The organism is Frankia sp. EI5c (assembly GCF_001636565.1).
In the GTDB taxonomy this organism is placed as follows: Bacteria; Actinomycetota; Actinomycetes; order Frankiales; family Frankiaceae; genus Parafrankia.
The window spans coordinates 1-56702 of sequence record NZ_LRTK01000006.1 but is presented as its reverse complement, the minus strand read 5'-3'; the positions used below and the strand labels follow the sequence as shown (position 1 = coordinate 56702).

The following is a 56702-nucleotide window of genomic DNA, read 5'->3' as shown; positions in this document are numbered from 1 at the left end:
CGCGCACCTCGCCGCCGTCCGCGACCCGGAAGCCCTCGCAGATCTCGATCGTGGTGGTCTTGCCGGCGCCGTTCGGCCCGAGGACCGCCGTCACCGACCCAACGGATACACTCAGTGACAGTCCGTCGACCGCGCGTATCTCGGTGGCGTCGCGAAGGTCGGCGTCCCGCTTGGCGGCCTGGTCGGGTGCGTGCTCCCGCGCTCGGGATCCGCCTCGGCGTCTCGGGGTGGCCGGGCGTCTCGGGGTGGCCGGGCCGGTCGGGCCGGTCGGCGGTTCCGGCATCCCCGCCCGGAGGTACCGGGGCCGCGCCGGCCCCGCCCCCGGCGCGCGCCGGTAGGTCTTGACCAGCTCGGTCACCTCGACTGCCAGGACCTCGGTCACGCCGCCGATCCTACGGACCGAGCGAGGGTCGCAGGACGACCCGATCATCCCCTTCGTGCGGCGGGGCGCATCGCCGGGAAGGGCCGCGACCGGACGGCGCCGGCAGCGGGGCGGCCGCGCCGGCGCGTCACCGCCGCGACGGGGCCTGTGGCGGACGGACCACCGGCGATCGCCGCCGCCGGGTGCCGGGCGGCGCCTCGTCCGCCTCGACGAGCGTCCCCCAGGCGCTGAGGCGTTCGTAGAGGACAGCCGGGGTGGTGCTGTACAGGCGGGACAGCGACTGCAGGTCCGAGCGCCGCAGCCGGAGCACGTCCCGCGAGCTGTCCGAGCGCAGCACCTGCACGATCGCGATCCACCTGCGCAGCGGTCCGGTCCGGGTCGGCGGCAGCTTCCGCAGCCGGCGCAGGTCGATCACCAGCGGCGGCAGGTCGTCGGTCTCCCGTCGCTCGACCGGTGGCGGGAGCAGCAGCGTCGCCGGGACGTCGTACAGCTCCGCGAGCTCGACCAGGCGGTGCACCCGCAGTGTGCGGCTGCCGCGTTCGTAGGCGCCGAGGGTCCCGGCGGTCCACCGCCCGTCCGTGCGTTCCTGGACGTCGAGGAGTGAGAGGCCGCGTCGGTTGCGTGCTGCCCGAAGACGGCGGCCGAGTTCCAGGGCGTAGTCCGCGTCGGTCACGGTCTCCGTCCGGGGGTGAGGTGCATGGCAGGAGACGCCAACCGCCCCCCGATACAGGTTGGCAGGAATCACGGCGCCCGACAGTCACTTTTCCCGATCAGGCGCGAGCTTGTGTTGTCTTCCCGTGGTCCCGCGTCGTTGTCCGGTTGTGGCGAACGGCCGGTCGGTCGGGACGGAGCCGGTCCGAGCCGCCCGGTGTGCTCCTATCGGTCCTGCTCCCAGCCCCGGGATCGCTCGACGGCGCGCAGCCACCGGCCGTACAGCTCCGCCCGCTGGTCGGCGCCCATCGACGGCCGGTACCGGACGGCGGTGCGCCGCAGCGCGTCGAGTTCGCCGCGCCCCGAGTACATCCCGATCGCGAGGCCGGCGAGGTAGCCCGAACCGAGCGCGGTGGTCTCGGTGTTCTCCGGGACGTCCACCTCGACCCCGAGGATGTCGGCCTGGAACTGCATCAGCCACGGGTTGCGCGCCGCGCCGCCGTCGGCCCGCAGCTCGGTCACGGTCNCCCCGGCGCCGCGAGCCATCTCCTCGACGACGTCCCGGGTGCGGTACGCCACCGCCTCCAGCACGGCCCGGGCCAGGTGCGCCCGGCCGGTGGCCCGGGTGAGCCCGATGATCATCCCGCGCGCCCGCGGGTCCCAGTGCGGCGCGCCGAGCCCGGCGAGGGCCGGGACGAAGTAGACCCCGTCGTTGCCGTCCAGCGACGCGGCCAGCGCGGCGGTCTGGGCGCTGTCGGAGATCACCCCGAGGCCGTCCCGCAGCCACTGGACGGCCGAGCCGGTCGAGAGGATCGCCCCCTCCANGGCGTAGGTCAGCGGCTCGCCGTCCAGCCCGAACGCGATCGTGCGCAGCAGCGACGGCTGGGGCGCGGGCGGTGCCGTGCCGGTGTTGACGAGCACGAACGACCCGGTGCCGTAGGTGTTCTTGGCCTGGCCGGGCTCGAAACATCCCTGGGCGAACAGCGCGGCCTGCTGGTCACCGACCACGGCCGCGATCGGCACCTCGACGCCGAGGAAGACCGCCGGATCGGTGCGGGCGTAGACCCGGGAGCTGGGCACCACCTCCGGCAGCGGCTCGGCGGGCAGGCCGAGCAGCTCCAGCATCGGCGGTGACCAGGCACCCCGGGCCAGGTCGAACAGCATCGTGCGGGATGCGTTCGTGACATCGGTGATGTGGGTGCGCCCGCCGGTGAGCCGCCAGACCAGCCAGGAGTCGACCGTGCCGAACGCGATCCGCCCGGCGGCGGCCTCCCGCCGGGCACCGGGGACGTGGTCGAGCACCCAGGCGGCCTTCGTCCCGGAGAAGTACGGGTCGAGCACCAGGCCGGTGAGCTCCTGGACGAGCCCGGCGTGGCCGGCCTCGGCGAGGCGCTCGCAGTGGGCGGCCGTGCGCCGGTCCTGCCAGACGATCGCCGGGTAAAGCGGGCGGCTGGTCCGGCGCTCCCAGAGCACGGTGGTCTCGCGCTGGTTGGTGATCCCCACCGCCGCGAGGTCGGACGGGCGCCGCCCCGCGTCGGCCAGCGCGTCCGCGACCGCGGTGACCACACTGCCGAGCAGCTCCTCGGGGTCCTGCTCGACCCAGCCGGGGCGGGGGAACGACGTCCCGACCGGACGGTAGCCGCGGCCCACGACGGCGGCCTCGTCGTCCAGCAGGCAGACCGTCGTCCCGGTGGTGCCCTGGTCGACTGCGGCCACCAGCATCGTCGCGTCCCTCCGATGGTTCCGCCCGATGGTTCCGCCGGTCGCCGGTCACCGTCGCGGACGGTCCGACCACGGTAGTGGCCGGCGAGCGGAGGTCAGGCCAACGCGGAGAGGTCGACGGCGTCGGCGGGGGCACCGATGGCGACCTGGGCACCGTATTCGGAGAACTCCATCCGCCCCTGCTCGCCGGCCAGCATCTCCAGGCGCAGCGGGACGGGGTCCCCGGTGTTGGCCGCCCACAGCCGGGTCCCCTCCGGACTGCCCGCCACGACCGCCCGCTGGCCCGCGACGTCCTCGGTGGTGACCTTGCCGTCCAGGGCGGCCACGNACTCGCTGATCGACAGGACGAACCCCTCGATGGTGAAGTACTGGTACATGGCGGCGGCCTCCGCGGAGAGCCGCACCCAGCGGCCGGCCAGCAGATCGGCGGCGTCGCCCTCACCGATCGACTCGTAGTAGTCCCGCCCGCCCCGGGTGTAGACGTCGTCCGCGACCTTCACGAACTCGGTGACCGTCGCTCCGGAGGTGAGGGTGCCGCGGGCCGACGGCCCGCTCAGGACCAGGTCGTAGGCGGACTGCTCCTCGGTGGACGGGTCCTGCACGACCCCGGCCACGCGCACGCTGTGCGCGGCGCGCAGGGCCGCCACCGACCTCGTCCCGACCTCGGCCGGGGCGGCGTCCTCCAGGCCGTTCGTGTCCGGGCCGCCGCAGGCGGCGAGCGCCAGGGCCGTGGACACGACCGCGGCGGCGGCGATGACGCGCCCGGCGGTGCGCCGGACAGCAAGCCTGGCGGTGCGTCGGACGATGCCCACGGGAGTGCCATCGGAGTCGATGGTGCGAACGGTTCGCATCGCCGCGCAGCCTCCCGTGCCGTCACCTGTCGTCACATACCGGGCGAAGTGTCCCACCTCCACAGACGTCCGTCCCGTGCGGGTGCCGGCCGGCCGGCACCCGGCGGATCCCGGTAACGCATTGACTGTCGGCGATCCGACCCTATGAAGGAGATCACGGGTCGGCCGGGTGATCTGCGGCTCCTCGGTTCGACCGCGTCCTGGAAATAGGGCACACTGGTGTTGTGAAAAGCGGGCAGGAGGTTCCTTCGGGTGCGGCACCCGCGGGCGCGACCGACGGTCGCACCCGGGACCGTGTCGTGCGCCTCCTGCTTGAGCGCGGTCCATCGACGGCCGCCGATCTGTCGCATGAGCTCGGGCTGTCGCCCGCGGCCGTCCGTCGGCACCTGGACGCGATGACCTCGGACGGCACCATCACGACCACATCGACGGTCGTCCGTGGCCCGCGTGGGCGGGGCCGCCCGGCCCGGCGCTACACGCTGACCGAGGCCGGGCACCAGGCGGGCCCCACGGCCTACTCCGATCTCGCGGCCGGCGCCCTGAGCTTCCTCGCGGACGCCTGCGGCCCGGACGCGATCGCCGAGTTCGCCCGGGCCCGCGGAGTCGACCTGGAACGCCAGATCCGCGACGAGGTCGTCGCGGTTCCGCCGGCGGAGCGCCCGGAGGCGATCGCCGCGGCCATGACCCAGGCCGGGTACACCGCCAGCGTCTCCGAGCTGCCGACGGGTACCCAGATCTGCCAGCATCACTGCCCTGTCCAGCATGTCGCCGAGCGTTTCCCGGCGCTGTGCGAGGCCGAGACGGCGATGCTCGCGAGGCTTCTCGACACGCATGTGCAGCGGCTGGCCACCATCGCCCACGGCGACGGCGTCTGCACCACGCACATTCCGGTGATCCCCGTGGAGGCGATCACGGTGTTCCCCGCAGCGGGGAGCGCCGTGGCGGCGGGATCCACACCGGCCGGGCCCGCGTCGGTGTCGGGTGCACAGCCCGACCCGGCGGCGTCCGGGCAGACATCACAACCATCCAATTTTTCGGAAGGTTCTCTATGACCACCTCTGCCGAGACCGCCCTTGAGGGCCTTGGCTCCTACCGGTTCGGCTGGGCAGACGCGGACGCCTACGCCGTCGACGTGGAACGCGGCCTCTCCGAAGCAGTCGTACGAAGCATCTCGGCGAAGAAGAGCGAGCCGTCCTGGATGACCGACCTGCGGCTCAAGGGGCTGAAGCTCTTCGAGCGCAAGCCCATGCCGACGTGGGGCGCGGATCTTTCCGGCATCGACTTCGACAACATCAAGTACTTCGTCCGGTCGACGGAGAAGCAGGCCGAGGAGTGGGCGGACCNGCCCGACGACATCCGGGCCACCTACGACCGGCTGGGCATCCCCGAGGCGGAGAAGCAGCGGCTGATCTCCGGTGTCGCGGCCCAGTACGAGTCCGAGGTGGTCTACCACAAGATCCGTGAGGATCTTGAGGAGCAGGGCGTCATCTTCCTGGACACCGACTCGGGGCTGCGCGAGCACCCGGAGATCTTCCAGGAGTACTTCGGCTCGGTGATCCCGGTCGGCGACAACAAGTTCGCCGCGCTGAACACCTCGGTGTGGTCGGGTGGCTCGTTCATCTACGTCCCGCCGGGCGTGCAGGTCGAGATCCCGCTGCAGGCCTACTTCCGGATCAACACCGAGAACATGGGCCAGNTCGAGCGGACGCTGATCATCGTCGACGAGGGTGCCTACGTCCACTACGTCGAGGGCTGCACCGCGCCGGTCTACTCGTCCGACTCGCTGCACTCGGCGGTCGTCGAGATCGTCGNGAAGAAGAACGCGCGCTGCCGCTACACGACCATCCAGAACTGGTCGAACAACGTCTACAACCTGGTCACGAAGCGGNCCGCCTGCCACGAGGGCGCCACCATGGAGTGGATCGACGGCAACATCGGCTCCAAGGTGACGATGAAGTACCCGGCCGTGTGGATGCTCGGTGAGCAGGCCCACGGCGAGGTGCTCTCGGTCGCCTTCGCAGGTGAGGGGCAGCACCAGGACGCCGGTGCGAAGATGGTGCACGCCGCGCCGCGCACGTCGTCCACGATCGTGTCGAAGTCCGTGGCCCGCGGCGGCGGCCGGACCTCGTACCGTGGCCTGGTCCAGATCAACGAGGGCTCGCACTCCGCGCGGTCGACGGTGAAGTGTGACGCGCTGCTGGTCGACACGGTCAGCCGCTCCGACACCTACCCCTATGTCGACGTCCGCGAGGACGACGCCTCCATCGGGCACGAGGCCAGCGTCTCCAAGGTCGGCGAGGACCAGCTCTTCTACCTGATGAGCCGCGGCCTGTCCGAGGAGGAGGCCATGGCGATGGTCGTGCGCGGCTTCATCGAGCCGATCGCGCGCGAGCTGCCNATGGAGTACGCCCTCGAACTCAACCGGCTCATCGAGCTCCAGATGGAAGGCGCAGTCGGCTGATGGCCGTCATTGATGCCACGGGACGCCCGCCGGCCCAGTCCGGCGCGGTCCCGCGTCCCGTTCGGTCCCGTGACCCCGAGGACCACGCGGTACCCGGCGGTCGCGAGGAGGCGTGGCGGTTCACCCCGCTGCGTCGCCTGCGCGGCCTGCTGAACGGCCCGCCGAGCGACACGAAGATCGACGTCCAGGTGTCCGCGCCGGACGGTGTCGAGATCGAGCGCCTCGCCCCGACCGACTCCCGGATCGGCCGCGTGCTCACCCCGGCCGACCGCGCGGCCGCGTTCGCCATGGCCCGTTCGGACGGCGGCCTGTCCGTCACCGTTCCGGCCGAGGCGGCGCTGACCGAGCCGGTCGTCATCCGGCTGCGCGGCGACGGCGGGGTCTGCTACGAGCACGTGCTCGTCGAGCTGGGCCCGTTCGCCACCGCGACGGTCGTGCTCGACCACACCGGCAGCGCGACCTTCGCCGGCAACGTCGAGGTGTACATCGGCCACGGCGCCGCGCTGACGTTCGTCACCGTGCAGGACTGGGCGGACGAGTCCGTCCACCTGGGTGCGCACGCCTACTCGGTGGGGCGGGACGCGCGCCTGCGCTCGTTCACCGTCACCCTCGGCGGCGACCTGGTCCGGCTCAACCCGACGGTGGAGTACCGCGGGCCCGGCNGGGACGCCGAGCTCTACGGCCTGTTCTTCACCGAGGCCGGCCAGCACCAGGAGCACCGCCTGCTCGTCGAGCACCAGGCGCGGTCGTGCCGCAGCCGCGTCGTCTACAAGGGCGCGCTGCAGGGCGACGGGGCGCACGCGGTGTGGATCGGCGACGTGCTGATCGGTGCCGACGCGGTCGGTACGGACACCTACGAGCTGAACCGCAACCTGGTGCTCACCGACGGCGCGCGCGCCGACTCGGTGCCGAACCTGGAGATCCTCACCGGCGAGGTCGTCGGCGCGGGGCACGCCAGCGCCACCGGCCGGTTCGATGACGAGGCGCTGTTCTACCTGATGTCGAGGGGCATCCCCTCGGATGAGGCGCGCCGGCTTGTCGTCCGCGGCTTCTTCGCCGAGATCGTGGACCGGATCGACGTCCCCGAGCTGCGTGAGCGGATCATGGCGCGGGTCGAGGAGGAGCTGGCGGCGGTGGGCGTATGACCACGTCCAACAACGCTGGCACAGCAACCTCGGGCCTGCGGCGGGCGTGCGCCGTCTCCGACCTGGCGGACGAGTCCGCGCTCGGCGTGGAGATCGACGGCGAGCCGGTGTGCGTCGTCCGGTCGGGCGGCCGGTACTACGCGGTGCGGGACGAGTGCTCGCACGCCGACGTCATGCTCTCCGAGGGCGAGGTCGAGAACGGCCTCATCGAGTGCTGGCTGCACGGTTCCCAGTTCGACCTGGCCACGGGCCGGCCGACGAGCCTGCCGGCGATCGACCCGGTGCCCACCTACCCAGTGACCATCGACGGCGACGACATCCTCGTCGACCTTCACACGAACCCGAAGCGANGGTGACGACAGCGGTGTCTGTTCTCGAGATCCGCAACCTGCACGTGTCGGTCGACACCGACACGGATGGCCCGCGCGAGATTCTGCGCGGCGTCGACCTCACCGTCCGCAAGGGTGAGACCCACGCGATCATGGGGCCGAACGGCTCCGGCAAGTCCACCCTGTCCTACTCGATCGCCGGCCACCCGAAGTACAAGGTCACCGAGGGCACCGTGACCCTCGACGGCGAGGACGTCCTGGCGATGTCCGTCGACGCGCGGGCGCGCGCCGGGATCTTCCTGGCGATGCAGTACCCGGTCGAGGTGCCCGGAGTCTCGGTGTCGAACTTCCTGCGCTCGTCGGCGACGGCGGTGCGCGGCGAGGCGCCGAAGCTGCGCACCTGGGTCAAGGAGGTCAAGGAGGCGATGGCCGGCCTGGAGATGGACCCGGCCTTCGCCGAGCGCAGCGTCAACGAGGGCTTCTCCGGCGGTGAGAAGAAGCGCCACGAGATCCTGCAGATGGCGCTGCTCGCCCCGAAGATCGCGATCCTCGACGAGACCGACTCCGGCCTGGACGTCGACGCGCTGCGCATCGTCTCGGCCGGCATCGAGGCCGTGCGGGCCAAGGGGGAGACGGGCATCCTGCTCATCACCCACTACACCCGCATCCTGCGTTACGTGAAGCCCGAGTTCGTGCACGTCATGGCGGGCGGGCGCATCGTCGACGCGGGTGGCCCCGAGCTCGCGGCGACGCTGGAGGAGTCCGGCTACGACCGGTACGTCAAGGCCACGGAGCCGGCGGCGATCTCATGACGATCATCGAGACCCGCCAGCATGGAGCCGTCACGGCGCCCACGCCCGGGTTCGACGTCGAGCGGGTCCGCCGGGACTTCCCGATCCTCGCCCGCACGGTGCACGACGGCCTGCCGCTGGTCTATCTCGACAGCGCCGCGACGTCGCAGAAGCCGCTGGCCGTCCTCGACGCCGAGCGGACCTACTACGAGCGGCACAACGCCAACGTGCACCGCGGCATCCACGTGCTCGCGGAGGAGGCCACCGCCCTCTACGAGAGCGCCCGGGACAGGATCGCGGCATTCGTCGGCGCGCCCGACCGGCGCGAGATCGTGTTCACCAAGAACTCGTCCGAGGCGCTGAACCTGGTCGCCTACGCGATGAGCAACGCGGTCGCCGGTGGGGCGGAGGCGGAGCGGTTCCGGCTCGGGCCGGGCGACGAGGTCGTCGTCACCGAGATGGAGCACCACTCCAACCTGGTGCCCTGGCAGATGCTGTGCGCCCGCACCGGCGCGACCCTGCGCTGGATCGGGCTGACCGAGGACGGCCGGCTCGACCTGGCCCACCTCGACGAGGTCATCACCGACCGGGCGAAGGTCGTCTCGTTCGTGCACCAGTCGAACATCCTGGGCACGGTCAACCCGGTCGAGACGATCGTCGCCCGGGCTCGCGAGGTCGGCGCGCTCACCGTGCTCGACGGCTCGCAGTCGGTGCCGCACATGCCGATCGACGTCGTCGCCCTCGGCGTGGACTTCCTCGCCTTCACCGGCCACAAGATGTGCGGGCCCACCGGCATCGGTGTGCTGTGGGGCCGGCACGAGCTGCTGGAGGTCATGCCTCCGTTCCTCGGTGGCGGCGAGATGATCGAGGTCGTCACCATGGAGGGGTCGACCTACGCGGCCCCGCCGCACCGCTTCGAGGCCGGCACGCCGATGATCTCCCAGGCGGTCGGGCTCGGCGCGGCGGTCGACTACCTGACCGGCCTGGGCATGGAGGCCATCGCCGCGCACGAGCACGAGGTCACCGCCTACGCGCTCGACGCGTTCTCGACCGTCCCGGGGCTGCGGATCATCGGCCCGCCGACGGCGCAGGACCGGGGCGGGGCGATCTCGTTCGTCCTGCGGGACTCCGACGACCGGCCGCTGCACCCGCACGACGTCGGCCAGATCCTCGACGAGCAGGGCATCGCGGTGCGGGTCGGCCACCACTGCGCCCGCCCGGTCTGCCTGCGCTACGGCGTGCCGGCGACGACCCNGGCGTCGTTCCACCTGTACACGACGACCGGTGAGATCGACGCGCTGGTGGAAGGTCTCGGGCAGGTCAGGAGGTTCTTCCTGAGGTGAAGCTCGACTCCATGTACCAGGAGATCATCCTGGATCACTATCGCAACCCGCACCACCGCGGCCTGCGCGACCCGTTCGATGCCGAGGTGCACCACGTCAACCCGACCTGTGGCGACGAGGTGACCCTGCGGGTCCGCGTGGCCGACGGTGTCGTGGCGGACGTGTCCTACGAGAGCGAGGGCTGTTCGATCAGCCAGGCGTCGGCCAGCGTGATGGCCGACCTGGTGATCGGAAAGCCGGTGGCGGCGGCGCTGGAGCTCGAACGTGAGTTCCTGGCGCTCATGCAGTCGCGCGGCACCCAGGAGGGCGACGAGGAGATCCTGGAGGACGCCGTGGCGTTCGCCGGTGTCTCCAAGTACCCGGCGCGGGTGAAGTGCGCACTGCTGTCCTGGATGGCCTGGAAAGATGCCACCGCGCAGGCCACCGGCGCCGTCCAGGCCGCCGTCCCGGAGCAGGAGATTTGATCATGAGTGATGCTGTTGCCACCGACGAGACCGCGGGCCCGGCGCCGGCGGACGAGGTGACCGGTGCGTCGGGCGCGTCCGGTGCGTCCGGCGCGTCCGGTGCCGGGGAGCGGGCGGCCGCGACGGAGGCCACCGATCGTGCGGCCGCCGCCGACTCCGCGGCTCCCGACGACCGGATCACCGAGCGTGCGGTCGTCGTGGAGAAGGCCTCGTTCGACGACGTCGAGGAGGCCATGCGCGACGTGGTCGACCCCGAGCTCGGGATCAACGTCGTTGATCTCGGTCTCGTCTACGGCATCAACATCGCCGACGACAACACGGTCACCCTCGACATGACGCTGACCTCGGCGGCCTGCCCGCTGACCGACGTCATCGAGGACCAGACCCGGTCCGCGCTGGTCGACGGCCCGGACAACCTCGTCAACGACGTGCGGATCAACTGGGTCTGGATGCCGCCGTGGGGCCCGGACAAGATCACCGATGACGGGCGGGAGCAGCTGCGCGCTCTCGGTTTCAACGTCTGATCTGATCCTCGCCAGCCGCCCCGCGCGTGTCGCGGGGCGGCTGGATCGGTTAACTCTTCTGACGCGCAGCCACTGGCGGCTCGGCTCCCTTGTAGGCTCCGGGATGACCGGAATTCGGGGTAACTGGGTACATGTCCGGTACATGGCCAGGTTGCCGAACGGCCGGTCCCTGCCGGGGCGAATCCGTCCCGGATCCGGGCGTACGAGGGGAAACCGGGCCGAAGAATGCGCAGCCCGCGGGTGCTGGGTCTTGTCTTGGCGGGTGGCGCGGGTAAGCGCCTGGCACCGCTGACCGCGGACCGCGCGAAGCCCGCGGTGCCGTTCGGCGGCATCTACCGCCTGGTCGACTTCGTGCTGTCGAACCTGGTCAACGCCGGGTATCTGCGCATCGCCGTGCTCACCCAGTACAAGAGCCACAGCCTGGACCGGCACATCACCACCACCTGGCGGATGAGCAATCTGCTGGGTAACTACGTGACGCCGGTGCCGGCACAGCAGCGCCTCGGTCCGCAGTGGTTCGCCGGCAGCGCCGACGCCATTCACCAGTCCCTCAACCTCGTCCACGACGAGGCACCCGATGTCGTGGTCGTGTTCGGCGCCGACCACGTGTACCGGATGGATCCCCGTCAGATGGTCGCCCAGCATCTGGAGACCGGGGCCGGGGTCACCGTCGCGGGTCTGCGCATCCCGCGGTCCGAGGGCAGTGCGTTCGGCGTGATCAGTACCGCCGCGGACGGACTCTCGATCACCGAGTTCCTGGAGAAGCCGGCCGATCCGCCCGGGCTGCCCGACAACCCGGACGAGATCTTCGCCTCCATGGGCAACTACGTGTTCACGACCGACGTCCTCATCGACGTGCTGCGCGCGGACGCCGCGAGCCGCGACAGCCTGCACGACATGGGCGGCAACATCGTCCNGATGCTGGTGGAGCGGGGCATGGCCGCCGTCTACGACTTCGGCGGCAACGAGGTGCCCGGGGCGCTCGAACGGGACCGCGGGTACTGGCGGGACGTCGGCACCCTCGACTCCTACTACGAGGCGCACATGGATCTCTGCGCCCTCGACCCCGTCTTCAACCTGTACAACCGGGACTGGCCGATCTACACGAACGTTCCTCCGTCCGTCCCGCCGGCGAAGTTCGTTCACGACACGCCCGGCCGGGTGGGCACCGCCATCGACAGCATCGTCAGCAACGGGGTGATCGTGTCCGGCGGGACGGTACGGCGCTCCGTGCTGTCGCCCGGCGTGCGGATCAACTCCTGGGCGACGGTGGAGAACGCGGTCGTCATGGAAAACACGGTGGTCGGGCGGCGGGCCGTCGTCCGGGACGCCATCCTCGACAAGAACGTCGTGGTGCCGCCGGGGGCGACGGTGGGTGTCGACAAGGAGCACGACCGGGCCCGCGGCTACCAGGTCAGCGAGGCCGGCGTCACCGTCGTCGGCAAGGGCGTCACCATCGCGGACTGACCGCCCGTCACCCAGACCAGCGGCCCGCCGGCCCGCCGGCGCGGTCCACACACCGAGCACGCGGAGGATCGAGGACCGGATGCGCGTCGCGCTGCTCACACGGGAGTTCCCGCCGGACGTCTACGGCGGTGCCGGGGTGCACGTCGAGTACCTGGCACGCGAGCTGGCCCGGCTGGTGGACCTGACCGTCCACTGTGAGGGCGATCCCCGCCCCGCCCCGGGCGCCGCCCAGCCCGGGGCAGGCGCGTCCCCGGCCGTGGTCACCCACCGGCCCTGGGCCGAGCTGGACGGGGCCAACGACGCGCTGCGGGTCGCCTCGATGGAGCTGTCGATGTCCGGCGCGGTCAACCGGACCGGTGGTGCCGACGTCGTGCACAGCCACACCTGGTACACCAACCTCGCCGGGCATCTGACGTCGCTGGTTGAGGGCATTCCGCACGTGATGACCTCGCACTCCCTGGAACCGCGCCGGCCGTGGAAGGCCGAGCAGCTCGGCGGTGGGTACCGGCTGTCGTCCTGGTGCGAGCGGGTCGCGATCGAGTCCGCCGCGGCGGTGATCGCGGTCAGCGCCGGCATGCGGGCCGACATCCTGGACGCCTACCCGCGGGTCGACCCGGGGCGCGTGCACGTGATCCGCAACGGCATCGACACCGACGAGTACAGCCCCGACCCGGGCACGGACGTCCTGGAACGGTACGGCGTCGATCCCGCGCGGCCGTCCGTGGTCTTCGTGGGGCGCATCACCCGGCAGAAGGGCGTGCCCACACTGCTGCGGGCCGCGGCGAAGATCGATCCGGATGCGCAGCTCGTGCTGTGCGCGGGTGCTCCCGACACCGAGGAGCTGCTGGCCGAGGTCACCGAGCTCGTGGACGGGCTGCGCGCCAGCCNCGACGGCGTCGTCTGGCTGTCCGGGATGCTGGCCAAGCCGGAGGTCATCCAGCTCCTCTCGCATGCCACCGTCTTCGTCTGTCCGTCCGTCTACGAGCCGCTGGGGATCGTCAACCTGGAGGCCATGGCCTGCGGGACCGCTGTGGTCGCCTCCCGGGTCGGCGGCATCCCGGAGGTGGTCGCGCACGGGGAGACCGGCCTGCTGGTGCCGCCGGACGATCCCGCCGCGCTGGCGACGGCCATCAACGAGGTCCTCGCCGACCCGGCCCGCCGGGCCGCGATGGGGCGCGCCGGTCGCGAGCGCGCCGTCCGCGAGTTCGGCTGGGCGGCCGTCGCCGAACAGACAGCCCGCCTCTACGAAGCGGCCGCGGCCCGCCCCGTGTAGGCGGATGGCGGACACCCGGTCACCCGCCCGCCGCGAGGGCCTGGGGGGTGCCGAGCCCGCCGGCCGCGCCCACCCGGATCGGCTCGCGGTAGCCGAAACGCGCCACAACCCGGCCCCGGACCGCCTGCACCGCGGGCAGCAGGACCTGCATCGCCGTTCAGTTACCCCCGGCCCGGGATCAGCTGCCGGGAACACTCTTGCGGAGGGGATACCCAGTCGGCAGGCACGTGACAAATCGGTCACTGCCGGTGACCGGCGGTCGTGGTCCTTCGCTGGGCCGCTCAGCCCTGCCAGGCGGTCTCGGAGACCGGGGAGCGCCCGAGCAGCGGGCGCCACCAGGACTCGTTGTCCCGGTACCAGGTGATCGTCGCCTTCATCCCGTCCGCGAAGCTGATCCGAGGCTCCCACCCGAGCGTCGTCCGCAGCTTGCTGGAGTCGAGGAGGTACCGGCGGTCGTGCGAGGGCCGGTCCGGCACGATGGTCTTCAGCGAGGCCGGCAGGCCCAGCTCACCGAGGATCATGTCCGCGATGGTCTCGATGTCGGCCTCGATGCCGCTGCCGACGTGGTACGTCTCGCCGATCGTGCCGCGCTCCAGCACCGCCTCGATCGCCCGGCAGTGGTCCACCACGTGCAGCCACTCGCGCCGGTTCTTCGTCGACGCGTACAGCGGCAGTGACTCGCCCTGCAGTGCCCGGGTCACGAACAGCGGGATCACCTTCTCGGGGAACTGGAAGGGCCCGTAGTTGTTCGAGCAGTTGGTGATCGTGATCGGCAGCCCGTAGGTGTACCCGTAGGAGCGGACGGCGTGGTCGGAGCCGGCCTTCGCCGCGTTGTAGGGCGTCCGCGGCAGGTAGGGCGAGCTCTCGGTGAAGGCGCCGNGGTCGTCGAGATCCATGTCGCCGTAGACCTCGCAGGTGGAGATCTGGTGGAAGCGCGCCACACCCACGGTGCGCGCTGCCTCCAGCAGGGCCTGGGTGCCCATCACGTTGGTGGAGAAGAAGTCGCCCGGACGGATGATCGCCAGGCTGTTGTGGGACTCGGCGGCGAAGTTCACCACCACGTCGACCCGGTGCTCGCGCAGCAGGGACTCGATCAGGTCGCGGTCGCGGATGTCGCCGTGGACGAACGTGATCCCTGCCTCGAGGTCGGCGAGGTTCTCCCGGCAGCCGGCGTAGGTCAGCGCGTCGAGCGCGACCACCCGGTCGCCCGGATGGGTGCCCAGCCAGTACCGGACGAAGTTGGACCCGATGAAGCCGGCGGCTCCGGTCACCAGCAGAGTCGTCATCGTTCGCCTTTCGGTGCCTCGTTCGGTGCGCCGTTCTCGGTGCGCCGTTCGATGCGTCGTCGCATCGGTCGCACGTACATACTCGCCTATCGCCGCGCGGACCCGCGGCGAGGCCGGCCGAGCGAGCCCCTCCAGTGGTCCCGGCACGTACACAGACGATCGGATGACCTGCGACGACGCCGTCATGCGGAGGTAACACAGACGTCCTACGCTCCAGCCCGTGGCCGACCTGTTCGAGGGGTATGCGGCGGAGGTCGTCACGGCGGCCGCGTGGGATGAGGTCTTCGACCCAGCCCACCGTCCCCGGGATGTCTACTCCGCCCTGCACGACGCGCTCCAGCCGCTGAGCAGTGCCGACCTGGCCGCGCGCAAGGTCGCGCTGGACCGGGCCTTCCGCGACGCCGGCATCACCTTCAACCTCTTCGGTGAGGAACGTCCCTTCCCGCTGGACCTGGTCCCGCGGCTGCTCTCCGGAGACGAGTGGGAGGTCATCGAGCGCGGTGTGACGCAGCGGGTGCGGGCGCTGGAGGCGTTCCTGGCGGACGTCTACGGGCGTGCCGACGTCCTCGCGGACGGCATCGTGCCCCGGCGGCTGGTGCTCTCCAGCTCCCACTTCCACCGCGCGGCGCACGGCATCGATCCGCCGAACGGGGTCCGGGCCCACGTCAGCGGCATCGACCTGGTGCGCGACGAGCGCGGGGACTTCCGGGTGCTGGAGGACAACGTCCGCGTGCCGTCCGGCGTGAGCTACGTCGTCGAGAACCGGCGGGCGATGACCAGGGTCTTCCCCGAGCTGTTCGCGACCCACCGGGTGCGTCCGGTGGCCGACTACGCCACCCATCTGCTGCACGCCCTGCGCGCGGCGGCACCGCCCGAGATCGCCGACCCGACGGTCGTCGTGCTGACGCCCGGTGTCTACAACCCCGCCTACTTCGAGCACGCGCTGCTGGCCCGCCAGATGGGCGTGGAGCTGGTGGAGGGCCGGGACCTGTCGGTCCGCAACAACCGGGNGACGATGCGCACGACGGAGGGCGCCCAGGCCGTCCACGTGATCTACCGTCGGATCGACGACGACTGGCTCGACCCGCTGCACTTCCGGCCCGAGTCGATGGTCGGCTGTGCCGGCCTGCTCAACGCGGCCCGGGCCGGCAACGTCACGGTCGCCAACGCGGTCGGGAACGGCGTGGCCGATGACAAGCTGATGTACACCTACGTCCCGGATCTCATCCGGTACTACCTGGGCGAGGAACCGGTCCTCCGCAACATCGACACCTACCGGCTGGAGGACCCCGACCAGCGCGCGCATGTGCTGGACAACCTGAGCACCCTGGTGGTCAAGCCGGTGGACGGCTCCGGCGGCAAGGGGATCGTCATCGGTCCGCAGGCGACCGAGGCCGAGCTGGTCGAGCTTCGCGCCNGGGTGCTGGCGGACCCCCGCGGCTGGATCGCGCAGCCGGTGGTGAAGCTCTCCACCTCGCCGACCCTCGCGGGGGACAGGCTCGGCCCCCGGCACGTCGACCTGCGGCCCTTCGCCGTCAACGACGGGAACCGGATCTGGGTCCTGCCCGGCGGGCTGACCCGGGTGGCGCTGCCCCGGGGCAGCCTGGTCGTGAACTCCAGCCAGGGTGGTGGTTCCAAGGACACCTGGGTGCTCGCCCCCGACCGGCTGCCNCAGGAGGACGCCGAGCCGCGGCGCCGGCGCTCCGGGCAGTCCCCGTCGGTGGCGCCCGGCCCGGACCTCGGCCCACACTCGTCCGACGAGCAGCAACAACAGCAGTCCGAGCAGCAGCAGCAACAGCAGGCCGGGCAGCAACAGCAGGCTGAGGACCAGCGGCAACAGCAGTCCGAGCGGCCGCGTGCGAGCGGCCCGCGGGAGGCGAACCCGTGCTGAGCCGCATCGCCGAGTCGCTGTTCTGGATCGGCCGCTACGCCGAGCGGGCCGAGTGCACCGCCCGGATCCTCGACGTCCACGTCCACCGGGTGCTGGAGGACCCCTGGCTTGACGAGACGTCCGCCGGCGCCGAGCTGCTCGCGGTCATGGGGGTGGTGGACCGGTCCGAGCCGGCGGACTCCCGCTACGTGACCGAGGTGCTCGCCTACGAGGCCGCGAATCCGTCCAGCATCCGTGGGGCGCTCTCCGCCGCGCGGGAGAACGCGCGCGGTGCCCGCGTTGTGGTCTCCAGCGAGGTCTGGGAGTGCCTGAACGCCACCTGGAACGAGCTGCCCCACACCGAGGAGCTCGCCCGCCGCATGGGCCCGCACGTCTACTTCCGCTACGTGCGTGAGCGCACGGCGATGCTTGCCGGCCTGGTCGACGCGACCCTGGCGCGTGACGACGGTTGGCGCTTCCTCGTGCTCGGCCGGAGCCTGGAGCGGGTCGACATGACGGCCCGGCTGCTGTCGTCCAGCATCAGCGACGACCCGAACTCGCAGAGCTGGATCAGTCTGCTGCGTTCCTGCGGCGCGCACGAGTCCTACCTGCGGACCTACCGGCGGGCCGTGGACTCGGCCCGGGTCTCGGAGTTCCTGCTGCTGGACCGGCTCTTCCCGCGGTCCATCTACTGGTCGCTGGCGTTGGCGGAGCAGATCCTGGCCGAGCTGGACACCGGGCGCGGTCTGGCCCGGGCGACCGTCGACGACGCCGCCCGCCGGACCGTCGGCCGGGCCCGGACGGAACTGGAGTTCCGCGGCATCGACGAGCTCGTGGCCGAGATGCCCGACCTGCTCGCCGCCCTGCAACGGACCTGCTCCGCCGTCAGCGCGGCCGTGACGGGCCGCTACTTCGCCCGGGAGACCCCGCCCACCTGGGCCAGCGAGGTGCCGGCCTGACCGTCGGTGTGAGCCGTCGGTGTGAGAAGGACCGGGAGGACGGGAGACCGCCGCCGGTAGACAGGCGTCGGGGGAGGCGTCGGGGGAGGCACCGGGGGGACACCCGCCGGGGACAGGCGCCGGGAGACGAGGAGAAACGCGAAGATGAGCTGGCAGATCCGCATCGAGCACTCGACGGGGTACCGGTACGCGAGCCCGGTGGTCTCCTCGTACAACGAGGTGCGGATCATCCCCCAGACCGGCGACCGGCAGCTCACCCTGGAAGCAATGGTCCGCACCGAGCCGGCGGCGTCCACCTACCGGTACTGGGACTACTGGGGAACCCAGGTCACCGCCTTCGACCTGCACACCCCGCACACCGAACTGATCGTCACGGGGCGCTCGGTGGTGCAGACCTCGCCCGCACCGCAGCGGCCGGTCGACGTGCCCAGCTGGGACCAGCTCACCGACGAGAGCCTCGCCGACCAGTTCGTCGAGTTCGTCCGGCCCACCGCCTCGACCCCGGAGCATCCCGAGCTCCTCGCGGCGGCGAGGGAGCTCGCGGCCGCCCACAGCAGCCCCGCGGACTTCGTGCCCGCAGTCGGCGACTGGGTGCGCGAGAAGCTGAGCTACCAGCCCGGGACCACCGAGGTGCGAACCTCGGCGGTCGAGGCCTGGCAGCAGGGAGTCGGCGTCTGCCAGGACTTCGCCCACCTGGCGCTGGTGCTGATGCGGGCGGCGGGCGTTCCCGCCCGGTACGTGTCGGGCTACCAGCACCCGTCGGCGGAGGCCGAGGTGGGGGAGACCGTCAGCGGCCAGAGTCACGCCTGGGTGGAGGCGTGGCTGGGGGACTGGTGGGGCTACGACCCGACCAACGGCGTCCCGGCCGGGGAGCAGCACGTCCTCGTCGCCCGTGGGCGCGACTACCACGACGTCCCGCCGATGTTGGGGGTGTACTCCGGTGGGACGTCGACCTCGCTGGGTGTGACCGTCGCGGTCACCCGCCTGGGCTGAGCGGAGGTCGGTGGCCCGGCGCCGCGGGGCCCGGGCTGGCCGCCCAGCGCCCCGGGGCCGAGTGCCCCGGGGCGGCCTGAGCAGGCCGTTCAGCCGGTCTTGATGGCCGAGACGTCCAACTCGATCTTGATCTTGTCGCTGATGAGCACGCCGCCGGTCTCCAGCACGGCGTTGAAGGTGATGTCGAAGTCCTTGCGGCTGATGCTCGTGGTGCCGGTGAAGCCGGCCCGGATGTTGCCGAACGGGTCCTTGGAGCTGCCCTCGAAGGTGATCGCGATCTCCACGGGCCGNGTCACCCCGCGGATGGTGAGGTCCCCGGAGAGCACGTAGCTGTCCTCGTCCGCGCCGGTCTTCGCGCCGGTGCTGGCGAAGGTGATGGTCGGGAACCGCTCGACGTCGAGCAGGTCGGCCGACTTCACATGGGCGTCCCGGTCTGCGACGCCGCTGTCGAAGCTGGCGGTCTCGATGGTCACGCTCGCGCTGGAGGCGGTCGGGTTCGCGCCGTCGAGCTCGAGGGTTCCCTGCACGCCGGTGAACTGTCCGCGCACGGTGGTCACCATCGCGTGCCGCGCGGCGAAGCCGATCCGGGTGTGAGCGGGGTCGAGCGTCCAGGTGCCGGTGAGGTCGGTGAGGGTGCTGGCTGGAGCTGTCATGGTGCGTCTCCTCCGGGCTGTGCGATCGCGGATCTGTGCTGGTCGCCTGCTGCGCGGGTCGCGGGCTGGTCGGGCTGCCGGCTGGCTGGCCGGTCGGGTTCCGACGCGCCTGACCCGTTGTCCCTGCAACAGGATACTTGAGCCCTCAACAAATGCGGTGACGGGCTCATTCCCGTCCTGTGGACCCGGCCCTGTGGATGAGAAGTGGCTGTCCACAGGTGTGCTCGGGTGACGCCGTTCCGTCCGTGCGGTTTCTACGGTGCGTGCATGAACCAGCGTCCATCGCATCAGGGGCCCCGAGGCGGTGCGGGTGACGCCTCGACCGCACCGTTGGCCCGACCCCGGGGAGAGCCGCCGCCTCCCCGCCGTCAACCCGGCGCGGGCGTCGACCCGCTCGGTGCGCCCGCCCACGAGCGTGCCGGCAGGTGGCCCGACGACACCGACTGGTCCGGCGCCAGCGCGGGCTGGGATGACGACACCACTCGCTGGGACGACGACCGGGCGGCCTGGGACGATGACACCACCCGTTGGGATGACGACACCCGTTGGGATGACGACACCGCGGCCTGGGATGACGACGCCGCCGGCCCGCTCGATGCCGGCCCGCTCGATGCCGGCGCGGCCGCGGGCGGCGACGCGGACCGGCTGGACCGGGGTGGCGGCGCCGGGCGCGGCCGAGCCCCGCGGCACCGTCGGATGTCCGAGCACCTGCCGGCCCCGCTTCGGCATGCGGTGTTCGCGCCGAGCGCGCGAACCGCCCTCGTGCTCGTCGTGGTGGCTGTGGCCGCGGCCGCGGTTGCCGGCTGGCTGAGCTGGCGTGACCGGCCGGTGGAGCTGACCGCGAGCCCGCCCGCCCGGTCGGGCTCGACGGTCTCCGCGGTGCCGGCAGCAGAGGTCTCCGCCACGTGGCGGCCGACCGCCGGGGCCACCGCCGGGCAGGTCTCCGCGGGTCAGAACCCCGGCCAGGTGAGCAACGGTCCGGACGCCGAGGGCGAGATCGTCGTCGACGTCGCCGGGCGCGTCCTGCGGCCGGGGGTGGTGCGGCTGTCGCCCGGGTCGCGGGTCGTCGACGCTCTGACCCTGGCCGGGGGAGCGTTGCCGGGCACCGACACGACCGGGCTGGCGCTGGCGCGGGTCCTCGTCGACGGCGAACAGATCCTCGTCGACGGGCGGGCCGGGCCGGCCCCGCCGCCGGCCGCGATCGGGGCGGGCACCAGCCCGTCGGAGGGCGCGGCCGCGGGCCGTGGGCGTCCCCTCGACCTCAACGCGGCCACCGTCGGTCAGCTCGACGAACTCCCAGGTGTCGGCCCGGTCCTGGCACAGCGGATCGTCGACTGGCGGGCGGCCAACGGGCCCTTCACCTCACCCGACCAACTGGGCGAGGTCAGCGGCCTCGGCGACCGGCGGCTTGCGGATCTGCTGCCACTGGTGACCGTCTGATGGTTTCGGTCGCGATGGAGTCGGGTCTCGGCCTGCCCCGGGACGTCCCGCGCGGGGGCCCGCTCGATCTGCGCCTGGCCGTTCCGGCCGCCGCGGTCTGGGGCGGCGCGGCCCTGGCCGGTCGCTGGGTGCCCGGGCCCTGGCTGCTGGTGGGCACCGCGGTCCTGCTCGTCGGCTGTGTGTTCGCGGTGGTCGCCGCCTGCCTGCGCCGCCAACCCGGCCCCGCGGGCCCCCCAGGTACCGCGGGAGCCATGGGAGCCGTGGGAACCACCGACCGGGCCGGTGTGGCCGGGCCGCCGCTGACGGTGTGTGTCGCCGTGGCCTTCTTCGCGGCCGGGGTACTCGTCGCGGGCGTGGCGGGCACCGTTCGGTCCACCGGGCCGCTCGCGGTGATGGCCCGGGCTCAGCGGACCGTCGACGCGGTCGTCGTCCTCACCGACGATCCCCGGGTCTCCCAGCCGAGGGCGGGTGTCTCGGGCGCCGGGCCGGGCCGACCGGGCGGCGGCGGCCCGTCGGCCACCGCCCGGGCACGTCTGGAGACGGTGACGGGGCCGGGCCAGCGGTTCCGGGCGTCGGTTCCGGTGCTCGTGGTCGGCCGGGCCGATGACCTCGCGGCGTTCCTGCCGGGTCAGCGGCTCGGCGTGCGTGGCACGTTGGCGCCCCCGCGCTCCGGGGACACCATCGCCGCGGTCCTGTTCGCCCGGGCGCCGCCCCGGCCGCACGGCCGGCCGCCCGCCGCGCAGCGGGTGGCCGGATGGCTGCGGGAGCGGCTGCGGGCGGCCGCGGCCGTGGTGCCGCAACCGGCGGGCGGGCTGCTCCCGGCCCTCGTCGTCGGGGACACCGCACGCCTCGACCCGGGCCTCAAGGGCGACTTCCAGGCCGCTGGCCTCAGCCATCTCACCGCGGTTTCCGGCGCCAATGTGGCAATAACGACAGGCACCGTGCTCGTCCTGCTCGGCCGGACGAGGCTCGGGGGGCGGTCCAGGGCACTCGCGGCGGCAGCCGCGCTCGTCGGCTTCGTGATCCTGGCCCGCCCGTCCGCGAGCGTGGTCCGGGCGGGCGCGATGGGCCTGGTCGGTCTGGCGGCGCTGGCCCTGGGTCGCCCGCGCGCGGTGCTGGCGGCCCTGGCAACCACCGTGGTAGCCGTCATCCTGGCCGATCCCGCCTTCGCGCTGTCCGCGGGGTTCGCCCTCTCGGTGCTCGCCACGGCGGGCATGGTGGTGTGGGGTCCGGGGTGGTGCGACGCCCTGGAACGGCGGGTCGCCGCCCGGCGGCCGCGGGCCTCGCCCAGGTTCACCGGTGCCGCCGGCCGCGTCGCCGAGGCCGTGGCTGTCGCCGCGGCGGCCCAGTGCGCCTGCACCCCGGTGCTGGCGTGGCTCGGTGGGGGAGTCAGCTTGATAGCCATCCCCGCGAACGTGGTCGCCGCGCCCGCGGTGGCGCCGGCCACCGTGCTGGGGCTGCTCACGATCACGGTGGCGACGGTGCACCTGCCCGCCGCCGAGACCGTGGCCCGCCTGGCGGGGTTGCCCTGTCGCTGGATCGTGCTGGTCGCGGGCAGGGCGGCAGGTATACCGGGGGCGACCGTCGGGTGGCCGGCCGGGCCGCTCGGGGCACTCACGGCGCTTGCCGCGGTCGCGCTGGCGGTGGCGCTGGCCCGCCGGCGGCCGACCCGCCGGCTGCTCGCCGCCGGCGTGGTGGGCCTGCTGCTGGCCCGGCTGCTGCTGGTGCCGCGCCTGACCGGCTGGCCTCCGCCGGGGTGGCGGCTGGTGGCCTGCGACGTGGGCCAGGGCGACGGCCTGGTGCTGCAGGCCGGGCACGGTTCGGCGGTCCTGGTCGACGTCGGGCCCGACCCGGAACTGATCGAGGCATGCCTGAACGGCCTCGGGGTGCGGAGAGTGCCGGTCCTGATCCTGAGTCATCTGCACGCCGACCACGCGGGCGGGCTGAGCGGGGTGGTGGGGCGACTCCCGGTCGGGGAGATCGTCGTGAGTCCCTTGCCCGAACCCGCGGAGCAGTGGGCCGGCGTCCAGCGGGCGGCCCGCGCCGCCGGGGTTCAGGTCCGCCCGGTGCTGGCCGGCTCCGCCGGCACGGCCGGGGACGTCCGCTGGCGGGTGATCGGGCCGGAGCGGGTGCCCCGGGGGACGGCCAGTGATCCGAACAACGCCAGTCTCGTGCTGCTCGCCGAGGTCGCCGGGGTCACGATGCTGCTTTCCGGCGATGCCGAGCTGCCGGAACAGCGCCAGGTCGCGCGGCGGGGGCCGGTCACGGTGGACGTGCTCAAGGTCGCTCACCACGGCGCCGCGGAGCAGACACCGGAGTTCCTCACCGACACCGGGGCCGCGGTGGCGGTCATCAGCGTCGCGGCGGGGAACAGCTACGGGCACCCGGCTCCGGCGACGGTCGCCGGGCTGCGCGCCGCCGGGATGACCGTCGCCCGCACCGACCTGCACGGCGCGGTCGCTGTCGTGCGCGGGTCGGCGGGGCAGGTGGGTGTGGTGGCGCGCCGGCCCGGTGGGAGTCAGAGGCGGGCGCCGGCATGACATGCTGATCCGCGTGCCGTCCGTCGCCGCTCCCCCGCCACTCGTCGTCGTGAGCGGCGACGAGGACCTCCTCGTTTCTCGTGCCGTCCGGGAGGTGCTCGACGCCGCGCGGCGTCGCGATCCCGAGGTCGAGGTCGTCGACCGGGCGCCGGGCGAGCTCACCGAGGCGGACATGATCGATCTCGGTGCCTCCTCGATGTTCGGCGGCGGCCGGGTGCTCGTGGTCCGGGGGGCGGCGGAGCTGCCCGAGGACCTGCGCGACGCGCTGTTGGCCTATGTCGAACGCCCGCTGGACGATGTCACCCTGGTCGTGGTCCACAGCGGCGCGGTGAAGAACCGCAAGCTGGTCGACGCCATGAAGAAGGCCGGCGCACGGGTCATCCCCGCCGCGAAGATCACTCGTCCGCGTGACCGTCATGACTTCGTCGTCGCCGAGATCCGTCGGCTCGGGGGCAAGATGACGGACGACGCGGTCGGGATGCTGCTCGACGCCGTCGGCGGCGACCTGCGGGAGATCGCGGCCGTGTGCGACCAGCTCGTCGCGGACACCGACGGCGTCATCGACGGGTCCGCGGTGGGGCGCTACCACCGCGGGCGGGCCGAGACGAGCGGCTTCGCGGTCGCGGACGCGGCCATCGGTGGTGATCTCGCCGGTGCGCTCACCCTGCTGCGGCAGGCCCTCGACGGCGGCACGGCTCCCGTGCTGATCACGAGCGCGATCGCGGGCGGGCTGCGCGACCTGGCCCGCGTCTCGAGCGTCGGCGGTGGCTCCAAGTGGGACGTCGCCAAAGCGCTGGGAATGCCGGACTGGAAGGTGGAGCGCGCGCAGCGCGCGGCCCGGAGCTGGTCGGACGCCGGGCTGTCGCGGGCGATCCAGGCCGTCGCGGTCGCCGACGCCGGAGTGAAGGGCGCGGCCGTGGACGCCGGCTACGCGCTGGAACGTCTGCTGCACGAGGTGGTGCTGGCACGGGGCCGGTCGGTCGGATCGGAGGGCCGAGGTGGCCGCGGCGAGTTCGCCGGCCGGGGAGGACGAGGGCGATGAACGACTCCGACGGAGCGGGCGGGCCCCGCGAGCGCGGTGCCGCCCCGGCGGACGATGATCTGCCACCCGGCGGCCTGTTCGGCCTGCGCGTGCTGCCGGCCGGCTGGATGCGTGGGCTGCTCGGCACCGTCACGGCGCTGGTGACCCTGGTGATCGCGATGGGGGACCTGGCAAGCGCCTGGGTGCTGCTCCTGCTCCCGCTGGCCGTCATCGCGCTCGTGGCCTACGCCGAGACGCTCGAGCGCCTGCTGGGACCGACGAACCGGGCTGCTGCCCCGACCGCTCACCGGGCGAACTGACCGATCTGGCGGACCCGGGCCGAACGGGGCGCCGGGGCGCCCACCGGCGAGCGGAGAGCCGGCGCGGAACCTCAACCCGGAAACCTCGGCCCGGAACGCCGGAACGCCGGAACCTCGGCCCGGAACGCCGGAACCGGCCCGGAACGGCAAAAGCCGGGTCCCCCGACCTGCGGGGAATCCCGGCTGCCGTCTCCGGCGGGCTGCGTCAGGAGGCGCCGATGCCCGCGTTCGCCTTGGCCATCGCAGACTTGCGGTTGGCGGCCTGGTTCGGGTGGATGACACCCTTGCTGGCGGCCTTGTCCAGCTTCTTGGCGGCGATGCGGAAGGCGCTCTCGGCGCGCTCGGCGTCGCCGGCCTCGACGGCGTCGCGGAAGCGGCGGACATGCGTCTTGAGCTCGGACTTCACAGCCTTGTTGCGCAGCCGTCGCTTCTCGTTGGTGAGGTTGCGCTTGATCTGCGACTTGATGTTGGCCACGCGGAGAAACCTCTGGGTGTCGAGTCGGGATGGTACGGGTGTGGCCCGCCGTGCAGAAGAATCAGTCCACCCCAACCAGGGCCCACGGCGAAGCGTCACTGACCTTATCAAACGGCGTCCGGGGGTGCGTGCGGGGGCGCGGGCCGCGCCCGCCGCGCCGGCCGGTGCCTGGCACGATGGACGCCTGGCACGATGAAGGACGCGAGACAGCGCGCGACCGACCGACGAGCAGCGAAACGAGACCAGCCCGCGTGTCCGAAGCACCGCACGAGGCATCCGGCGTCGACCCGGCGTCGATCCGCAACTTCTGCATCATCGCCCACATCGACCACGGCAAGTCCACCCTGGCCGACCGGATGCTGGGTGTGACCGGCGTGGTCGAGGCACGCAACATGCGCGCCCAGTACCTCGACCGGATGGACATCGAGCGCGAGCGCGGCATCACGATCAAGGCGCAGAACGTCCGACTGCCCTGGCAGGCCGACGACGGCAGGGGCTACATCCTGCATCTCATCGACACGCCGGGCCACGTCGACTTCACCTATGAGGTGAGTCGTTCGCTCGCCGCCTGCGAGGGCGCCGTCCTGCTGGTCGACGCGGCCCAGGGCATCGAGGCGCAGACGCTGGCGAACCTCTATCTGGCGATCGAGAACGACCTCACGATCATCCCGGTGCTGAACAAGATCGATCTTCCGGCGGCGCAGCCCGAGAAGTACGCCGCGGAGATCGCGTCGATCATCGGTTGCGACCCGGGCGAGGTCCTGCAGGTCTCCGGCAAGACGGGTCAGGGCGTCCCGGAGCTGCTCAACGAGATCGTCCGCCGGGTCCCGCCGCCGGCCGGCGACCCGGACGGCCCGCCCCGCGCCATGATCTTCGACAGTGTGTACGACATCTACCGCGGTGTGATCACCTACGTCCGGGTCGTGGACGGAACCATCACGACCCGCAACCGCTGCCTGATGATGTCCACCGGGGCCAGCCACGAGACGCTCGAGGTCGGTGTCATCTCCCCGGACCCGGTCCCGACCGGGTCGCTGTCCGCCGGCGAGGTCGGCTATGTCATCCCCGGGGTGAAGGACGTCCGCCAGGCCCGGGTCGGGGACACCATGACTTCGGCGCGCAACCCCGCGACCGAAATGCTCGGCGGGTACCGCGATCCGCGCCCGATGGTCTACTCGGGCCTGTATCCCCTGGACGGCAGCGAGTACCCGGCGCTGCGCGAGGCGCTGGACAAGCTGCAGCTCAACGACGCGGCGCTCACCTTCGAGCCGGAGACTTCGGCGGCGCTCGGCTTCGGCTTCCGCTGCGGGTTCCTGGGCCTGCTGCACCTGGAGATCGTCCGTGAGCGGCTGGAGCGGGAGTTCGATCTCACGCTCATCTCGACGGCGCCGAACGTGGTCTACCGCGTGGTCATGGAGGACGGTTCCGAGGTCACGGTGACCAACCCCAGCGACTGGCCCGGCGGCAAGATCGCCGAAGTGTACGAGCCGGTGGTGGAGGCCATGCTCCTGCTGCCGACCGACTTCGTCGGCGCCGTGATGGAGCTGTGCCAGGGGCGTCGCGGCGTGCTGGGGGGTATGGACTACATCTCCACGGACCGGGTGGAGCTGAAGTACACGCTCCCCCTCGGGGAGATCATTTTTGACTTCTTCGACGCGTTGAAGTCCCGCACCCGCGGATACGCGAGCCTGGACTACGAGCCCGCCGGCGAGCAGACGTCCGATCTCGTCAAGGTGGACATCCTCCTGCAGGGGGAAGCCGTCGACGCGTTCTCGGCGATCGTGCACCGGGAGAAGGCCTACTCGTACGGGGTCGCGATGACCTCGAAACTCCGTGAACTGATTCCCCGTCAGCAGTTCGAGGTGCCGATCCAGGCCGCGATCGGCAGCCGGATCATCGCGCGGGAGAACATCCGCGCCATCCGCAAGGACGTGCTCGCCAAGTGCTACGGCGGCGACATCTCCCGGAAGCGGAAGCTGCTGGAGAAGCAGAAGGAGGGCAAGAAGCGGATGAAGACCATCGGGCGGGTGGAGGTTCCGCAGGAGGCGTTCATCGCCGCGCTGTCCACGACGGACAGCACGGCCAAGGCGCCGGCTCCGAAGACCGGCCGCTGACCGGGGGAGCCCGCCCGGCGGCGGCCCGTCGCTGACGGGCCCCGCCTCGGCACCCCGCCTACCCGCCGGTCCGGCGGCGGACCCGGCACCTGCGCGTCGGCGGCCTGCGCCGGGCCCCGGCCGCCGGATCCGCCCGCGTCGGGACGACCGGGGCGGTCAACGTCCTGGTCGGACGTCAGGCGGATTCGGCGACCGGAGAGACCCGGGGAAGCCGGATGGGTTCGGTGGCCGGCTCCGCCTCGGCGAAACCGAGAGCCAGGACGGATCCCGAGCGGTACTCGGTGGTTCGTGGTGGTAGCAGTTCCTCGATGGTCACGATTCCACTGGTGAGCTCCTCCTGCATGGTCGGATCATTTCGCAACCACCACGACTGAACCATGACCGGTTGCCCATGGTTTGGCCCTACGATTGTCAACAGACCGCAAACGCGGGTTCTGGAGCGGATCGGCCGCGATCGGGGCCCCGGATGGCGCATTCGGGCGGCATGCGGGCCGTCTTGTCTGATACTGGTCCAGATGTCGTCTGATGATGATCGGGCGACGGCCGAGAGACCAGTTGACAAACAGAGCGTTGCGGTCTCGGTACTCGTAGGGAGCACACTGGGGTCATGCCATCCAAGCCTCTCGAAGGGGCGCCGGCGCCCGTCGACGGCGCGCTCCCCGATGCGGCGCTGGCCGAGGTCGGTACCCGGCCCTTCGGCGTCTACGTGCACGTCCCGTACTGCGCGGCCCGCTGCGGCTACTGCGACTTCAACACCTACACGCCGGCCGAGCTCGGCGCGGGCGGCCAGGGTGGAGCCGCCTCCTTCGTGGATTCCATCGCCACCGAGGCCCGACTGGCCCGCGCGGTGCTGGGCGAGCGGGAACTGCCCGTCTCGACGGTCTTCGTGGGCGGCGGCACCCCGACCCTGTTGCCGGCGGCCGATCTGGCCAAGGTGCTGCGAATCCTGGATGACACCTTCGGCCTGCTTCCCGGCGCCGAGGTCACCACCGAGGCGAATCCGGAGTCGGTCGACCTGGAGGCGCTGGAGCATCTGCGGGCGAGCGGGTTCACCCGGATCTCCCTCGGTATGCAGAGCGCCCGCGCGCACGTGCTCGCCGCGCTCGACCGCCAGCACTCGCCCGGCCGGGTCGCCGACGTGGTCGGCTGGGCCCGGCGGGCCGGGTTCGACCAGCTGAGCCTCGACCTGATCTACGGGGCGCCGGGGGAGTCGGAGACCGACTGGGCGGCGAGCCTGGACACGGTGATCGGGCTCGAACCGAACCACGTCAGTGCCTACGCCCTGACGGTCGAGGAGGGCACGAAGCTGTCCCGGCGGGTCCGCCGGGGCGAGCTGCTGGAGCCGGACGACGACCTGCTGGCGGATCGCTACCTGCAGGCGGACGAGGCGTTCACCGCGGCCGGGCTGCGCAACTACGAGATCAGCAACTGGTCCCGCGGCCAGGACTCCTGGTGCCGGCACAACATGGGCTACTGGCGCGGGGACGACTGGTGGGGGCTGGGCCCGGGCGCGCACAGCCATGTCGGCGGGGTCCGGTGGTGGAACGTCCGGCACCCGGTCGAGTACACGACGCGGGTGGGCGCCGGGCGCAGCCCCGCGGCGGCCCGTGAGGTGCTCGACCCGGCCGCGCGCCGGGTCGAACGGGTGATGCTCGGCGTCCGGCTCGTGGAGGGCCTCGGCGTGGACGCGTTGTGCGAGCGCGGGCTGGCCGCGGCCCGCGTACTCGTGGCGGACGGCCTCGTCGCCGGGCCGGAGCTCCAGGCGGGGCGGGTGACGTTGACATCTCGTGGTCGGCTGCTCACGGACACCGTGGTGCGTGCGCTGCTCCCCGACTGACGCGCTGCCCGGCCTGCGGCCGCCGGCGGACCGGTGTCGCCGGACGCGGGTCTGGTCACGATGGCTCCCCCGGCCTGGGCGGGAAGCTACACTTGGCACTCACGGCGGCAGAGTGCCAGGGCGGGGTGACCGGTCCGACACGCCGCCAGCCCCGCCTGGCTGACGGATCCGGCGAAGGGGGTGTGGTCGCGTGCTGGAGGAACGGCGCCTGGAGGTGCTGCGGGCGATCGTCGAGGACTTCGTGCTCAGCAACGAGCCGGTGGGGTCCAAGACGTTGGCCGAGCGGCATGCCCTGGGGGTTTCGCCCGCCACGGTGCGTAACGACATGTCTGCCCTGGAGGAAGAGGGCTACATCACACAGCCGCATACGAGCGCGGGCCGCATCCCGACGGACAAGGGCTACCGCCTCTTCGTCGACCGGCTCTCCGGCGTCAAGCCGCTGTCACGGGCCGAGCGCAGGGCCATCCAGAGCTTCCTGGAGGGCGCCGTCGACCTCGACGACGTGGTGCGCCGGTCGGTGCGGCTGCTCGCGCAGCTCACCAGGCAGGTGGCGGTGGTGCAGTACCCCTCGCTGTCGTNCAGCAGCGTGCGGCACATCGAGATCGTCACGCTCAATCCGAACAAGCTGCTCCTGGTCCTCATCACCGACACCGGGCGGGTCGAGCAGCGGGTCGTCGACATTCCCACGCCGGTCGACGACGGCGTCGTCGGGGAGCTGCGAGGAGTGCTCAACGGGTCGCTGCGCGGCCGGCGGATGGCGGANGCCACCGAGGCCGCCGCGGACCTGCCCGATACGGTCCGTCCAGATCTGCGTCCGCACCTGACGACGCTGACCACGGTCGTGCTCGAAGCCCTGCTGGAACGTCAGGAGGAGCGGGTCGCGCTGGCCGGCACCGCCAACCTCACCCGGGCCTCGGTGGACTTCNCCGACTCGTTGCGCTTCATCCTGGAAGCACTCGAGGAGCAGGTGGTGCTTCTCAAACTGATCGGTTCAGCCCGGGAGACCGGTACTGTGACTGTGCGCATCGGACGCGAGACCGATGTCGATGCCCTGCGGTCGACGTCCGTCGTCGCCACCGGGTACGGTCTCGGCCCGGCCGCACTCGGCGGAATGGGAGTTGTCGGCCCGATGCGGATGGACTATCCGGGAACGATGGCGGCTGTACGGGCCGTCGCCAAGTACGTGGGTGAACTCTTGGGTGCCGACTGATGGCAGTGGACTATTACGCGACGCTCGGTGTGCAACGTGACGCCACCGGTGACGAGATCAAGCGGGCCTACCGCAAGCTGGCTCGCGAGCTGCATCCGGATGTGAATCCGGATCCGGAGGCGCAGCAGCGGTTCCGGAACGTGACGAACGCCTACGAGGTCCTCTCGGACCCCGAGAAGCGTCAGATCGTCGACCTCGGCGGCGACCCGCTCGCGCCCGGCGGCGGCGCCGCCGGCGCCGGTTCGCCGTTCGGTGCCGGCTTCGGCGGTCTCGGCGACATCATGGACGCGTTCTTCGGCGGCGGCGCGAGCCGTGGCCCGCGCTCGCGGGTGCGGCGCGGCAACGACGCGTTGCTGCGCCTGGAGCTCGACCTGGCCGAGACCGCCTTCGGCGCGACGCGGGACATCACCGTCGACACGGCCGTGGTGTGCTCGACGTGCTCCGGCGCGGGTGCCGCCCAGGGAACGCAGCCGTCCACCTGTTCGACCTGCCACGGCCGTGGCGAGGTCCAGCAGGTGACCCGCTCGTTCCTCGGCCAGATGGTGACGTCCCGACCGTGCCCGCGGTGCTCCGGCACCGGAACCGTCATCGAGCACCCGTGCCGGGACTGCTCGGGTGACGGCCGGGTGCGGAAGCGGCGCACGCTGACGGTGAAGATCCCCTCGGGGGTCGAGGACGGCATGCGCATCCGCCTGTCCGGCGAGGGCGAGGTGGGGCCCGGCGGCGGGCCGGCCGGCGACCTGTACGTGGAGGTCTCCGAGCGCCAGCACGCGGTCTTCACCCGGGAGGGCGACGACCTGCACTGCGACCTGCGGCTGCCGATGACCGCGGCGGCGCTGGGCACGATGGCGACGCTGGAGACCCTCGACGGGTCCGAGACGATCACGGTGAAGCCGGGCACCCAGCCCGGCGAGGTGATCAGGCTCGCCGGGCGCGGTGTCCCGCACCTGCGCGCGGTCGGGCGCGGCCACCTGCACATCCACATCGTGGTCGAGACGCCGACGAAGCTTGACCCCGAGCAGGAGCGGTTGCTCCGGGAGCTGGCCAAGCTGCGGGAGGAGGAGACTCCCGCGGTCGTGGGCGGCTCCGCCGGCGGGTCGGGTCTGTTCTCCCGGCGCCGTAGTGGTCGGCGCAACCGCTGACCGCACCCGTCTTCCACCTGGACCCGCTGCCGACGGCTGACGCCTTCGTGCTGGCCGGCCCGGAGGGCCGGCACGCGGCCACCGTGCGGCGGCTGCGGGTGGGCGAGCGCCTGGATGTCACCGACGGGGCTGGCAGCGCGCTGGAGTGTGCGGTCCGGTCGGTCGGCCGGGACGAGCTCGAATGCGTGGTCCTGCGCCGGCGGGCGGTGGGTGCTGCGGCCCCGCGGCTGGTCGTGGTCCAGGCACTGGCCAAGGGCGACCGCGCCGAGCAGGCGGTCGAGATGCTGACCGAGGTGGGCGTCGACGAGATCGTGCCGTGGGCGGCGGCGCGCTGTGTGGTCCGCTGGGACGGCGAGCGCGGGGAGCGCTCCCGGAGCCGCTGGGTCCGCACGGCGCGCGAGGCCGCGAAGCAGTCACGCCGGCTGGTCTGGCCGCAGGTCGGTGCTCTGGTGACCACCGGCGCACTCGCCGAGCGGGTGCGGCGAGCGCACCTCGCCGTCGTCCTGCACGAGACGGCGTCGACGCCGCTGGCCGGCCTCGCCCGGCCGGTGCGCGCCGACGCCGCCCGGGGCGCCGACCCAGCCGGGGGCGACGACTCCGCCCCGGGCGGAGACCGGGGCGGCCGAGACCCGGAGATCCTGTTGATCGTGGGCCCGGAGGGCGGCGTGACCGACGACGAGGTCGCCCGGTTCGCCGCCGCGGGCGCGGTCGCGGGGCGGCTCGGCCCGACGGTGCTGCGGACCTCCACCGCGGGCGTCGTGGCAGCCGCGGTGGTACTCGCCGACGCCGGTCGGCTGGCCGGATAGACTGGGGTTCTTCTGCAGGGTGATCCTCGCCGTTCGAGCGACTGCCGGCCGGGCGACTCACCCACCCCTGAAGTGAGAGGTGCATCGGCCCAGGCGGCCGTATTACATGCCCGAATCCGACGCTTCCCCCGACCCGCGGGTGACCACGCGCATCGTCGTTCCCGGCCCGCACAGCATGGTGAGCCTGCTCGGCCACCAGGACCAGCTGCTTCGTGTGATCGAGAAGGCGTTCTCCTCCGACATCCACGTCCGCGGCAACGAGATCACCATCACCGGTGAGGCCGCGGAGAACGCGGTCGCCGCGCGGCTGTTCTCCGAGCTGATCGCGTTGCTCGACGCCGGAACGGAGCTCAGCCCGCAGCACGTGGACCACTCCGTGGCGATGCTGCGCAGTGGCGTGGGGGAGCGGCCCGTCGAGGTGCTCACCCTCAACATCGTGTCGAACCGTGGTCGGACCATCCGGCCCAAGACGCTGAACCAGAAGCACTACGTGGACGCGATCGACAAGCACACGATCGTGTTCGGTATCGGCCCGGCCGGTACCGGCAAGACCTACCTGGCGATGGCGAAGGCGGTGCAGGCACTCCAGGCCAAGAAGGTCAACCGGATCATCCTCACCCGGCCGGCCGTCGAGGCCGGCGAGCGTCTCGGCTTCCTGCCCGGCACGCTCTACGAGAAGATCGACCCGTACCTTCGGCCGCTCTACGACGCGTTGCACGACATGATCGACCCGGACTCGATCCCGCGCCTCATGCAGAGCGGCACCATCGAGGTCGCCCCGCTCGCCTACATGCGCGGCCGAACCCTCAACGACGCCTTCATCATCCTGGACGAGGCGCAGAACACCTCGCCGGAACAGATGAAGATGTTCCTGACCAGGCTCGGCTTCGGCTCGAAGATCGTGGTCACCGGCGACATCACCCAGGTTGACCTGCCGTCCGGCACGCACAGTGGCCTGCGGGTGGTCCGCGAGATCCTGGACGGTCTGGGCGACGTCCACTTCGCCACGCTGACCAGCACGGACGTCGTCCGGCACCGACTGGTCAGCGACATCGTCGACGCGTACGCGCGCTGGGACGCGGCGGGCCCGACACCCGCCGCGGACGCGCGCCCGCCCCGGGCCACCCGGCGGGACCGCCGGTGAGCGCCGGAGAAGGGGGTCTGTGATGGCGGTCTTCGTCGCGAACGAGTCCGGCGTCGCCGACTTCGACGAGGTGACCCTGGCAGCGCTGGCGCGGTTCGTCCTGGACACGATGAAGGTCAACCCGCTGGCGGAGCTGTCGGTCATGCTGGTCGAGCTCGACGCGATGACCGACCTGCACGTGCGCTACATGGGCGAGGACGGGCCGACGGACGTGCTGGCCTTCCCGCAGGACGAGGCGTTCGAGCCGGCCTGGTCGGAGTCGGCGGAGGAGGACCCGACGACACTGCTCGGCGACGTCGTCCTGTGCCCCGAGGTGGCCCGCAGACAGGCCGCGCAGGCCGGTCATGGCATGGAGCGCGAACTTCACATTCTTTGCACCCACGGCATCCTGCACCTGCTCGGCTACGATCACGCGGAGCCGGAGGAGGAACGGGAGATGTGGAAGCTCCAGAACAGCCTGCTCGCCTCCTGGGACACCGCGGCCGGCGCCGGCACCTCCTGAGGAGTCCGGTCCGCCATGGCATCCGGTGATCTCCTGCTGGTCTTCATCGCCGCGGTGGCGGCGCTCGCCGCCGCCGGTCTCGGCGCGGTCGACGCCGCCCTGACGAGGGTCTCGCGGGTGACGGTCGAGGAGTTCGCCCGGCAGGGGAAGGCCGGCGCGGCGAACCTGGGCCGGGTCGTGGCGGACCCGGGGCGTTACCTCGCGTTGCTGCTGCTGTTGCGGATCGTCGGCGAGATGGTCTCCGCCGCGTGCATCACCCTCCTCGCCGTCCACGCCTACGGGGCGGGGTTCGCCGCGGTCGGCCTGGGCGCGCTGGTGTCCACCCTGGTCGCGTACGTCCTGGTCGGCGTGATGTTCCGGACCCTCGGGCGGCAGCACGCCCCTGCGGTGTCCCTGGCGACCGCCGGCCTCACCATCCGGCTGGCGCGGATCTTCGGGCCGCTGCCTCGCCTGCTCATCGCCTTCGGCAACGCGGTGACCCCCGGTCCCGGTTTCCGGGACGGGCCGTTCGCCTCCGAGGCGGAGCTGCGTGACCTGGTCGACCTCGCCGAGGAGAACGAGGTGATCGAGCCCGAGGAGCGCGACATGATCGCCTCGGTCTTCGAGCTCGGCGACACCCTCGTCCGCGAGGTGATGGTGCCGCGCCCGGACATGGTCTTCATCGAGTCGGACAAGACCGTGCGGCAGGCGATCTCGCTGGCGCTGCGCAGCGGCTTCTCCCGCATCCCGGTGATCGGCGAGAGCATCGACGACGTCGTCGGCATCGCCTTTCTCAAGGACATGGTCGGCTGGGAGCGGGAGGGCCGGGAGAGCCGCCGGGTAGCCGAGATCATGCGCGCTCCCGTGCTGGTCCCGGAGAGCAAGCCCGCGGACGACCTGCTGCGCGAGATGCAGGCCTCGCGGACCCACATGGCCGTGGTCATCGACGAGTACGGCGGCACCGCCGGCCTGGTGACCATCGAGGACATCCTTGAGGAGATCGTCGGTGAGATCACCGACGAGTACGACAGCGCCGCGCCGCCGGTCGAATGGCTCGACGAGGACACGGCCCGGGTCACGGCGCGCCTCGACGTCGACGATCTCGCCGAGTTGTTCGGCGTCGGCGTCGGCGACGTGCCCGGCGCCCGCGACGTCGAGACGGTGGGCGGACTGCTCGCCAGCGCGCTCGGCCGCGTGCCCATCCCGGGCGCGACCGCCGACGTCGCCGGGCTGCGGCTGTCCGCCGAACGGGCGGCCGGCCGGCGCAACCAGATCGGCACGGTCGTCGTGCGCCGGCTGTCGCCCGCCGCCGGCGGCACCGATGGCGGCGACGGCGAGACGAGGGGCGCGAGCCGGAAGGCCGACGGCGAGTCCGACGGCCGCCCGCCGGGCTCCGCGAGCAGAAAGGTGACATCGTGACGGCTTCCACCACCCCATCCAGCCCGCCGGCCGGGCTCACGCTGGAGGCGGAGGACACCAAACTGGTCGTGCTGGCCCGGGCCGCCCGGCTGCGGGCCTACACCCCCGGCGGGCAGTCCGCGGAGGGTGCCGCGGTGCGCGACACCGACGGCCGGACCTACGCCGCCGCGACCGTCGGGCACTCCCGGCCCGACCTGGCGACCTCGGCGCTGCGGGCCGCGGTCGTGGCCGCGGCCTCCAGCGGCGCCCGGCGCTTCGAGGCCGCCGTGGTGGTCACCGAAGCGGCCGCGGTGGGCACCGACGACCTGGCCATGCTCGCCGAGTTCGGCGCCGGGGTACCGGTGTACCTCGCCGGCCCCGACGGCGTCGCTCGCACCCGGACGTCGAGCTAGTGGACCTGGCGACGGGGTTCCGCTCGGGTTTCGCCTGCTTCGTGGGGCGGCCCAACGCNGGTAAGTCCACCCTGATGAACGCCCTGGTGGGAAGCAAGGTGGCGATCACCTCAGGGCGCCCGCAGACAACCCGGCACGCCATCCGGGGGATCATCCACCGGCCGGACGCCCAGCTCATCCTCGTCGACACCCCGGGCCTGCACCGTCCGCGCACGCTGCTCGGCCAGCGCCTCAACGACATCGTGCGGGCGACGCTGTCGGAGGTCGACGTGATCGGTTTCTGCATGCCGGCCGACGAGCCGGTCGGCCGCGGTGACCGCTTCATCGCCGACGAGCTCGGCCGGCTGGCNGGGCGCACACCCGTGGTGGCCATCCTGACCAAGGTCGACAAGGTCGGCGACCCGGACCGGGTCGGCGCCCGGCTGCTGGAGGTGTCTGCCCTCGGGGACTTCGCCGAGATCGTCCCGGTGAGCGCGGTGTCGTCGTTCCAGGCCGACACGCTGGCGGACGTGCTGGTCGCCCGGCTGCCGGAGGGCCCGCGGCTCTATCCGGAGGGCGAGCTGACCGACGAGCCCGAACAGGTCATGGTCGCCGAGCTGGTGCGTGAGGCGGCGCTGGAGGGCGTGCGCGACGAGCTGCCGCACTCACTGGCCGTGGTCGTCGAGGAGATGATCCCGCGGGAGAACCGCCCGCCGGACCGGCCGCTGCTCGACGTCCACGTCAACGTGTTCGTCGAACGGCCGAGCCAGAAGGCGATCGTCATCGGGGCCGGCGGCTCGCGGCTGCGCGACGTCGGCAGCCGGGCCCGCACCCAGATCGAGGCGCTGCTGGGCACTCCGATCTACCTGGACCTGCACGTCAAGGTGGCGAAGGACTGGCAGCGGGACCCCAGGCAGCTCCGTCGGCTGGGCTTCTGAGCCGTCCGGCGCAGCGCCGGGCGCGCTGGGACGGATGCGGCCCGCCGGGTCGGCGGGGCGGGCATGTAACCATGGGTACGTGCCGGTGTATCGCGATGAGGGCGTGGTCCTGCGAACCATGCCCTTCGCCGAGGCCGACCGCATTGTCACGGTGCTCACGCGGCGTAACGGCCGGGTCAGGGCGGTTGCCCGGGGCGTCCGCAGGACGTCCTCCCGGTTCGGCGCGCGGCTGGAACCTGGAACCCACGTCGACCTCCAGCTCCACGAGGGCCGCTCGCTGGACACGGTCACCCAGGCGGACATCCTCGGTGCCTACGGGGCGACGATCGCCCTGGAGTACGCGCGCTACACCGCCGCGGCCGTCATGCTGGAGACGGCCGAGCGTCTGACCAGCGAGGAACGCCAGCCCGCCTTCCGGCTGTTCCTGCTGCTGGTCGGTGGCCTGCGCACGCTCGCGGCCGGTGAGCGTGCGCCGTCCCTGGTCCTGGACGCGTTCCTGCTGCGCTCACTCACCGTCTCCGGTTATGGCATGGCACTCGACGAATGCGCGCTCTGTGGGGAGCCCGGACCGCACCACTCGCTGTCCGTTCCCAACGGCGGCGTAGTGTGCCCGGAATGTCGACCGCGGGGTGCGGCGTCGACGTCTCCGGCCGCGGTGCAGCTGCTGGCCGATCTTCTGCACGGCGACTGGGCCGGCGCGGAGGCGACGGATGGCCGCACCCGGCGAGAGGCCGGGGGGGTCGTGGCCGCATACCTTCAGTGGCACCTCGAACGGGCGCTGCGTGCCNTGCCGCATCTTGAACGGACGTGAGGGCCACGAGTGTGGGTGGCCGGGTGGACGCGGAGGCGGGTCCCGGGGCCGGGCGCGGGCATGCGTGGCGGGCGAGGGGAACCGTGTGAGGAGCGGGGACGGGATGTGTGCTGCGAGACCGGTGGTCAGAGTGGTCCCGGGCCGGCGGGGGGCGGTCGGTGAGCCGCCGGCCCGGACGAGAGGATGTCGGTTGTGAGCCTGCGTGAAGAGGTGGGCAGGCGGTACCGCGACCCGCGTCCCCACCCGTCCGGAGCGCAGCCGCCGCAGCTGCCGCCGGCCCTCGTCCCGCGTCATGTCGGGATCGTCATGGACGGCAACGGGCGCTGGGCGAAACTGCGCGGCCTGCCCCGGACCANGGGACACGAGGCCGGCGAGGACTCGTTGTTCGACTGCGTTGAGGGCGCCATCGAGCTGGGTGTGCGCTGGCTTTCGGTGTATGCGTTCTCGACCGAGAACTGGAAGCGCTCACCGGACGAGGTGGCGTTCCTGATGCGGTTCACCGACGGCGTGTTCGGGCGGCGCATCGAGGACATGCACGCGCTCGGCGTCCGCGTCCGCTGGGCGGGCCGGCGGCCTCGGCTGTGGGGAAACGTCATCCGCCGGCTGGAGTCGGCGGAGGAGCGGACCCGCGACAACGACCGCCTGACGCTGGTGATGTGCGTGAACTACGGCGGGCGCGCCGAGTTGGCGGACGCCGCCGCGGCGATCGCCCGGGACGTGCGTGACGGCCTGCTGAGGCCGGAGCGCATCAACGAGGAGACGATCGCCCGCTACCTCGACGAGCCGGACATGCCGGACGTCGACCTGCTGATCCGCACCTCGGGGGAGCAGCGGCTGAGCAACTTCCTGCTGTGGCAGTCGGCCTACGCGGAGTTCTCCTTCGTGGGCACCCTGTGGCCCGACTTCGACCGTCGGGACCTCTGGCTGGCCTGCGAGGACTACGCGCGGCGCGACCGGCGCTACGGCGGGATCGTCGCGAACCGTGCCTGAGCACGGCGGTGTCACCGGCCCGGGCCCAGCCCCGGATCCAGCTGTGGATTCGGGGCCGGGCCCGGGGCGGGGGACCGGTCGTCCGGCGGCGGCGGCGAGCGCGGCCGCCGCCCCGGTGGTCGCGGTGCTGCGTTTCGACGTCCCCGAGCCCTCCTGGGGTGACTTCGCCGCGGCCGGTGAGCGGGTGGTGGCCGCGCTGGCCGCGCAGCGCGGCTTCCGCGCGGCCCGGTTCGGCCGCTGCGTCGACGAACCGGCGGCCTGGCTGCTGGTCACCGAATGGGCCGGTCCGGGTGCCTGGCGGCGGGCACTGTCCGGCTTCGACGTCCGGTGTGAGCTGACGCCGCTGCTCAGCTGGGCCCAGGACGCCCCGGGAGCGTTCGAGGTGCTGCATGAGCGCTCCGCTGACGGGACGGAGCGCTCACACGGGTCGGCCCGCGCCCTGGACGCGGACGTCGCCGCGCCCGGCGGCGCGGGGCGGCACCGCGGCTGACAGCCCGGCTGACAGCGTGCCTGGCGCCGCGCCTGGCACCGGGGCCGGCGTGTGGTGCCGGGGCAGGCGGTGACAGCGCCGCCACCCGGTAGCCTCGGCGGTGTAACACCCGATCACCGAGCTGCCGAGGCTGACCCGATGCTGACCANGCAGGACGCCCTGCTGACGTTGACCCGCTACTGGACCGAGCGCGGCTGCATGATCGTGCAGCCGTTCAACACCGAGGTCGGCGCCGGTACGCACAACCCGGCGACCATCCTGCGGGTGCTGGGTGGCGAGCCGTGGCGGGTGGCGTACGTGGAGCCCTCGGTGCGTCCGGACGACTCGCGGTACGGGTACAACCCCAACCGCCTGCAGACGCACACCCAGTTCCAGGTGGTCCTCAAGCCGGACCCGGGTGACCCGCAGGAGCTGTACCTGGGCAGCCTGCGCGCGCTGGGGATCGACACCGCCGCGCACGACGTCCGCTTCGTCGAGGACAACTGGGCCTCGCCCGCCCTCGGCGCCTGGGGGCTCGGCTGGGAGGTGTGGCTGGACGGCCAGGAGATCACCCAGTTCACCTACTTCCAGCAGGCCGGTGGGCAGTCCCTGGACCCGGTGAGCGTCGAGATCACCTACGGGATCGAGCGGATCCTGATGACGCTGCAGGAGGCCCGGCACTTCGCCGACATCAGCTATGCGCCCGGGGTCTCCTACGGCGAGGTGTTCGNCCAGGCCGAGTACGAGATGTCGCGGTACTACNTGGACGAGGCCGACATCGACACGGTGCGCCGGATGTACGACGACTTCGCGGCCGAGGCACGCCGGCTCATCGACGCCCGGCTGCCCGTCCCGGCCCATGTGTACGTGCTGAAGTGCTCGCACGCCTTCAACGTCCTGGACTCCCGCGGCGCGGTCTCCACGACCGAGCGGGCGACCTCGTTCACCCAGATGCGCGGGATGTCGCGGGAGGTCGCCGCGCTCTGGCGGGACCGGCGGGCCGAGCTGGGCAGCCCGCTGGGGGAGTCCCCGCGGCCGGCCCCGGCCGTCCCGGCCACGGTCGACCCGGCGGCGGTGCCCACCGGGCCGGCGACCCTGCTGTTCGAGATCGGCACCGAGGAGCTGCCCGCCGCCGAGGTGACCAGGCAGACCGAGGCCGTCCGCGCGGCCCTCGTCGAGCGGCTCGCCGCGACCCGGCTCACCCACGGCGCCGTGCTGGTGCGGGGCACCCCGCGGCGGATCGTCGCGGTGGTCGACGACGTCGCGCCCCGGGAGCCCGACGTCGAGCGGGTCGTGCGCGGCCCGCGCCGCTCGGCCGCCTACGACGCGGCGGGCGCGCCGACGAAGGCGGCGACCGGGTTCGTCCGCGGGCAGGGCGGCGAGGTGGCCGACCTGACGATCGTCGAGCACCGCGGGGTCGAGCACGTGGCGCTGGTGCGCACCGACCTCGGGCGGGGGGCGACCGAGGTGCTCGCCGAGGTGCTCGGCGCCGTCCTGGGCGGCCTGCGGGCCGAGCGGAACATGCGCTGGAGCGACCCCGAGCTGTCGTTCAGCCGCCCCGTGCGCTGGGTGGTGGCGCTGCTCGGCGAGTCGGTGGTTCCCGTCGCCGTGTCCACCCTGGCCGCCGGAACGACGTCGCGCGGTCACCGCCGCGCCGGCTCCCCGCCGATCGAGGTGCGGTCCGCCGACGGCTACGCCGAGCTGCTCGCCAGGCACTCCGTGCTGCTCGACCCGGCCGTCCGCCGGGAGCTGATCGTGGACGAGGCGGCGAAGCTGGCGGCCGAGCACCACGGCGTGATCGACCTCGACGTGGAGGCCGACGTCCTGGACGAGGTGACCAACCTGGTCGAGTACCCGCGGCCGGTGCTCGGCTCGTTCGAGCGGCGCTACCTGGACCTCCCGGCCGAGATCCTCACCACCGTGATGCACAAGCACCAGCGCTACCTGGCCGTGCGGGACGCGGCCGGAGCACTGCTGCCCTGCTTCGTGACCGTCGCGGACGGGGCCGTCGACGTGCCGCTCGTGCGCGCCGGGAACGAGGCCGTGGTGCGTGCCCGGTTCGAGGACGCGGCGTTCTTCTTCGACGCCGACCTCAAGGTGCCGCTGGAGACGTTCCGCGCCGGCCTGGAGAAGCTCACCTTCGAGCAGCGGCTCGGCTCGGTGGCGGACCGCGCGGACCGCATCGCGAAGCTCGCCGGCCTGCTCGCGGACCGTCTCGGCGCGGGCGCCGGCGGAGGCCTGCCGGAGTCGGACCGCGCCACCCTGGACCGCGCCGGTCAGCTGGCCAAGTTCGACCTCGCCACCCAGATGGTGATCGAGCTGTCCAGCCTCGCCGGGACGATGGCCCGGGAGTACGCCCGGCGCGCGGGCGAGCCGGCGGCGGTCGCCGAGGCGCTCTACGAGATGGAGCTGCCGCGCCGCGCCGGCGGGGACCTCCCGCGGACGGTGCCCGGTGCCCTGCTCGCGCTGGCCGACCGGCTCGACCTGCTGGCCGGCCTGTTCGCGCTCGACGCCGCGCCGACCGGCAGCTCCGACCCGTTCGGCCTGCGCCGGGCCGCGCTCGGGGTGACGGCCATCCTGGCGCAGCGTCCCGAGTTCGCCGGGCTCGCCGTGGCCGACATGCTGGCCGAGGCGGCGAAGCTCGTGCCGGTCCCGGTCTCCCGCAACGCCCTTGACCAGGCGGAAGCGTTCGTGCGCGGCCGATTCACCCAGCAACTGCTCGACGCGGGGGTGGACCACCGGCTCGTCGCCGCGCTGCGTCCCCTCACGGGACGACCGGCCCGCGCCGTCGCGACGCTGGAGGAACTGCGCAGCCTGGTGGCCAGCCCGTCCTTCGCCCGGCTCGCCGCCGCCGTCGGACGCGTCCGCCGGATCGTTCCGGCGGACACCGCGCCGGGCATCGTGATCAGTGATCTCGTGGATCCGGCGGACCACCGGCTCGCCCAGGCCGCCACCGAGCTGTCCCGGCAGCTGGTGGCGCGCGGCGGCGGGCAGGCCCCGCGGCTCGCGGACTTCGTCACCGCCGCGGCCGGTCTCCCGGAGGCCGTCGAGTCCTTCTTCGACGGGGTGCTGGTCATGGCCGAGCAGCCGGCGCTGCGGGCCGCCCGGCTCGGCCTGCTGGCCGAGATCCGGGACCTCGCCGCGGAGGTGCTGGACTGGGACGCACTCGGCACCGTGGTGACCGCGACTCCGGGTAGCCCGGGCGATTCGTGAGGACGGATCGGCGGTCGGCCGTTTCGGGCAGGTCGGCGGCGGCTAACGTGACATCGCGTGGACCTGTCCCTTCGGCGGTTTCTGCCCCGTCCGCCCGCGGCGTCCTGGTTTCGGGTGCCGTGGTGGCGCTGGGTCGTGCGGGTCGTCGCGATGACCGTCGCGCTGCTGCTGGTGGCGGCGGTCGTGACCTTCGGGCAGGTGTGGTGGGTCGGGCGCGGTGACGACCGGCGCCGGTCCGACGCACTGATCGTGCTGGGGGCCTCGCAGTACGACGGGCGGCCGTCGGCGATCCTCGCGGCCCGGCTGGACCACGCGCTCGAGCTGTACCGCGGCGGGGTGGCACCCCGGGTGATCACCGTCGGCGGAAATCAGCCGGGTGACCGGTTCACCGAGGCCGAGGCCGCGGCGACCTACCTGCGTGATCGCGGTGTTCCGGCGAACGCGGTGCTGGCGGTGCCCCAGGGGCGGGACACCCTCTCCTCGCTGACCGCCGTCGCCGGGCTGATGGACAGCAGGCAGTGGCGGTCCGCGGTGGTGGTTACCGACCGCTGGCACAGTCTGCGGTCCCGCGCGATCGCGGCGGACCTGGGCATCGTCGCGGTCACGTCACCCGCGACCGAGGGCCCGGCGAACCGCGGTTTCGGCACCCAGGCCCGCTACATCCTGCGTGAGGGGATCGGCTACCGCTTCTACCAGCTGTTCCATCGCGCCTCCCCGGCGGCGGCGCACACCCCCGCGGTCTGAGCGGCCGCGGGCACCGGCGCCGGGCACGCTCATCGCGGACGATCCCGGGTGGTGGGCACCCAGGTGGGTACCCCCGCCCGGCGGCGGGCGCGGAACCCACGGGTGATCACCACCACGGCGGGCCGGTCGGCCCGGGCGGGCGGAGTCCCGCGGCCGGGCCCGGTAGTCCCTGCGCCCGGGCCATCCGGCCTGGATCCGAGGACCGGCCGGGTACCGCGAACGGGACGTCCGATGTGACGAAGGCCGGTTTTCCGCCGGTGTGGCGGGGCGGACGTGCTGGTACGGTTCGGATCGCGGAGTGACGGGGTAGTGCGACAGGCGTCAGACGCCGGGTCGGCCGGCCCGCGGCACATACGACGTTCGATCCTGTGCGGGCCGCACGACCACGGCTGCCCCCATGCCGGCGCCGCCGGCTGGTGCGCCGGCCCGGACCAGGACAACCGAAGACCAGCGCAATGCTGACGAAGGAGACTGGTGTGGCAACTCCCGTGTCCGATGTGGTTGGAGTCGCCGACCTGNAGACGGTTCGGGAACTCGCGCAACAGCTGCGGGTTGACTCGGTACGCAGCAGCACCTCGGCGGGCTCCGGTCATCCGACCTCCTCCATGTCCGCCGCGGATGTCATGGCTGTGCTGCTCACACGCCATCTCCGTTACGACTGGGACAAGCCGGACGATCCCGCGAACGACCACCTGATCTTCTCCAAGGGGCATGCCTCGCCCCTGATCTACTCGATGTTCAAGGCCGTCGGCGTGATCTCCGATGACGAGCTCATGACCGGCTACCGCCGGTTCGGTCACCGCCTGCAGGGGCATCCGACCCCGATCCTGCCCTGGGTGGACGTCGCGACCGGATCGCTNGGCCAGGGCCTGCCGGACGCCGTCGGCGTGGCGCTCGCCGGCAAATTCCTGGACAAGGTCCCGTACCGGGTCTGGGTGGTCTGCGGCGACAGCGAGATGGCCGAGGGCTCCATGTGGGAGGCTCTGGACAAGGCGTCCTTCTATGGGCTGTCGAACCTGATCGCCATCGTGGACGTCAACCGGCTCGGCCAGCGCGGGCCGACCGAGCTCGGCTGGGACCTGGCCGCCTACGCCCGCCGGGTCGAGGCCTTCGGTGCCCGGGCCGTCACCATCGACGGCCATGACCTGGGCGCGATCGACGCCGCGCTCGCCGACGCCGAGGACGCGTCCCGGCCGACGGTCATCCTCGCCCGCACCCGCAAGGGTGACGGCTTCTCCGAGGTCGCGGACGCCGAGGGCTGGCACGGCAAGCCGTTCAGTGAGGACATGGCCGCCCGGGCGATCGTCGAGCTGGGTGGTGAGCGCAACCTGCGCGTCCGCGGCCCGGTACCGCCGGCGGACTTCCCGCGGCCCGCGCCCCCGGTCCACCCGGCGGTCACCCTGCCGACGTACGAGCTCGGGGCGAAGGTGGCCACCAGGCGGGCCTACGGGCAGGCACTGGCGGCCGTCGGCGTGCGCACGGACGTCGTGGCGCTCGACGCCGAGGTCAGCAACTCGACCTACTCCGAGGACTTCACCAAGGCCCACCCGGACCGGTTCTTCGAGATCTTCATCGCCGAGCAGCAGCTGGTCGCCGCCGCGGTGGGGCTCGCGGTGCGCGGCTACATCCCGTTCGCGTCGACCTTCGCCGCGTTCCTGTCCCGCGCGTACGACTTCATCCGGATGGCGGCCATCTCGCAGGCCGACATCCGGCTCTCCGGGTCGCACGCCGGGGTGGAGATCGGGCCGGACGGGCCGTCCCAGATGGCCCTGGAGGACCTCGCGATGATGCGGGCGGTCGGTGGTTCGACCGTGCTGTACCCGAGCGACGCGACGTCTGCGGCGAAGCTCGTGGAGGCGATGACCGAGATCTCCGGCGTGAGCTACCTGCGGACCACCCGTGGTGCCTACCCGGTTCTCTACGGGCCGGACGAGACGTTCGCCCCGGGCGGTTCCAAGGTCCTGCGCAGCTCGGAGGCCGACACGGTGACCCTGGTCGGTGCCGGGGTCACCCTGCACCACTGCCTGGCCGCCGCCGACGTGCTGGCTTCCGAGGGAGTGTCGGCGAGGGTGATCGACCTGTATTCGGTCAAGCCGGTCGACGCCGCCACGCTGGCGGAGGCGGCGCGGGCGACCGGCGGGCGTCTGGTGGTCGTGGAGGACCACTACCCCGAAGGCGGTCTCGGTGCCGCGGTGCTGGAGGGCCTCGCGGGGGTCCTGCGGGACGGCAGCGTCTCGCTGCGGCTGGCGCACCTCGCGGTCACCGAGCTGCCCGGTTCCGGAACGCCCGACGAGCTGCTGGACTTCGCCGGCATCTCCGCGCCGCACATCGCCGAGGCAGCCCGCGGGCTGCTGCGCTGATCGTGGGTGGTGTGTGGAAGGCCCCGGTTCCGGGGCCTTCCACACACGAGGCCGGCACCTCGGCGAGGTGCCGGCCGTGAGGAGCTTCGGTCACGCGCGGGGCTTCCGTGACGTGACAGGCCCGGGTGACGTGACGGGCCCTGGCGCCGTGACAGCCCCGGTGAGGGCCGCTCAGTCGCCGCCCGCCGGGGAGGGACCACCACCGAAGGTCATGTCGACCAGGGTGAGGTAGAGCCGGTCCGGCCGCGGAAGAAAACTGATCTTCGACAGTGCCTGGTCCTGACCGGCGGACTCGACCACGAACTCGCCGTAGCCGAGGAGTCGGCCGAGCGGGTCCCGGTTGTAGGTCAGGTCGGTGATCTTCGACAGTGGCATCGTCTGGACCTTTCGGAAGACGATGCCGGACACCTTCAGCAGGCGCTTGTCGGTGATCATGAGGTGGTCGAAGTGCCAGTCCGCGATCTTCCAGAGCATCCGGAGGATCATGAACAGCGCGAAGTACCACAGCAGCGTGGTGACGAGGCTGGTCTCGACGTCCTGCATGGCCAGGGCGATGTTGACGACGAGGGCGAGCAGGACCGCGCCCAGTGTCTGCGCGAGGATCGGCAGCATGATCGCCCAGTGCAGCCGCACCATCATGACCAGGCGCTCCTGGGAGGCCAGGTACTTGGTGTCCCGCAGCGCTGGGTCCGGAAGCTGAAGTCTCACCACGGTCGAAGTCTCGCAGACGTCGGGTCTGGCTGGAACGGCTTCACAGGGCTGTGTCTGTGACGAACTCCGACGCTCCGTTCCCGATGTCCTCAAGCCAACCGATGACCCGGTCGATGATGCTCGCGGCGCTGTCCGGTGCGGTCACGATGAAGAAGACAAGGAACGCGATCGCACCGTACTTGACGATCTTGTCCACGGCGGGCCTCCGGGCCGAGTTGGGGGAACGGGGTGCGCCCAAAGTATCGTCGTTGCGATCGCCTTAGGTAGGTAAATCGGCCTGATGCGCGATGCTTCGTGGTCACTGAGTGGTATGCCCGGGCCTTCGCAGGGCGCTGAGCTTGCAAAACAGGTCGGGTGTCACCCTATGTGATGGGCCGTACACCCCTTTGTGGGTGTTGATCCACACATTTGCTTTCGGCGTGTCGCCGCCCTCTGGGGGAAGGTCGCGGGTCGTCCTGCTGTTGGGTGCCGCCCCCGCCGCTCCGCTGCCCGCCCTGGTCCGGCCGGCCCCTGCCCGCCGCCGTGGCCCCTGGCCGCGAGTCCGTCCCTCCCGCCTCTGCCCCCTCCCGCCTCTGCCCGTCAAGGGGTCGCCCTGTCGCGTCTCGTGGCCGTTGGGGTGCCGGCGGGCGGCGGTCCGCGGGCACTGTCGGGCCGAGCGCGGACAAGGGCACTGTGACCAGCGAAAAACGACGTACGCTGTGATCGCTGCCGGCCGCGTTTGGGATGGGATGGGGTCGTGGCGCGACACTGGAGTGATGAGTGTGGTTCGTCGGTGGCTTCCGATGTGGTCTGTGTCGCATCATGGACACCGGCGGGGTGTGCCGAACGGTGTCGGTCGTCGCCCTCCGGCGCGGTGCGGGCGGCGCGGCCCGCGCGGCGCCGCCCGCCCGAGCGGAGGCCGGTCGCCCACGGGCGTACGCGTGGCATGATCGGCACTGTCGGTCGGATGACAAGTACCATCACGCGAAAGGACCGTTGACACCGACGTCATCGGCGGCTCCGCTCGCTCGGCGGCAACGCCGCCCCCGGCGGGCTCGGTCGCCGGCAACGTCGAATCAGGTGACCGGACACGGAAGCCCGCGATGCGCAACCCCAGGCCGGGTGGCGCCGTCTATCCAGTGAAGTCGGAGCCCGTCGTTGGCGGGCCCGCCGGACGTGACCAGGGAGGGTTCGGTGGCTGGACGTATCCGCGACGCCGACATCGCCCTCGTCCGGGAGCGGTCACCCATCGCGGACATCGTCGCCGATCATGTTCAGCTCCGCCCGGTTGGCGGCGGCAGCCTGGTCGGGCTGTGCCCCTTCCACGACGAGAAGTCGCCCTCGTTCAACGTGCGGCCCTCCGTCGGTCTCTTCCACTGCTTCGGTTGTAACGAGGGCGGTGACGTCTACGCCTTCGTCCGCAAGATCGACGGGCTGAGCTTCCCCGAGGCGGTGGAGCGCCTCGCCCGCCGGGCCGGGATCACGTTGACCTACGAGGGTGGCGGCACGACCAGCCGGGCGGTGACGAGCCAGCGCCAGCGGCTGCTGGAGGCGCACCGGCTGGCCGCCGAGTTCTACACCGAGCAGCTCTACTCCGCCGCGGAGGCCCGCGCGGGCTGGGAGTTCCTCGCCGCCCGCGGCTTCGACCGGGCGGCGGCCGAGCGGTTCGGGCTGGGCTACGCCCCCTCGTCCTGGGACTCGCTGACCCGCCATCTGCTCGCCCGTCGGTTCACCGCCGAGGAGCTGGAGCTGGGTGGGCTGGCGAAACGCGGTAGCCGCGGCGGGCTCATCGACCGGTTCCACCACCGGCTGCTGTGGCCGATCCGTGATCTCGGTGGCGAGGTGGTCGGCTTCGGCGGCCGGCGACTCGCCGAAGGGCCCGACGCCGGGCCGAAGTACCTGAACACCGCCGAGACCCCACTGTTCAAGAAGGCCCGGCTGCTCTACGGCGCCGACCTGGCCAGGCGTGACATCGCCCGCCGCTACCAGGTCGTCGTGGTGGAGGGGTACACCGATGTCATGGCCTGTCACCTCGCCGGCGTCACGACGGCGGTCGCGAGCTGCGGGACGTCGTTCGGCAACGAGCACGTCGCGATCGTCCGCCGGCTGCTGATGGATTCGGACAGCAGGGCCGGCGAGGTCGTCTTCACCTTCGACGGAGACAAGGCCGGGCAGGCCGCGGCCATGCGGGCCTTCGAGTACGAGGAGCGCTTCGTCACCCAGACCTTCGTCGCGGTGCAGCCGGACGGCCTCGATCCGTGCGATCTGTGGACCCAGCGGGGTGACGCGGCCGTGCGTGACCTCGTGGCGAGCAGGCAGCCGCTGTTCGAGTTCGCGATCCGCGGTGTGATCGACCGTTACGACCTGAACACGACGGAGGGCCGCCTCGCGGCGCTCGACGCGGCCGCCCCGCTGGTCAACCGGCTCAAGGACGCCGGCATCCGGCATCGGTACGCGGTCAACCTGGACCGCTGGCTGGGCTTCCTCGACGAGCGGTTCGTCGTCGAGCGGGTCGCGCAGCACCGTTCCCGGACCCAGCCGGCCGGCGGCGCGGACGGCGCGGCGGTGCTGTCGGCCGCGCGTCGGCGGGCGGACCCCGCACCCGACGACGCCACCGTCATCGTCGAGCGGGAGACGCTCAAGCTCGCCCTGCAGTTTCCGGGGCTGGCCGGCCCGTTGTTCGACATGCTCGCCGCGGAGTTGTTCACTGTTCCCGCGCACCGCGCGGTCCGGGAGGCGATCGCCGCGGCGGGCGGGGTGTGCGCGGGGCTGTCCGCGGCCGGTGACCCGGCCGGCTGGGTCGCGGCTGTCGTGGAGGCGGTGCCGGAGGAGGAACTGCGGCGGTTCGTCCTCGCGCTCGCCGTCGAGGGGGTGCTGTGCGACCACGATGTGGACGACCGCTACGTCGACGAGCAGATGTCGCGTGTTCAGGAGCTGCATGTGACCCGTCGGATCAGGGAAGTCAAGTCGCGGGTGCAGAGGCTGAACCCGACATCCGACATCGATGCCTTCAACCGTGCGTTCGGTGAGCTGATTGCTTTGGAACAGCACAAGCTCCAACTCCGGGAGCGGGGCGTAGGTGCCGCGTAACCTGGGTCGATCCCGAGAAGGAAGTGACGAGATTCCGCCCATGAGTCCCACCGTCCTACCCCGTGAGGCCCAGGTGGACGAGGTCAAGGACCTCATCACCCGTGGCAAGGAGATTGGTTTCCTCACCACTGAGGACGTCACGGTCGCGATCCAGGCGGCCGAGCTGCCCCCTGAGCAGGCCGAGACGGTCCTGCAGGTGCTCAACGACGAGGGCATCGAGGTCCTCGAGGCGGGAGGAGAGAACGCCGACGAGGCGGATCTGCTTGCCCGTCGGCGTCGTGAGGAGGAGGAGCTCGCTCTCAAGGCGCCGACCTCCGACCCGGTACGGATGTACCTGAAGGAGATCGGCAAGGTCCCGCTGCTGACCGCGGAGGAGGAGGTCGACCTCGCCAAGCGGATCGAGGCGGGTCTGTTCGCCTCCGAGAAGATCGCGGCGGCGACGAAGAAGACCTCTCCGCAGATGCGCCGGGACCTGGAGGCGATCGAGCGGGACGGGCAGATCGCCAAGCGGAAGCTCGTCGAGGCGAACCTGCGACTGGTGGTCTCGATCGCCAAGCGCTACGTCGGGCGCGGCATGCTTTTCCTGGACCTGATCCAGGAGGGCAATCTCGGTCTGATCCGGGCAGTCGAGAAGTTCGACTACACCAAGGGCTACAAGTTCTCCACGTACGCCACCTGGTGGATCCGGCAGGCAATCACGCGCGCGATTGCCGACCAGGCGCGGACGATCCGTATCCCCGTGCACATGGTCGAGACGATCAACAAGCTGATCCGCATACAGCGTCAGCTTCTGCAGGACCTCGGCCGGGAGCCGAGCCCTGAGGAGATCGCCAAGGAGATGGACCTCACCCCGGACAAGGTCCGGGAGATCCTGAAGGTGTCCCAGGAGCCGGTTTCGCTGGAGACGCCGATCGGTGAGGAGGAGGACTCCCACCTCGGCGACTTCATCGAGGACTGCGACGCGGTCGTGCCGGTCGACGCGGCCAGCTTCATCCTCCTGCAGGAGCAGCTCGACTCGGTTCTGCACACGCTCTCCGACCGGGAGAAGAAGGTGATCCAGCTCCGCTTCGGCCTCACGGACGGCCATCCGCGGACGTTGGAGGAGGTCGGCCGCGAGTTCGGCGTGACCCGGGAGCGCATCCGGCAGATCGAGTCGAAGACGCTGTCCAAGCTGCGCCACCCGTCTCGTTCGCAGAAGCTGCGCGACTACCTGGAATAGTCGAACTCGCTGTAGTCGTTTGTTGACTTCACGTGTTCGCCCTGTAAGGGTCGGACCCTGTGGCGCAGCGGTCAGGCAGTCCGGAAGAAGGATCTGCGACTCCCGGACTTCCTGACGGCGGTGCGTCCCAGTACCCACGCGTCTCGCTTGTCCGGTCGCTTGTCCTCGCGGCGTTCGGCTGGCGGACGTTCCTGGGTGCCTGGTGGGTTCGTCTGCTGCTGGCTCTGACCCCGCCGTCCTGGCGGCCAGGGCTGGCACTGCGGCTGGTCGGGCTGGCTCCGTACTACTTCCACGGCCGGAATCTGGGCGGCGCGGCGCACCGCAGCCGCGTCTCGCGCGAGATGTTCGTCCGTGACGTGCTGGAGCCGTACCTGGCACCGGAGCAGGACCTGCTCGATGTCGNCTGCGGCCCCGGCTACCTCGCCCGCGCGGTGTCCGGGCGGGTCTGGTCCGTCGCGGCGGTTGACGTCTCCCGCGGAGTTCTCGCCTGCGCGCGTGTCCTCAACCCGGCGATCAACATCGACTATCGGACTCCTCGGGAGTTCTTCGGTTCCGGCCGGCGGGTGGACATCGCCGTCTCCCTCACCATGGCCAGCCGACTTGGCGATGACGAGTTGTCGGCCCTGCTCAGCTCGGTGCGGGCGAGCGTGCGCCCTGGCGGGCGCCTCGTCCTTCAGGCGGCGCTGCCGGACCCGCGGCCGACGGCGGACCTGGGTTCGAGTCCGGCGCCCGAGTCCGATCCGGAGTCTGGGGCTGGGCCGGAGCCGGGTTTGGAGCTGAGGTCGGCGAGGCCCGCCGGCCGGTCCGAGCGGCGGCGGGCCGTGCGCGGTGGCGGGCTACGGAACAGATACCTGGACCCCCACCACCCGCGCGCCGCCGAGCATCTGGTTCGGCTGATCGAGCGGGCCGGCTTCGCCGACGTCGAGCTCCACCTCCTGCGTGAGCCGGACCCCGCGGGCAGGCCCGAGCGGAACTGCCTGTTGGTCGCGGTCCGCCGGCACGATCCTGTTCCGCGGCGGGCGGACCGGGAATCCGTCTGGCCGCCGGACCGGGTGGCGGAACCCGCGGCCAGCTCCTGATCAGGAACGCCCGGCTCGGGCGTCCTCCGTCGCGGATCTCGGGGCCGGGGCCTGGGCGGATGCCGCGGCATGAACCGGGTCGTGCGGGTCGGTGTCCGTGCTGCCGACGTTCTCGCCCGGCTGGCGTCCCAGCAGCGCGCCGAACACCGCCCGGGTGTGCTCCGCGGGATCTGTCACCGCACGTGCCCAGTCGGTTGCCTGTCGTCCGGCCCGAGCCAGGCGCGCGCGGTCGGCAAGCAGATCGGACAGGACGTGGGCCAGCGCGGGCGCGGACTCGTCCGCGGGCGTCCAGCCCGTGACCCCCCGCTGGTAGGCGTCGCGGGAGCCACCCTGCGCCGGGCCGATGACCGCGCAGCCCGCGAGCTGTGCCTCGAGCAGGGCGGTGGGATGTGACTCGCCGCTGACCGGCGGCCTCGTCCGGGTCCTGGTGCACAGGGCGAACAGGTCCGCGGTCGCGTACAGCCGGGCGAGCGCCTCGTCGCCGGGGTCCTCCTCCAGCTCGGTGTGCTCTCGGGCGGCCAGGCGGGCGTGCAGCGCGCCGGGGGCCGGGCCGGGCCCCGCGATCACCAGACGTACCGGTCCCAGCCGCTGGCTCACGGTCTCCAGTGCCTCCAGCAGCGTCGACAGCCCCTTCGCCTCCCACTCGTCCAGCGGGAAGACGCTGAGAACGGTGNGGACGGGCGGCAGCGGACGCCGACGCACGGCCTCGGTGAGGAGGGTCTGGCGCCAGCCGGGTTCCAGGCCAGCCGGGATGATCGTGCCCACACGTGTCCTGGACAATGCCCCGGCACCGAAGGAACTGGTCGTCACCGGGTAGAGCCGGGGGTCATGGCGGAGCAGGAACCGCAGGTGGGGCTGCATGGTCCACATATCGACACCGTGGAACAGCACCGGCACCCGACCGGCGCCGGTGAGCCGGGCGGCGACCAGCCCGGCCGGCATCAGGTCCATATGCCCCACGACGACGGCGTCCAGCGTTCCCAGTCCGCGGGCTCGCGCGGCCGAGTTCCAGACCGATCGGCACCGAGAGGCGAACTCCGCGGCCGCGTGACCAGGACGGGCCGTCAGCCCGGACCGGGTGGCCGGCCTGCCCGGCCCACCCGGCGCGGTCGGCCCGTTCGGTGTGGGCGGGCCGTTCGGTGTGGGCGGGCCGGTTGACGATGCCGAGGCCGCTGGCCTGGTCGGCCCGCGCTGGTCCTCCCGGCGGTGCTGGCCGGTCGGCCAGAACGGTTCCTCCGACTCCAGGCAGGTGACCTGCGCGCCGCCCGAGCGCAGGCCCCCGACGACCGCGGCAAGGTGACGTGCGGTGTCTGGGCGTGCCGTCGCCGTGCTCAACAGGAGCACTTGTGGAGCGGCCGAAACCGGGTCGGGCGTGACGGGCGATCTGCGAGATAGAGGCACGGAAAGTGATAGTAGTTAATCTCTCCGTAGTTGCCGCGATGCGTGGCCGTGTCCGTCGAGTCCGGGCGCCCGTGTCGTCGTGGGTTCGGCGTCGAAGGTCTCTCTGTGGCCGTGGGGGCGTGGCGCACCCTCAGTCTCATCCTTGCTTGATGTGATTGGAGTATCACTTTGAGTGTCCGATGGGCTCCCCCGGTGACCGGGCGCGGCCATGCGCGGACAACAGGGAAGNGACAAGCAAGAGGGAAGCGACTACAGGAAGCACGGTGTCCTCGATGTCCACAGACCTTCGTTACCGCAACAAGGGAAACTCGGCGTTGCTCGATCTCGTCGACATCCCGCCCGGCCGGGCACTGGACTGCGGCTGCGGCGCGGGTGACAACGCACGGCTGCTGCGCGACGCCGGCTGGCGGGTCACCGGCGTCACGCGGGACCCGGCGGAGCTGGCCGCCGCGGCCGCCGAGTGCGAGAGCGTGGAGCTCGTGGACCTTGCCGACGGCCTGGGTTTCGCCGCGGACGGGTTCTTCGATCTCGTGGTGCTCTCGCACATCCTGGAGCATCTCGTCGAGCCGGCGGCGCTGCTCGCCGAGGCCTGCCGGGTGCTCTCGCCCGGGGGGCGGATTCTGGTCGCGCTGCCGAACGTCGCCCACTACCGGGAGCGCGCGGCGCATCTGCTGGGCCGGTTCGACTACACCGAGACCGGCGTCATGGACGTCACCCACCTGCGTTTCTTCACGGTGCGGACCGCCCGCCGGCTGCTGGAGGACAGCGGTCTGGAGATCCTCGCCGCCGGGGCGAGCGGTGGTCTGCCCTGGTGGCGCAGCCGGCAGTGGATCTCGGAGCCGTTGGTCGAGCGCGCCGACCGCTGGGCGCTGAGGACCCGACCCAACCTCTTCGCCTGGCAGTCCGTCTTCCTCGCGGTGCCGGACAGCCACCGGGCGTGGCCTTCGGGTGCCGCTCGGGCGGTGCCCCGGGCCGCGTCCCGCGACGAGGCCCGGGAGCCGGCGGTGCCGCCGATCCCAGCCCCGGGCCGGTCCGGCGGCGACACCCCGGCCGTCCCCTCCTAGCGTCACCCGCCGCGAGGACACACCGTCACGAGGCCCACCGGGTGGCTCTCGGTTCGTCCGGTCGGGGGCCGCCGTGCGGCGGGATGGGACCGAGCCCGTCCAGCAGGCCGTGCAGGACGAGCCGGGTTGGTCGGGAGGCGTGCGCCCCCCGCCGTTCGAGCACCGCCGCCCGTGGCAGGGTCACGAGGGCGGTCCACAGCACCGCCGCGAAGGTGCGGGCACGCCAGTGGTGGATGCGGGTGAACCAGAGCCGGTTGCGTACCTCGTAGTAGTCGCGCAGCGCGGTCGGGATCCGCTCCGCGCCGGATCGCCGCGCCGGTCGGCGGCTGACCACCACACTCCAGCCCGCCTGGCGCACCCGATGGCAGAAGTCGATGTCCTCGAAGCCCAGGAAGAATCGCCCGTCCATCGGTACCCGCCGGTGGCACTCGGCCTTGACGAACATCACGGTGCCGTCCACCCAGTTGGCCTCGCTGGGGCGATCGTCGGGAGGGCTGCCGAGGATCCGGGGGAGGACGAGGAAGCGGGTCGGTCGCGTCGGCAGGACCGGGGTGTACGGCCGGCCGGCGTCATCCACGATCGTGGGCGCGACGACTCCGATGTTCGCGCCCGCGAGCAGTTCCAGGCACACCCCGATGGTCAGGTCGTCGATCCGCACGCTGTTGTCGACCAGCAGGTACGCGGCGGCCGCGGGCATCGCCTCGACCGCGTACCGGAAGGCCCCGCCGCGACCGAGGTCGCGCGGGGGTACCAGCCAGCTCACGCCGGCGGGCAGCCCGGCCGCCCGCTCGGAGCGGTCGTTGGCCACTACCGCCACCTGGTCGAGATGGGCGGAGACGTCGAGGCGCGTCGCGAGATCGACCGTCGAGCTCGCCTGGTCCNGGTGGATGATCACGGCGATGGTCTTCATGGCCTCACCTCGTGCGGACCTGGCGCGGGAGTGCGGCAGGTCGAGGTGACCGCCACCGNGTTGGTTGCGAATCATAGCGATCCGATTACTCGGAGTATCGAAGCGCGGCTGTGTGGCGCTGGATGTCGGAAGGCCGGCCGCCCAGGTGCTGGTCCCTCCCGGGAAATGTCGGGCGCAGCGTTATCACCTGCAAATCAGTCGCAGATGCGTATTCTGAGCATCAGCTTGCGGGCCCGCCTCGCGGCCGAACCGGACGCCACGTGCGAAGGGGAGATCATGCACATCCCGGACGGGTTTATCGACGCGCCGACCTCCGCCGCGTTCGGCGCGGTCGCGGTCGCGGGAGTCGCCTACGCCGTGAAGCGGGCCGGGCACGAGAACCTCGACCGGCTCACGCCGCTGGCCGGCCTGGTCTCCGCATTCGTCTTCGCCGCCCAGATGCTCAACTTCCCGGTGGCGATGGGAACCAGCGGCCACCTGCTCGGCGGCATGCTCGCGGCCGTCCTGGTCGGGCCCTGGCTGGGCGCGATCGGGCTCGCGGTCGTGCTGGGTGTGCAGTCACTGTTCGCCGACGGAGGGCTCACGGCCCTCGGGCTCAACATCACGAACATGGCGCTGGTGGGCGCCGTCGGCGGATACGGGCTGTTCGCCGTGCTCCGCCGGGTACTGCCGCGGCGTGCCTCCTCCGTGGTCGTCGCGTCCGCCGTCGCCGCGTTCCTGACCGTGCCGCTCGCCGCGGGCATGTTCGTGGTCGAGTTCGCCCTCGGCGGGACGGTCGACCTTCCGCTCGGCGGCGTGGCCGGTGCGATGATCGGCGTTCACCTCCTGATCGGTATCGGGGAGGCGGCCATCACCGCGGCGACCATCAGCCTGGTCATGAGCACCCGGCCGGATCTCGTGTACGGCGGTCGTGACCTGCGCCAGGTGTCGGCGCTGGCAGTTCGCCGTCCGGCACCCGCGGCGGCGCCCCCCGCTCCCCCCGCTCCCGCCGGTTCGGTACCGGCGGTGGCCGCGGTCGGCGCCGGTGCGGTCGGGCAGGCAACTCGTCGCGCGGACGCGGGGAGCCACTCATGACCGGGCCCGCCCCCACGGACGGATCCGCCGCCCCCACGGACGGATCCGCCGCCCCCACGGACGGATCAGGCGCCCGCCAGGCAGAGCAGCCCGCGGCGCCCACCGCGTCCACTCCGCGGCGCAACACGGTCTTCGTCATGCTCGGGCTGCTGGTGGCCTTCCTGCTCGCCGGCTTCGTGTCCGGCTACGCCAGCTCGAGCCCGGACGGCCTGGAGAAGGTCGCACAGGATAAAGGATTCAGCCAGCAGGCCGAGGAGCACTCGTTCGCGGACTGGCCACTGGCGGACTACGCGGTGTCCGGCATCGCCAACGAGCGCCTCGCGGGTGGCCTGGCCGGCGTCATCGGGGTCTCGATCGCCTACGCCGTCGGCGGGGCCATCGGGCTCGCGGTGCGGGCCCGATGGCGGGCGGCGACGCCTCGCCGCCGACCTGACCGGGTGGGCGGGGGCTGACAACGCGATGGCCGGTGCGCACATCCTCGATCCCTTCCAGCCCGGGAGCGGCGCCCTCTACCGGATGCCGGCGCAGTGCAAGATCGTGGCGGCCTTCGGCTATGTGATCTGCGTGGTGTCCACCCCGATCACCGCTGGCCGGGCATTCGGTGTACACCTGCTGGTGCTGGTCGGCCTGTGCACGGCGGCGCGGCTCCGGCCACTGTTCGTACTGCGCCGGCTGGCAGTCGAGCTGCCCTTCCTTGCCTTCGCGGCGGCGCTGCCGTTCGTCGTGGGCGGTCCACGGGTCGAGGTGCTCGGCGTCGGGCTCTCCCGGCCGGGGCTGGAACAGGGGTTCGGCCTGCTGGCGCGGGCTACGCTCGGCCTGATGACCGTCATCGTGCTCGCCGCCACCACGCCGACCCGTGATCTTCTCGTCGGGCTTGAGCGGTTGCGGATGCCAGCTGTGATCCTCGCGGTGGCCTCCTTCATGATCCGCTACGCCGGCCTGATCGTGGACCAGATGCGTCGCATGAGCGTGGCCCGTCGTTCCCGCGGGCACGAGGCCCGCTCGCTGCGGGCGACCGGCGTGCTCGCGGCGTCGCTCGGCACCCTTTTCATCCGCTCGTACGAACGCGGTGAACGGGTCCACCTCGCCATGCTCGCTCGCGGATACACGGGAACCATCCCCGGAACCCTCCAGGTCACCGCGCCCCGACCGGTCCAGTGGACGCT

45 protein-coding genes and 29 pseudogenes (1 of these 74 running past the window's edge) are annotated in these 56702 nt (G+C 72.1%); 59 read left to right on the top strand and 15 right to left on the bottom strand.

The features are described 5' to 3' along the window. The 5 genes and pseudogenes from UG55_RS03710 to UG55_RS32075 form a co-directional block, all read right to left on the bottom strand. On the bottom strand, positions 1-382 hold the beginning of the coding sequence (locus UG55_RS03710; RefSeq protein ID WP_066063494.1) for an ABC transporter ATP-binding protein. It extends 734 nt beyond the left edge of the window; only the first 382 of its 1116 coding nucleotides appear in the window; its start codon is at positions 380-382; its stop codon lies beyond the left edge, outside the window. A gap of 127 nt (positions 383-509) precedes the next feature. Continuing rightward, positions 510-1055, bottom strand: coding sequence for a transcriptional regulator (locus UG55_RS03705; protein WP_066062884.1), 546 nt, complete (start codon positions 1053-1055; stop codon positions 510-512). A gap of 203 nt (positions 1056-1258) precedes the next feature. After that, positions 1259-1559 (bottom strand): annotated as a pseudogene (locus UG55_RS32085) (FGGY-family carbohydrate kinase); the annotation flags it as partial. 1 nt (position 1560) lies between these two features. Next, positions 1561-1857, bottom strand: a pseudogene (locus UG55_RS32080) (FGGY-family carbohydrate kinase); the annotation flags it as partial. A gap of 1 nt (position 1858) precedes the next feature. After that, positions 1859-2755 (bottom strand): FGGY family carbohydrate kinase (locus UG55_RS32075; protein ID WP_242423691.1); only part of this gene is annotated, 897 nt, incomplete at its 3' end. A 1075-nt stretch (positions 2756-3830) separates the two neighbouring features. Between UG55_RS32075 and UG55_RS03690 the strand changes: the two genes are divergently transcribed. The 18 genes and pseudogenes from UG55_RS03690 to UG55_RS32020 all read left to right on the top strand — a co-directional run. Further along, a complete protein-coding gene (locus tag UG55_RS03690; RefSeq protein ID WP_066062876.1) occupies positions 3831-4658 on the top strand; it encodes a metalloregulator ArsR/SmtB family transcription factor in 828 nt (275 codons plus the stop codon). Next, positions 4655-4949, top strand: a pseudogene (locus tag UG55_RS32070) (Fe-S cluster assembly protein SufB); the annotation flags it as partial. The gene UG55_RS03690 and the pseudogene UG55_RS32070, both read left to right, overlap by 4 nt. Before the next feature lies 1 nt (position 4950). Next, positions 4951-5302 (top strand): annotated as a pseudogene (locus tag UG55_RS32065) (Fe-S cluster assembly protein SufB); the annotation flags it as partial. 1 nt (position 5303) lies between these two features. Beyond that, positions 5304-5417: pseudogene (locus tag UG55_RS32060) on the top strand (hypothetical protein); the annotation flags it as partial. Position 5418: 1 nt separating this feature from the next. Beyond that, positions 5419-5494 (top strand): annotated as a pseudogene (locus UG55_RS32055) (hypothetical protein); the annotation flags it as partial. A 1-nt stretch (position 5495) separates the two neighbouring features. Next, positions 5496-6003, top strand: a pseudogene (locus UG55_RS32050) (SufD family Fe-S cluster assembly protein); the annotation flags it as partial. Between the two features lie 63 nt (positions 6004-6066). Next, positions 6067-6729 (top strand): annotated as a pseudogene (locus tag UG55_RS32045) (SufD family Fe-S cluster assembly protein); the annotation flags it as partial. A 1-nt stretch (position 6730) separates the two neighbouring features. Beyond that, positions 6731-7212: SufD family Fe-S cluster assembly protein (locus tag UG55_RS32040; RefSeq protein WP_242423690.1), on the top strand; the 482-nt coding region annotated here is incomplete at its 5' end. Continuing rightward, positions 7209-7562, top strand: a pseudogene (locus tag UG55_RS03675) (non-heme iron oxygenase ferredoxin subunit); the annotation flags it as partial. The gene UG55_RS32040 and the pseudogene UG55_RS03675, both read left to right, overlap by 4 nt. 14 nt (positions 7563-7576) lie before the next feature. Then, a complete protein-coding gene (gene sufC / locus UG55_RS03670) occupies positions 7577-8353 on the top strand; it encodes a Fe-S cluster assembly ATPase SufC (RefSeq protein WP_199865021.1) in 777 nt (258 codons plus the stop codon). Continuing rightward, positions 8350-9586: pseudogene (locus UG55_RS03665) on the top strand (cysteine desulfurase); the annotation flags it as partial. The gene sufC and the pseudogene UG55_RS03665, both read left to right, overlap by 4 nt. A gap of 1 nt (position 9587) precedes the next feature. Then, on the top strand, positions 9588-9675 hold an 88-nt coding region (locus UG55_RS32035; protein ID WP_242423751.1), incomplete at its 5' end, for a hypothetical protein. Then, positions 9672-10139, top strand: a complete 468-nt coding sequence (sufU, locus tag UG55_RS03660; protein WP_066062859.1) for a Fe-S cluster assembly sulfur transfer protein SufU — start codon at positions 9672-9674, stop codon at positions 10137-10139. The genes UG55_RS32035 and sufU, both read left to right, overlap by 4 nt. 2 nt (positions 10140-10141) lie before the next feature. Beyond that, the gene (locus tag UG55_RS03655; RefSeq protein WP_066062856.1) at positions 10142-10663 is read left to right on the top strand and encodes a metal-sulfur cluster assembly factor; all 522 of its coding nucleotides are present in this window, start codon (positions 10142-10144) and stop codon (positions 10661-10663) included. A 225-nt stretch (positions 10664-10888) separates the two neighbouring features. Next, a pseudogene (locus tag UG55_RS32030) lies at positions 10889-11579 on the top strand (sugar phosphate nucleotidyltransferase); the annotation flags it as partial. A 1-nt stretch (position 11580) separates the two neighbouring features. Then, positions 11581-12130: pseudogene (locus UG55_RS32025) on the top strand (glucose-1-phosphate adenylyltransferase); the annotation flags it as partial. A gap of 79 nt (positions 12131-12209) precedes the next feature. Further along, positions 12210-13017, top strand: a pseudogene (gene glgA / locus UG55_RS03645) (glycogen synthase); the annotation flags it as partial. Position 13018: 1 nt separating this feature from the next. Beyond that, on the top strand, positions 13019-13403 hold a 385-nt coding region (locus UG55_RS32020; RefSeq protein ID WP_242423689.1), incomplete at its 5' end, for a glycosyltransferase. A gap of 19 nt (positions 13404-13422) precedes the next feature. Here UG55_RS32020 and UG55_RS45125 read toward each other — a convergent pair. From UG55_RS45125 to UG55_RS32010, 3 genes and pseudogenes are all read right to left on the bottom strand, one after another. Next, a complete protein-coding gene (locus UG55_RS45125) occupies positions 13423-13554 on the bottom strand; it encodes a hypothetical protein (RefSeq protein ID WP_255360419.1) in 132 nt (43 codons plus the stop codon). A 130-nt stretch (positions 13555-13684) separates the two neighbouring features. Further along, positions 13685-14282: pseudogene (locus tag UG55_RS32015) on the bottom strand (dTDP-glucose 4,6-dehydratase); the annotation flags it as partial. 1 nt (position 14283) lies between these two features. Next, positions 14284-14689: NAD-dependent epimerase/dehydratase family protein (locus UG55_RS32010; protein WP_242423688.1), on the bottom strand; the 406-nt coding region annotated here is incomplete at its 3' end. Between the two features lie 220 nt (positions 14690-14909). Here UG55_RS32010 and UG55_RS46130 point away from each other — a divergent pair. The 5 genes and pseudogenes from UG55_RS46130 to UG55_RS03625 all read left to right on the top strand — a co-directional run. Then, a pseudogene (locus tag UG55_RS46130) lies at positions 14910-15699 on the top strand (circularly permuted type 2 ATP-grasp protein); the annotation flags it as partial. Position 15700: 1 nt separating this feature from the next. Next, a pseudogene (locus UG55_RS32000) lies at positions 15701-16106 on the top strand (circularly permuted type 2 ATP-grasp protein); the annotation flags it as partial. 1 nt (position 16107) lies between these two features. Continuing rightward, positions 16108-16360, top strand: a pseudogene (locus UG55_RS31995) (circularly permuted type 2 ATP-grasp protein); the annotation flags it as partial. Between the two features lie 213 nt (positions 16361-16573). Continuing rightward, a complete protein-coding gene (locus UG55_RS03630; protein ID WP_066062837.1) occupies positions 16574-17518 on the top strand; it encodes an alpha-E domain-containing protein in 945 nt (314 codons plus the stop codon). A gap of 144 nt (positions 17519-17662) precedes the next feature. After that, positions 17663-18511, top strand: a complete 849-nt coding sequence (locus UG55_RS03625; protein WP_066062834.1) for a transglutaminase family protein — start codon at positions 17663-17665, stop codon at positions 18509-18511. Between the two features lie 89 nt (positions 18512-18600). Here the strand turns inward: UG55_RS03625 and UG55_RS31990 are convergent. Further along, a pseudogene (locus UG55_RS31990) lies at positions 18601-18801 on the bottom strand (YceI family protein); the annotation flags it as partial. Between the two features lies 1 nt (position 18802). Continuing rightward, the coding region (locus UG55_RS31985; protein WP_242423687.1) for a YceI family protein at positions 18803-19164 on the bottom strand (362 nt) is incomplete at its 3' end. Positions 19165-19431: 267 nt separating this feature from the next. Between UG55_RS31985 and UG55_RS26840 the strand changes: the two genes are divergently transcribed. From UG55_RS26840 to UG55_RS03600, 4 genes are read left to right on the top strand one after another with little or no spacing between them, the layout of a single operon-like run. Further along, on the top strand, positions 19432-20604 hold the full coding sequence (locus UG55_RS26840) for a ComEA family DNA-binding protein (RefSeq protein ID WP_083986377.1): 1173 nt from the start codon (positions 19432-19434) through the stop codon (positions 20602-20604). After that, positions 20604-23144, top strand: a complete 2541-nt coding sequence (locus tag UG55_RS03610; protein ID WP_066062828.1) for a ComEC/Rec2 family competence protein — start codon at positions 20604-20606, stop codon at positions 23142-23144. The genes UG55_RS26840 and UG55_RS03610 overlap by 1 nt, the downstream gene beginning before the upstream one ends. 1 nt (position 23145) lies before the next feature. Beyond that, positions 23146-24186, top strand: coding sequence for a DNA polymerase III subunit delta (holA, locus tag UG55_RS03605; RefSeq protein ID WP_066063487.1), 1041 nt, complete (start codon positions 23146-23148; stop codon positions 24184-24186). Then, positions 24183-24485: a hypothetical protein gene (locus tag UG55_RS03600; protein ID WP_066062826.1), complete on the top strand. Its 303-nt coding sequence runs from the start codon at positions 24183-24185 to the stop codon at positions 24483-24485. The genes holA and UG55_RS03600 overlap by 4 nt, the downstream gene beginning before the upstream one ends. 205 nt (positions 24486-24690) lie before the next feature. Here the strand turns inward: UG55_RS03600 and rpsT are convergent, their stop codons facing one another. After that, on the bottom strand, positions 24691-24960 hold the full coding sequence (gene rpsT, locus UG55_RS03595; RefSeq protein WP_066062823.1) for a 30S ribosomal protein S20: 270 nt from the start codon (positions 24958-24960) through the stop codon (positions 24691-24693). Between the two features lie 251 nt (positions 24961-25211). On the opposite strand from rpsT, the gene lepA reads away from it, so the two are divergent. Beyond that, positions 25212-27074, top strand: a complete 1863-nt coding sequence (gene lepA / locus UG55_RS03590) for a translation elongation factor 4 (RefSeq protein WP_066062821.1) — start codon at positions 25212-25214, stop codon at positions 27072-27074. Between the two features lie 175 nt (positions 27075-27249). Here the strand turns inward: lepA and UG55_RS28170 are convergent, their stop codons facing one another. Further along, entirely contained in the window at positions 27250-27417 is a 168-nt protein-coding gene (locus tag UG55_RS28170; protein ID WP_242423686.1) for a hypothetical protein, read from the bottom strand. Between the two features lie 264 nt (positions 27418-27681). Between UG55_RS28170 and hemW the strand changes: the two genes are divergently transcribed. From hemW to UG55_RS03510, 23 genes and pseudogenes are all read left to right on the top strand, one after another. After that, entirely contained in the window at positions 27682-28911 is a 1230-nt protein-coding gene (hemW, locus tag UG55_RS03580; protein ID WP_066062816.1) for a radical SAM family heme chaperone HemW, read from the top strand. A 190-nt stretch (positions 28912-29101) separates the two neighbouring features. Continuing rightward, positions 29102-29489, top strand: a pseudogene (locus UG55_RS31980) (HrcA family transcriptional regulator); the annotation flags it as partial. Between the two features lies 1 nt (position 29490). After that, positions 29491-29673 (top strand): annotated as a pseudogene (locus tag UG55_RS31975) (heat-inducible transcriptional repressor HrcA); the annotation flags it as partial. A 1-nt stretch (position 29674) separates the two neighbouring features. Then, positions 29675-29836: pseudogene (locus UG55_RS31970) on the top strand (heat-inducible transcriptional repressor HrcA); the annotation flags it as partial. 1 nt (position 29837) lies between these two features. Then, positions 29838-30121: pseudogene (locus UG55_RS31965) on the top strand (heat-inducible transcriptional repressor HrcA); the annotation flags it as partial. Further along, positions 30121-31263 carry a molecular chaperone DnaJ gene (dnaJ, locus tag UG55_RS03570; RefSeq protein WP_066062811.1) on the top strand — a complete coding sequence of 381 codons (1143 nt, stop codon included), beginning with the start codon at positions 30121-30123 and terminating at the stop codon, positions 31261-31263. The pseudogene UG55_RS31965 and the gene dnaJ, both read left to right, overlap by 1 nt. Positions 31264-31310: 47 nt before the next feature. Continuing rightward, positions 31311-32069: a 16S rRNA (uracil(1498)-N(3))-methyltransferase gene (locus UG55_RS03565; protein WP_066062808.1), complete on the top strand. Its 759-nt coding sequence runs from the start codon at positions 31311-31313 to the stop codon at positions 32067-32069. 106 nt (positions 32070-32175) lie between these two features. Beyond that, positions 32176-33213, top strand: coding sequence for a PhoH family protein (locus UG55_RS03560; protein WP_066062804.1), 1038 nt, complete (start codon positions 32176-32178; stop codon positions 33211-33213). A 22-nt stretch (positions 33214-33235) separates the two neighbouring features. After that, complete coding sequence (gene ybeY, locus UG55_RS03555) at positions 33236-33715, top strand: rRNA maturation RNase YbeY (RefSeq protein WP_066062801.1); 480 nt, start codon at positions 33236-33238, stop codon at positions 33713-33715. A 15-nt stretch (positions 33716-33730) separates the two neighbouring features. Beyond that, on the top strand, positions 33731-35113 hold the full coding sequence (locus UG55_RS03550; protein WP_066062798.1) for a hemolysin family protein: 1383 nt from the start codon (positions 33731-33733) through the stop codon (positions 35111-35113). After that, the gene (locus UG55_RS03545; protein WP_066062794.1) at positions 35110-35505 is read left to right on the top strand and encodes a cytidine deaminase; all 396 of its coding nucleotides are present in this window, start codon (positions 35110-35112) and stop codon (positions 35503-35505) included. Before UG55_RS03550 ends, UG55_RS03545 begins: the two co-directional genes overlap by 4 nt. Further along, a pseudogene (locus UG55_RS46610) lies at positions 35505-35563 on the top strand (hypothetical protein); the annotation flags it as partial. The gene UG55_RS03545 and the pseudogene UG55_RS46610, both read left to right, overlap by 1 nt. Before the next feature lies 1 nt (position 35564). Then, positions 35565-35854 (top strand): annotated as a pseudogene (locus UG55_RS31960) (GTPase); the annotation flags it as partial. Position 35855: 1 nt separating this feature from the next. Beyond that, a partial coding sequence (gene era, locus UG55_RS31955) for a GTPase Era (RefSeq protein WP_242423685.1) occupies positions 35856-36422 on the top strand: 567 nt, incomplete at its 5' end. A gap of 79 nt (positions 36423-36501) precedes the next feature. Further along, positions 36502-37209: pseudogene (gene recO, locus UG55_RS03535) on the top strand (DNA repair protein RecO); the annotation flags it as partial. Positions 37210-37425: 216 nt separating this feature from the next. After that, positions 37426-37588: pseudogene (locus tag UG55_RS31950) on the top strand (isoprenyl transferase); the annotation flags it as partial. A 1-nt stretch (position 37589) separates the two neighbouring features. Further along, positions 37590-38223, top strand: a 634-nt coding sequence (gene uppS / locus UG55_RS03530) for a polyprenyl diphosphate synthase (protein ID WP_242423684.1), incomplete at its 5' end; no start/stop codon positions are given. 43 nt (positions 38224-38266) lie between these two features. Further along, positions 38267-38713 (top strand): antibiotic biosynthesis monooxygenase, encoded by a 447-nt coding sequence (locus UG55_RS03525; protein ID WP_242423683.1) that lies wholly within the window; start codon positions 38267-38269, stop codon positions 38711-38713. A 149-nt stretch (positions 38714-38862) separates the two neighbouring features. Then, positions 38863-39422: pseudogene (locus UG55_RS31945) on the top strand (glycine--tRNA ligase subunit alpha); the annotation flags it as partial. A gap of 33 nt (positions 39423-39455) precedes the next feature. Continuing rightward, positions 39456-41905 (top strand): glycine--tRNA ligase subunit beta (gene glyS, locus UG55_RS03520; RefSeq protein ID WP_242423682.1); only part of this gene is annotated, 2450 nt, incomplete at its 5' end. 57 nt (positions 41906-41962) lie between these two features. Continuing rightward, positions 41963-42649: a YdcF family protein gene (locus UG55_RS03515; RefSeq protein ID WP_066062781.1), complete on the top strand. Its 687-nt coding sequence runs from the start codon at positions 41963-41965 to the stop codon at positions 42647-42649. A 519-nt stretch (positions 42650-43168) separates the two neighbouring features. Continuing rightward, positions 43169-43508: pseudogene (locus tag UG55_RS31935) on the top strand (transketolase); the annotation flags it as partial. 1 nt (position 43509) lies between these two features. After that, the coding region (locus UG55_RS03510; protein WP_242423681.1) for a transketolase at positions 43510-45009 on the top strand (1500 nt) is incomplete at its 5' end. Positions 45010-45180: 171 nt separating this feature from the next. Here UG55_RS03510 and UG55_RS03505 read toward each other — a convergent pair. After that, positions 45181-45720 (bottom strand): PH domain-containing protein, encoded by a 540-nt coding sequence (locus UG55_RS03505; protein ID WP_066062779.1) that lies wholly within the window; start codon positions 45718-45720, stop codon positions 45181-45183. Positions 45721-45760: 40 nt separating this feature from the next. Then, positions 45761-45916: a hypothetical protein gene (locus tag UG55_RS29350; protein WP_199865019.1), complete on the bottom strand. Its 156-nt coding sequence runs from the start codon at positions 45914-45916 to the stop codon at positions 45761-45763. Between the two features lie 977 nt (positions 45917-46893). On the opposite strand from UG55_RS29350, the gene dnaG reads away from it, so the two are divergent. The 4 genes and pseudogenes from dnaG to UG55_RS03490 all read left to right on the top strand — a co-directional run. Continuing rightward, positions 46894-48789: a DNA primase gene (gene dnaG, locus UG55_RS03500; RefSeq protein WP_066063478.1), complete on the top strand. Its 1896-nt coding sequence runs from the start codon at positions 46894-46896 to the stop codon at positions 48787-48789. A 40-nt stretch (positions 48790-48829) separates the two neighbouring features. Beyond that, positions 48830-50008, top strand: coding sequence for an RNA polymerase sigma factor (locus UG55_RS03495; protein ID WP_066062776.1), 1179 nt, complete (start codon positions 48830-48832; stop codon positions 50006-50008). Positions 50009-50349: 341 nt separating this feature from the next. Further along, positions 50350-50410, top strand: a pseudogene (locus UG55_RS45120) (hypothetical protein); the annotation flags it as partial. Position 50411: 1 nt separating this feature from the next. Beyond that, positions 50412-51087 (top strand): bifunctional 2-polyprenyl-6-hydroxyphenol methylase/3-demethylubiquinol 3-O-methyltransferase UbiG (locus tag UG55_RS03490; RefSeq protein WP_242423680.1); only part of this gene is annotated, 676 nt, incomplete at its 5' end. On the opposite strand, the gene UG55_RS03485 is transcribed toward UG55_RS03490, so the two are convergent. After that, entirely contained in the window at positions 51088-51738 is a 651-nt protein-coding gene (locus tag UG55_RS03485; RefSeq protein WP_396230803.1) for a glycosyltransferase family 4 protein, read from the bottom strand. Between the two features lie 1022 nt (positions 51739-52760). Between UG55_RS03485 and UG55_RS03480 the strand changes: the two genes are divergently transcribed. The 4 genes from UG55_RS03480 to cbiQ form a co-directional block, all read left to right on the top strand. After that, a complete protein-coding gene (locus UG55_RS03480; RefSeq protein WP_066063473.1) occupies positions 52761-53552 on the top strand; it encodes a bifunctional 2-polyprenyl-6-hydroxyphenol methylase/3-demethylubiquinol 3-O-methyltransferase UbiG in 792 nt (263 codons plus the stop codon). A 1114-nt stretch (positions 53553-54666) separates the two neighbouring features. Beyond that, the gene (locus tag UG55_RS03470) at positions 54667-55536 is read left to right on the top strand and encodes an energy-coupling factor ABC transporter permease (RefSeq protein ID WP_242423679.1); all 870 of its coding nucleotides are present in this window, start codon (positions 54667-54669) and stop codon (positions 55534-55536) included. Beyond that, positions 55533-55988 (top strand): PDGLE domain-containing protein, encoded by a 456-nt coding sequence (locus UG55_RS03465; RefSeq protein WP_083986371.1) that lies wholly within the window; start codon positions 55533-55535, stop codon positions 55986-55988. The genes UG55_RS03470 and UG55_RS03465 overlap by 4 nt, the downstream gene beginning before the upstream one ends. Positions 55989-55995: 7 nt before the next feature. Next, on the top strand, positions 55996-56702 hold a 707-nt coding region (gene cbiQ, locus UG55_RS03460; protein ID WP_066062768.1), incomplete at its 3' end, for a cobalt ECF transporter T component CbiQ.

Excerpts from the sequence above, each read along its gene's own strand:
- UG55_RS03655 (WP_066062856.1), top strand. The coding sequence starts at position 10,142 with ATGAGTGATGCTGTTGCCACCGACGAGACCGCGGGCCCGGCGCCGGCG.
- UG55_RS45125 (WP_255360419.1), bottom strand. The coding sequence starts at position 13,554 with ATGCAGGTCCTGCTGCCCGCGGTGCAGGCGGTCCGGGGCCGGGTTGTG.
- UG55_RS03625 (WP_066062834.1), top strand. The coding sequence starts at position 17,663 with ATGAGCTGGCAGATCCGCATCGAGCACTCGACGGGGTACCGGTACGCG.
- UG55_RS26840 (WP_083986377.1), top strand. The coding sequence starts at position 19,432 with ATGAACCAGCGTCCATCGCATCAGGGGCCCCGAGGCGGTGCGGGTGAC.
- UG55_RS03610 (WP_066062828.1), top strand. The coding sequence starts at position 20,604 with ATGGTTTCGGTCGCGATGGAGTCGGGTCTCGGCCTGCCCCGGGACGTC.
- holA (WP_066063487.1), top strand. The coding sequence starts at position 23,146 with ATGCTGATCCGCGTGCCGTCCGTCGCCGCTCCCCCGCCACTCGTCGTC.
- UG55_RS03600 (WP_066062826.1), top strand. The coding sequence starts at position 24,183 with ATGAACGACTCCGACGGAGCGGGCGGGCCCCGCGAGCGCGGTGCCGCC.
- UG55_RS28170 (WP_242423686.1), bottom strand. The coding sequence starts at position 27,417 with ATGCAGGAGGAGCTCACCAGTGGAATCGTGACCATCGAGGAACTGCTA.
- hemW (WP_066062816.1), top strand. The coding sequence starts at position 27,682 with ATGCCATCCAAGCCTCTCGAAGGGGCGCCGGCGCCCGTCGACGGCGCG.
- dnaJ (WP_066062811.1), top strand. The coding sequence starts at position 30,121 with ATGGCAGTGGACTATTACGCGACGCTCGGTGTGCAACGTGACGCCACC.
- UG55_RS03560 (WP_066062804.1), top strand. The coding sequence starts at position 32,176 with ATGCCCGAATCCGACGCTTCCCCCGACCCGCGGGTGACCACGCGCATC.
- ybeY (WP_066062801.1), top strand. The coding sequence starts at position 33,236 with ATGGCGGTCTTCGTCGCGAACGAGTCCGGCGTCGCCGACTTCGACGAG.
- UG55_RS03550 (WP_066062798.1), top strand. The coding sequence starts at position 33,731 with ATGGCATCCGGTGATCTCCTGCTGGTCTTCATCGCCGCGGTGGCGGCG.
- UG55_RS03495 (WP_066062776.1), top strand. The coding sequence starts at position 48,830 with ATGAGTCCCACCGTCCTACCCCGTGAGGCCCAGGTGGACGAGGTCAAG.
- UG55_RS03480 (WP_066063473.1), top strand. The coding sequence starts at position 52,761 with ATGTCCACAGACCTTCGTTACCGCAACAAGGGAAACTCGGCGTTGCTC.
- UG55_RS03470 (WP_242423679.1), top strand. The coding sequence starts at position 54,667 with ATGCGTATTCTGAGCATCAGCTTGCGGGCCCGCCTCGCGGCCGAACCG.
- UG55_RS03465 (WP_083986371.1), top strand. The coding sequence starts at position 55,533 with ATGACCGGGCCCGCCCCCACGGACGGATCCGCCGCCCCCACGGACGGA.